Source organism: Glutamicibacter sp. AGC84 (genome assembly GCF_053543575.1).
The window spans coordinates 392,220-447,517 of sequence record NZ_JBLVOC010000015.1 but is presented as its reverse complement, the minus strand read 5'-3'; the positions used below and the strand labels follow the sequence as shown (position 1 = coordinate 447,517).

The 55,298-nt window shown below is 60.9% G+C and carries 56 protein-coding genes (1 of these 56 only partly in view); 18 read left to right on the top strand and 38 right to left on the bottom strand.

Features of this window, described 5'->3' with window-relative positions:
• Window positions 1–1,539 carry the 3' portion of a histidine ammonia-lyase gene (gene hutH / locus ACNPN0_RS10870; RefSeq protein WP_359185525.1) on the top strand. The gene continues 3 nt to the left of window position 1, outside the view, so 1,539 of the gene's 1,542 nt are visible here — the last part of the coding sequence; its start codon lies off the left edge, out of view; the stop codon is at window positions 1,537–1,539.
• A 110-nt stretch (window positions 1,540–1,649) separates the two neighbouring features.
• Window positions 1,650–2,072 (top strand): aspartate 1-decarboxylase, encoded by a 423-nt coding sequence (gene panD / locus ACNPN0_RS10865; RefSeq protein ID WP_332487588.1) that lies wholly within the window; start codon window positions 1,650–1,652, stop codon window positions 2,070–2,072.
• A gap of 7 nt (window positions 2,073–2,079) precedes the next feature.
• On the opposite strand, the gene ACNPN0_RS10860 is transcribed toward panD, so the two are convergent.
• On the bottom strand, window positions 2,080–4,536 hold the full coding sequence (locus tag ACNPN0_RS10860; protein WP_448937713.1) for an ABC transporter: 2,457 nt from the start codon (window positions 4,534–4,536) through the stop codon (window positions 2,080–2,082).
• A gap of 53 nt (window positions 4,537–4,589) precedes the next feature.
• Window positions 4,590–4,955, bottom strand: coding sequence for a hypothetical protein (locus ACNPN0_RS10855; protein ID WP_448937714.1), 366 nt, complete (start codon window positions 4,953–4,955; stop codon window positions 4,590–4,592).
• A gap of 167 nt (window positions 4,956–5,122) precedes the next feature.
• Here ACNPN0_RS10855 and ACNPN0_RS10850 point away from each other — a divergent pair, with 167 nt between their 5' ends.
• The gene (locus ACNPN0_RS10850) at window positions 5,123–5,608 is read left to right on the top strand and encodes a DUF6328 family protein (protein WP_332730752.1); all 486 of its coding nucleotides are present in this window, start codon (window positions 5,123–5,125) and stop codon (window positions 5,606–5,608) included.
• A gap of 12 nt (window positions 5,609–5,620) precedes the next feature.
• Here ACNPN0_RS10850 and ACNPN0_RS10845 read toward each other — a convergent pair whose 3' ends face one another.
• From ACNPN0_RS10845 to ACNPN0_RS10810, 8 genes are all read right to left on the bottom strand, one after another.
• The gene (locus tag ACNPN0_RS10845; protein ID WP_448937715.1) at window positions 5,621–6,421 is read right to left on the bottom strand and encodes an oxygenase MpaB family protein; all 801 of its coding nucleotides are present in this window, start codon (window positions 6,419–6,421) and stop codon (window positions 5,621–5,623) included.
• 63 nt (window positions 6,422–6,484) lie between these two features.
• Window positions 6,485–6,676, bottom strand: coding sequence for a TRADD-N-associated membrane domain-containing protein (locus ACNPN0_RS10840; RefSeq protein WP_448937716.1), 192 nt, complete (start codon window positions 6,674–6,676; stop codon window positions 6,485–6,487).
• 53 nt (window positions 6,677–6,729) lie between these two features.
• Window positions 6,730–7,113, bottom strand: a complete 384-nt coding sequence (rbsD, locus tag ACNPN0_RS10835; RefSeq protein ID WP_365943729.1) for a D-ribose pyranase — start codon at window positions 7,111–7,113, stop codon at window positions 6,730–6,732.
• A gap of 34 nt (window positions 7,114–7,147) precedes the next feature.
• Entirely contained in the window at window positions 7,148–8,071 is a 924-nt protein-coding gene (locus ACNPN0_RS10830) for a ribokinase (protein WP_448937717.1), read from the bottom strand.
• A 74-nt stretch (window positions 8,072–8,145) separates the two neighbouring features.
• Window positions 8,146–9,081, bottom strand: coding sequence for a substrate-binding domain-containing protein (locus ACNPN0_RS10825; protein ID WP_105656332.1), 936 nt, complete (start codon window positions 9,079–9,081; stop codon window positions 8,146–8,148).
• A gap of 49 nt (window positions 9,082–9,130) precedes the next feature.
• Entirely contained in the window at window positions 9,131–10,099 is a 969-nt protein-coding gene (locus ACNPN0_RS10820; RefSeq protein ID WP_105661957.1) for an ABC transporter permease, read from the bottom strand.
• Window positions 10,099–11,613 (bottom strand): sugar ABC transporter ATP-binding protein, encoded by a 1,515-nt coding sequence (locus ACNPN0_RS10815; RefSeq protein ID WP_105661958.1) that lies wholly within the window; start codon window positions 11,611–11,613, stop codon window positions 10,099–10,101. Before ACNPN0_RS10815 ends, ACNPN0_RS10820 begins: the two co-directional genes overlap by 1 nt.
• A gap of 21 nt (window positions 11,614–11,634) precedes the next feature.
• Window positions 11,635–12,669, bottom strand: a complete 1,035-nt coding sequence (locus ACNPN0_RS10810; protein WP_105656329.1) for a LacI family DNA-binding transcriptional regulator — start codon at window positions 12,667–12,669, stop codon at window positions 11,635–11,637.
• A 239-nt stretch (window positions 12,670–12,908) separates the two neighbouring features.
• Here ACNPN0_RS10810 and ACNPN0_RS10805 point away from each other — a divergent pair, with 239 nt between their 5' ends.
• Both ACNPN0_RS10805 and ACNPN0_RS10800 read left to right on the top strand, forming a co-directional pair.
• Complete coding sequence (locus ACNPN0_RS10805) at window positions 12,909–13,586, top strand: metal-dependent transcriptional regulator (RefSeq protein WP_105662148.1); 678 nt, start codon at window positions 12,909–12,911, stop codon at window positions 13,584–13,586.
• Window positions 13,587–13,877: 291 nt separating this feature from the next.
• Window positions 13,878–14,750, top strand: a complete 873-nt coding sequence (locus tag ACNPN0_RS10800; protein WP_400341195.1) for an HNH endonuclease family protein — start codon at window positions 13,878–13,880, stop codon at window positions 14,748–14,750.
• Window positions 14,751–15,039: 289 nt separating this feature from the next.
• Here ACNPN0_RS10800 and ACNPN0_RS10795 read toward each other — a convergent pair whose 3' ends face one another.
• The 6 genes from ACNPN0_RS10795 to ACNPN0_RS10770 all read right to left on the bottom strand — a co-directional run bounded on the left by ACNPN0_RS10795 (window position 15,040) and on the right by ACNPN0_RS10770 (window position 21,538).
• A complete protein-coding gene (locus tag ACNPN0_RS10795; protein WP_105661959.1) occupies window positions 15,040–15,915 on the bottom strand; it encodes a metal ABC transporter permease in 876 nt (291 codons plus the stop codon).
• Window positions 15,912–16,667, bottom strand: a complete 756-nt coding sequence (locus ACNPN0_RS10790) for a metal ABC transporter ATP-binding protein (protein ID WP_105656326.1) — start codon at window positions 16,665–16,667, stop codon at window positions 15,912–15,914. The genes ACNPN0_RS10795 and ACNPN0_RS10790 overlap by 4 nt, the downstream gene beginning before the upstream one ends.
• Window positions 16,664–17,620, bottom strand: coding sequence for a metal ABC transporter solute-binding protein, Zn/Mn family (locus ACNPN0_RS10785; protein WP_434689106.1), 957 nt, complete (start codon window positions 17,618–17,620; stop codon window positions 16,664–16,666). The genes ACNPN0_RS10790 and ACNPN0_RS10785 overlap by 4 nt, the downstream gene beginning before the upstream one ends.
• Before the next feature lie 113 nt (window positions 17,621–17,733).
• On the bottom strand, window positions 17,734–18,699 hold the full coding sequence (gene hutG / locus ACNPN0_RS10780; RefSeq protein WP_434689108.1) for a formimidoylglutamase: 966 nt from the start codon (window positions 18,697–18,699) through the stop codon (window positions 17,734–17,736).
• Window positions 18,700–18,777: 78 nt separating this feature from the next.
• The gene (locus tag ACNPN0_RS10775; RefSeq protein WP_434689110.1) at window positions 18,778–20,739 is read right to left on the bottom strand and encodes an SH3 domain-containing protein; all 1,962 of its coding nucleotides are present in this window, start codon (window positions 20,737–20,739) and stop codon (window positions 18,778–18,780) included.
• Window positions 20,740–20,884: 145 nt separating this feature from the next.
• On the bottom strand, window positions 20,885–21,538 hold the full coding sequence (locus tag ACNPN0_RS10770) for a peptidyl-tRNA hydrolase (RefSeq protein WP_434689112.1): 654 nt from the start codon (window positions 21,536–21,538) through the stop codon (window positions 20,885–20,887).
• Between the two features lie 128 nt (window positions 21,539–21,666).
• On the opposite strand from ACNPN0_RS10770, the gene ACNPN0_RS10765 reads away from it, so the two are divergent.
• A complete protein-coding gene (locus ACNPN0_RS10765; protein ID WP_434689114.1) occupies window positions 21,667–21,915 on the top strand; it encodes a hypothetical protein in 249 nt (82 codons plus the stop codon).
• Window positions 21,916–22,097: 182 nt separating this feature from the next.
• Here the strand turns inward: ACNPN0_RS10765 and ACNPN0_RS10760 are convergent, their stop codons facing one another.
• Window positions 22,098–22,907 carry a hypothetical protein gene (locus ACNPN0_RS10760; protein WP_448938901.1) on the bottom strand — a complete coding sequence of 270 codons (810 nt, stop codon included), beginning with the start codon at window positions 22,905–22,907 and terminating at the stop codon, window positions 22,098–22,100.
• A 503-nt stretch (window positions 22,908–23,410) separates the two neighbouring features.
• Between ACNPN0_RS10760 and ACNPN0_RS10755 the strand changes: the two genes are divergently transcribed.
• Complete coding sequence (locus ACNPN0_RS10755; protein ID WP_434689118.1) at window positions 23,411–24,202, top strand: TipAS antibiotic-recognition domain-containing protein; 792 nt, start codon at window positions 23,411–23,413, stop codon at window positions 24,200–24,202.
• Between the two features lie 47 nt (window positions 24,203–24,249).
• Here ACNPN0_RS10755 and ACNPN0_RS10750 read toward each other — a convergent pair whose 3' ends face one another.
• Window positions 24,250–24,456 carry a helix-turn-helix domain-containing protein gene (locus tag ACNPN0_RS10750; RefSeq protein WP_105656318.1) on the bottom strand — a complete coding sequence of 69 codons (207 nt, stop codon included), beginning with the start codon at window positions 24,454–24,456 and terminating at the stop codon, window positions 24,250–24,252.
• 227 nt (window positions 24,457–24,683) lie between these two features.
• Here ACNPN0_RS10750 and ACNPN0_RS10745 point away from each other — a divergent pair, with 227 nt between their 5' ends.
• Window positions 24,684–25,166: an Lrp/AsnC family transcriptional regulator gene (locus tag ACNPN0_RS10745; RefSeq protein WP_448937718.1), complete on the top strand. Its 483-nt coding sequence runs from the start codon at window positions 24,684–24,686 to the stop codon at window positions 25,164–25,166.
• Window positions 25,167–25,240: 74 nt separating this feature from the next.
• Here ACNPN0_RS10745 and ACNPN0_RS10740 read toward each other — a convergent pair whose 3' ends face one another.
• Together ACNPN0_RS10740 and ACNPN0_RS10735 are read right to left on the bottom strand one after the other, a co-directional pair.
• Entirely contained in the window at window positions 25,241–26,386 is a 1,146-nt protein-coding gene (locus tag ACNPN0_RS10740; RefSeq protein WP_434689121.1) for an MFS transporter, read from the bottom strand.
• 62 nt (window positions 26,387–26,448) lie between these two features.
• Window positions 26,449–26,853 carry an arsenate-mycothiol transferase ArsC gene (locus tag ACNPN0_RS10735; protein ID WP_105656315.1) on the bottom strand — a complete coding sequence of 135 codons (405 nt, stop codon included), beginning with the start codon at window positions 26,851–26,853 and terminating at the stop codon, window positions 26,449–26,451.
• A gap of 167 nt (window positions 26,854–27,020) precedes the next feature.
• Here ACNPN0_RS10735 and ACNPN0_RS10730 point away from each other — a divergent pair, with 167 nt between their 5' ends.
• Window positions 27,021–27,269, top strand: a complete 249-nt coding sequence (locus tag ACNPN0_RS10730; protein WP_434689125.1) for a hypothetical protein — start codon at window positions 27,021–27,023, stop codon at window positions 27,267–27,269.
• A gap of 90 nt (window positions 27,270–27,359) precedes the next feature.
• On the opposite strand, the gene ACNPN0_RS10725 is transcribed toward ACNPN0_RS10730, so the two are convergent.
• The 3 genes from ACNPN0_RS10725 to ACNPN0_RS10715 form a co-directional block, all read right to left on the bottom strand.
• Entirely contained in the window at window positions 27,360–28,883 is a 1,524-nt protein-coding gene (locus ACNPN0_RS10725; protein ID WP_448937719.1) for an APC family permease, read from the bottom strand.
• A gap of 151 nt (window positions 28,884–29,034) precedes the next feature.
• Window positions 29,035–29,907: a universal stress protein gene (locus tag ACNPN0_RS10720; protein ID WP_448937720.1), complete on the bottom strand. Its 873-nt coding sequence runs from the start codon at window positions 29,905–29,907 to the stop codon at window positions 29,035–29,037.
• A 3-nt stretch (window positions 29,908–29,910) separates the two neighbouring features.
• Window positions 29,911–31,338, bottom strand: a complete 1,428-nt coding sequence (locus ACNPN0_RS10715) for a flavin monoamine oxidase family protein (RefSeq protein WP_388023162.1) — start codon at window positions 31,336–31,338, stop codon at window positions 29,911–29,913.
• Between the two features lie 106 nt (window positions 31,339–31,444).
• Between ACNPN0_RS10715 and ACNPN0_RS10710 the strand changes: the two genes are divergently transcribed.
• Together ACNPN0_RS10710 and ACNPN0_RS10705 are read left to right on the top strand one after the other, a co-directional pair.
• Window positions 31,445–32,092 (top strand): TetR/AcrR family transcriptional regulator, encoded by a 648-nt coding sequence (locus ACNPN0_RS10710; protein WP_105656310.1) that lies wholly within the window; start codon window positions 31,445–31,447, stop codon window positions 32,090–32,092.
• 2 nt (window positions 32,093–32,094) lie between these two features.
• Window positions 32,095–32,316: a LapA family protein gene (locus ACNPN0_RS10705; RefSeq protein WP_332487549.1), complete on the top strand. Its 222-nt coding sequence runs from the start codon at window positions 32,095–32,097 to the stop codon at window positions 32,314–32,316.
• On the opposite strand, the gene ACNPN0_RS10700 is transcribed toward ACNPN0_RS10705, so the two are convergent.
• From ACNPN0_RS10700 to ACNPN0_RS10655, 10 genes are all read right to left on the bottom strand, one after another.
• Window positions 32,313–32,501, bottom strand: coding sequence for a hypothetical protein (locus ACNPN0_RS10700; protein WP_332487547.1), 189 nt, complete (start codon window positions 32,499–32,501; stop codon window positions 32,313–32,315). The genes ACNPN0_RS10705 and ACNPN0_RS10700 overlap by 4 nt on opposite strands.
• 163 nt (window positions 32,502–32,664) lie before the next feature.
• Window positions 32,665–33,036, bottom strand: a complete 372-nt coding sequence (locus tag ACNPN0_RS10695; protein ID WP_105656308.1) for a hypothetical protein — start codon at window positions 33,034–33,036, stop codon at window positions 32,665–32,667.
• A gap of 359 nt (window positions 33,037–33,395) precedes the next feature.
• Window positions 33,396–33,641 carry a hypothetical protein gene (locus ACNPN0_RS10690; RefSeq protein WP_105656307.1) on the bottom strand — a complete coding sequence of 82 codons (246 nt, stop codon included), beginning with the start codon at window positions 33,639–33,641 and terminating at the stop codon, window positions 33,396–33,398.
• Between the two features lie 200 nt (window positions 33,642–33,841).
• Entirely contained in the window at window positions 33,842–34,330 is a 489-nt protein-coding gene (locus ACNPN0_RS10685) for an Lrp/AsnC family transcriptional regulator (protein WP_105661972.1), read from the bottom strand.
• A gap of 152 nt (window positions 34,331–34,482) precedes the next feature.
• The gene (locus ACNPN0_RS10680; RefSeq protein WP_332487544.1) at window positions 34,483–35,739 is read right to left on the bottom strand and encodes an MFS transporter; all 1,257 of its coding nucleotides are present in this window, start codon (window positions 35,737–35,739) and stop codon (window positions 34,483–34,485) included.
• A 7-nt stretch (window positions 35,740–35,746) separates the two neighbouring features.
• The gene (locus ACNPN0_RS10675) at window positions 35,747–36,880 is read right to left on the bottom strand and encodes an NAD(P)/FAD-dependent oxidoreductase (RefSeq protein ID WP_400341216.1); all 1,134 of its coding nucleotides are present in this window, start codon (window positions 36,878–36,880) and stop codon (window positions 35,747–35,749) included.
• Window positions 36,881–37,198 (bottom strand): bifunctional 3-phenylpropionate/cinnamic acid dioxygenase ferredoxin subunit, encoded by a 318-nt coding sequence (locus ACNPN0_RS10670; protein WP_105656303.1) that lies wholly within the window; start codon window positions 37,196–37,198, stop codon window positions 36,881–36,883. It lies immediately after the preceding gene.
• Window positions 37,199–37,294: 96 nt separating this feature from the next.
• A complete protein-coding gene (locus ACNPN0_RS10665; RefSeq protein ID WP_388023173.1) occupies window positions 37,295–38,224 on the bottom strand; it encodes an N-acetylglucosamine kinase in 930 nt (309 codons plus the stop codon).
• Window positions 38,225–38,796: 572 nt separating this feature from the next.
• Window positions 38,797–40,113 carry an ABC transporter substrate-binding protein gene (locus ACNPN0_RS10660; protein ID WP_400341218.1) on the bottom strand — a complete coding sequence of 439 codons (1,317 nt, stop codon included), beginning with the start codon at window positions 40,111–40,113 and terminating at the stop codon, window positions 38,797–38,799.
• 173 nt (window positions 40,114–40,286) lie between these two features.
• A complete protein-coding gene (locus ACNPN0_RS10655; protein WP_400341219.1) occupies window positions 40,287–41,306 on the bottom strand; it encodes a LacI family DNA-binding transcriptional regulator in 1,020 nt (339 codons plus the stop codon).
• A 174-nt stretch (window positions 41,307–41,480) separates the two neighbouring features.
• Between ACNPN0_RS10655 and ACNPN0_RS10650 the strand changes: the two genes are divergently transcribed.
• The 4 genes from ACNPN0_RS10650 to ACNPN0_RS10635 are packed head-to-tail and all read left to right on the top strand — an operon-like array spanning window position 41,481 to window position 46,932.
• Window positions 41,481–42,617 (top strand): Gfo/Idh/MocA family protein, encoded by a 1,137-nt coding sequence (locus ACNPN0_RS10650; RefSeq protein WP_448937902.1) that lies wholly within the window; start codon window positions 41,481–41,483, stop codon window positions 42,615–42,617.
• An 11-nt stretch (window positions 42,618–42,628) separates the two neighbouring features.
• Window positions 42,629–43,867, top strand: coding sequence for a dihydrodipicolinate synthase family protein (locus tag ACNPN0_RS10645; protein ID WP_448937903.1), 1,239 nt, complete (start codon window positions 42,629–42,631; stop codon window positions 43,865–43,867).
• On the top strand, window positions 43,864–44,772 hold the full coding sequence (locus ACNPN0_RS10640) for a sugar phosphate isomerase/epimerase family protein (RefSeq protein ID WP_105661980.1): 909 nt from the start codon (window positions 43,864–43,866) through the stop codon (window positions 44,770–44,772). Before ACNPN0_RS10645 ends, ACNPN0_RS10640 begins: the two co-directional genes overlap by 4 nt.
• Window positions 44,773–44,802: 30 nt before the next feature.
• On the top strand, window positions 44,803–46,932 hold the full coding sequence (locus tag ACNPN0_RS10635) for a DUF6807 family protein (RefSeq protein WP_448937721.1): 2,130 nt from the start codon (window positions 44,803–44,805) through the stop codon (window positions 46,930–46,932).
• A 92-nt stretch (window positions 46,933–47,024) separates the two neighbouring features.
• On the opposite strand, the gene ACNPN0_RS10630 is transcribed toward ACNPN0_RS10635, so the two are convergent.
• Window positions 47,025–47,204, bottom strand: a complete 180-nt coding sequence (locus ACNPN0_RS10630) for a hypothetical protein (protein ID WP_332730684.1) — start codon at window positions 47,202–47,204, stop codon at window positions 47,025–47,027.
• Between ACNPN0_RS10630 and ACNPN0_RS10625 the strand changes: the two genes are divergently transcribed.
• On the top strand, window positions 47,142–48,029 hold the full coding sequence (locus ACNPN0_RS10625) for a M24 family metallopeptidase (RefSeq protein ID WP_448938907.1): 888 nt from the start codon (window positions 47,142–47,144) through the stop codon (window positions 48,027–48,029). The two genes, ACNPN0_RS10630 and ACNPN0_RS10625, sit on opposite strands and share 63 nt — an antisense overlap.
• A gap of 75 nt (window positions 48,030–48,104) precedes the next feature.
• Here the strand turns inward: ACNPN0_RS10625 and ACNPN0_RS10620 are convergent, their stop codons facing one another.
• The 4 genes from ACNPN0_RS10620 to ACNPN0_RS10605 form a co-directional block, all read right to left on the bottom strand.
• Window positions 48,105–49,013 (bottom strand): NAD-dependent epimerase/dehydratase family protein, encoded by a 909-nt coding sequence (locus tag ACNPN0_RS10620; RefSeq protein WP_400341231.1) that lies wholly within the window; start codon window positions 49,011–49,013, stop codon window positions 48,105–48,107.
• Window positions 49,014–49,021: 8 nt separating this feature from the next.
• Window positions 49,022–50,377: a Gfo/Idh/MocA family protein gene (locus ACNPN0_RS10615; protein ID WP_105656292.1), complete on the bottom strand. Its 1,356-nt coding sequence runs from the start codon at window positions 50,375–50,377 to the stop codon at window positions 49,022–49,024.
• 96 nt (window positions 50,378–50,473) lie between these two features.
• Window positions 50,474–51,454, bottom strand: a complete 981-nt coding sequence (locus tag ACNPN0_RS10610) for a carbohydrate ABC transporter permease (RefSeq protein WP_286134060.1) — start codon at window positions 51,452–51,454, stop codon at window positions 50,474–50,476.
• Window positions 51,447–52,373 carry a carbohydrate ABC transporter permease gene (locus tag ACNPN0_RS10605; protein ID WP_105656291.1) on the bottom strand — a complete coding sequence of 309 codons (927 nt, stop codon included), beginning with the start codon at window positions 52,371–52,373 and terminating at the stop codon, window positions 51,447–51,449. The genes ACNPN0_RS10610 and ACNPN0_RS10605 overlap by 8 nt, the downstream gene beginning before the upstream one ends.
• 278 nt (window positions 52,374–52,651) lie before the next feature.
• Here ACNPN0_RS10605 and ACNPN0_RS10600 point away from each other — a divergent pair, with 278 nt between their 5' ends.
• A complete protein-coding gene (locus ACNPN0_RS10600) occupies window positions 52,652–53,875 on the top strand; it encodes a mandelate racemase/muconate lactonizing enzyme family protein (RefSeq protein ID WP_400341235.1) in 1,224 nt (407 codons plus the stop codon).
• Window positions 53,876–54,135: 260 nt separating this feature from the next.
• Window positions 54,136–55,269: an L-talarate/galactarate dehydratase gene (locus tag ACNPN0_RS10595; RefSeq protein WP_105656289.1), complete on the top strand. Its 1,134-nt coding sequence runs from the start codon at window positions 54,136–54,138 to the stop codon at window positions 55,267–55,269.
• The last annotated feature ends 29 nt before the right edge of the window (window positions 55,270–55,298 follow it).

Here is a 55,298-nt window from a genome sequence, read left to right as displayed (position 1 = left end):
GCTACTTCCCCGCACGTAACCCTGGACCTAGCTGGCGCCACCGCCGATGACGTGATTGCGGTAGCCCGGCACAACGCGCAAATCAGCATCGCGTCTCAGGTTCTTGAAGAACTGGCAGCAGTCCGCGCCCACATCGATGCCCTCGCTTCAGCCGACACCCCGGTCTATGGCATTTCCACCGGGTTCGGCGCCCTGGCAACGCGCCACATCGCTCCCGAGGACCGCGCTAAGCTGCAGCGTTCGCTGATCCGCTCGCATGCAGCCGGCATGGGCGACCCAGTTGAGCGCGAAGTGGTGCGCGCGCTGATGTTCCTGCGCGCCAAGACCCTGGCCTCGGGCCGCACCGGCGTGCGACCGGTAGTGCTGGAAACCATGGTTGGACTGCTCAATGCCGGCATCACCCCGGTAGTGCGTGAGTACGGTTCGCTGGGTTGCTCAGGAGACCTTGCTCCGCTCTCCCACTGCGCACTGGTCCTGATGGGCGAAGGCGAAGCCACTGACCGCGAAGGCGTGAAGCGCCCAGTGCCGGAGCTCTTTGCTGAAGCAGGACTGGAACCTGTCGAACTGGCGGAGAAGGAAGGCCTGGCGCTGGTCAACGGCACCGACGGCATGCTCGGCCAGCTGCTGATGGCACTGGCAGACCTGGAAGAGCTCGCAGACATTGCCGATGCCACCGCGGCCATGAGCGTCGAAGCCCAGCTGGGCACCGACCAGGTCTTCCGTGCTGAACTGCACGAACCGCTGCGCCCGCATCCGGGCCAGGGCCGCAGTGCTGCGAACATGTTCAGTTTCCTTTCGGGCTCCCCCATTGTCGCTTCGCACCGCGAAGGCGACGGCCGGGTGCAGGATGCCTACTCGCTGCGCTGCTCCCCGCAGGTTACCGGCGCAGTGCGCGACACCATCGCCCATGCCCGCCTGGTCGCCACCCGCGAATTGGCGGCAGCCATCGATAACCCTGTCGTGCTGCCATCGGGTGAAGTCACTTCCAACGGCAACTTTCACGGTGCTCCCGTGGCCTACGTCTTGGACTTCTTGGCCATTGCCGTAGCTGACCTGGGATCCATTGCAGAGCGCCGGACCGATCGCATGCTCGACCCGGCTCGTTCCCGCGATCTGCCAGCGTTCCTTGCCGATGACCCGGGCGTGGATTCGGGCATGATGATCGCCCAGTACACGCAGGCCGGACTGGTCGCGGAGAACAAGCGTTTGGCCGTACCGGCCAGCGTGGATTCCATCCCGTCATCAGCGATGCAGGAAGACCACGTTTCCCTGGGTTGGCACGCGGCGCGCAAATTGCGCACCTCGGTCGCCAACCTGCGCCGCATCCTGGCAATTGAAATGCTGATTGCCGGCCGAGCCCTGGATCTGCGCCAGCCATTGCAGCCTGGCCCGGCTACCGGCGCCGTATTGGAGCTGCTGCGCACCAAGGTCGCAGGTCCGGGCGAGGACCGTTTCCTCTCTGCGGAGCTGGAAGCTGCTTGCCAGTTGCTGGCCTCCGGGGAAGTGCACCGCGTGCTGGAAACCCATCTGCCAAAGTAGCCGTTCGCGGCCAACTGTGTGGGGCGCCGGACAATGCCCGGGCATCTGCGCGCAAGAGGCGTAAGCTTGGATACCGGGAAACCACTTACCTCGCGTGAAAGAATCGTCTAATGCAACGCACCATGTTCAAGTCCAAGATCCACCGGGCAACTGTCACCCAGGCAGACCTGCACTACGTTGGCTCGGTCACCGTTGACTCCGAGCTGCTCGAAGCCTCGGATATCCTGCCCGGCGAACTGGTCAGCATCGTAGACATCACCAACGGCGCCCGCCTGGAAACCTACACCATCGCCGGCGAGCCGGGCAGCGGGGTCATCGGCATCAATGGTGCGGCAGCGCATCTGGTGCACCCCGGCGACTTGGTCATCCTGATCAGCTATGCGCAGATGGAAGACGCCGAGGCTCGTGGCTATGTGCCGAGCGTGGTGCATGTGGATGCCGATAACAAGATCATCCACCTCGGCGATGATCCTGCCGAAGCGGTGGCCGACGGGGTGCAGACCCCGCCGCACGCACTGCTGAACAGCAACTAGTCCAGCTTCACAAGGCCAGCCGGCGCGCAAGGTATTGCGCGGTTCTGCTGGCCTTGACTTGCGCCACCGCCGTTGGGGTCCCCTCGGCAACGATGCGCCCGCCGCCATCCCCGCCGGCCGGCCCCAAATCGATCACCCAGTCGCTTGCGGCAACCACATCCATCTGGTGTTCCACCACGATGACGGTGTTGTCCTGGTCGACCAGCTGCTGCAGCTGCGATACCAGCAGCTGCACGTCGGCAGGGTGCAGTCCGGTGGTGGGCTCATCGAGAAGATAGAGCGTGTGCCCGCGGCGCTGGCGCTGGAGTTCGGTGGCCAGCTTGATGCGCTGGGCTTCGCCGCCGGACATTTCGGTAGCTGGCTGTCCCAGCTGCAGATACCCCAGTCCGACTTCGCGCAGGGTCGCCAGGGCCCGTGCCGCGGAAGGGATCCCGGAGAGGAATTCTTCGGCTTGGGTGACGTCCAGTTCCAGGATCTGGGCAATGTTCTTGCCCTGGTATTCGACGTCCAGGGTCTGCTGGTTGTACCGGGTTCCGCGGCATTCGGGACATGGCCCGTAGGTCCCTGGCAAGAAGAGCAGCTCGATTTCCAGGTAGCCTTCGCCCTGGCAGTTCTCGCACCGCCCGCCGGCAACGTTGAAGGAGAAGCGTCCGGCACTGTAGCCGCGTTGCCTGGACAGCGGCAGCTCGGAAAAAGCCTTGCGGACCGCATCGAACAAGCCCGTGTAGGTAGCGACATTGGATCTGGGCGTGCGCCCGATGGGCTTCTGGTCCATCAGCACTACGCGGCTTAGCTGGTCTGCGCCGGTGACCTCGGCGATCACCGCGCGATCCGCCGCCGCCTCCGGATCCTCCGGCCCGGCAAGCACCGGGCCGCCCGCAGCCTGGGCCAGGGCACCGCAGACCAGGCTGGACTTGCCCGATCCCGACACGCCGGTGACCGAACAGAAGACCCCCAGCGGGAACGCGGCATCCACGTCGTCCAGGTTGTGCAGGTTCACCCCGCGCAGCTGCACCCATCCTTGGGCTTCGCGCGGCTCGCGGCGCGGCGCAGGCCCGGGATCGAGGAAGCGCCGGGTCACGGATTCCTGAATTCCGGACAGGCCGGAAACTTCTCCGCTGTAGAGCACCTGCCCGCCGTTGCTGCCCGCGCCCGGGCCGACATCGACAATCCATTGCGCACGGCTGACCACATCCATGTTGTGCTCCACCACGACCACCGAATTGCCTTCGGCCTTGAGTGCATCGAGCACCTCGATCAGCGGCTGCACATCGGCCGGGTGCAGCCCGGCAGATGGCTCATCGAGCACGTAGATGACGCCGAACAGTCCCGCGCGCAGCTGGGTGGCGATGCGCAGGCGCTGCATTTCCCCCGGCGACAGCGTCGGGGTGGCGCGCTCCAGGCTCAGGTATCCCAGCCCGAGCTCGACCAGCACCTGGATTCTGCCCAGCAGGTCGGCGCTGATGATGCTCGCGACTTCGGCCTGCGCCTCTGCCTGGGCATCAGCCGCGAAGGGGCGCAAGAGCTCGGCCAGGGAGCTGAGCGGCTTGCCGTTGAATTCCGCGATATCCAGGCCGTCGAAGGTGACCTGGAGCGCATCGGGGCGCAATCCCGTCCCCGAGCACGCCGGGCAATCCTGCGAATGCATGAAAGCCAGCGCCTTGGACCGCAGGTTCTCGCTCTTCGAGGTCGCAACCGTGTGCCGTACGTAGCGTTCGGCACTCCAGAACCGGCCCTTGTACGGTTTGGCCACGCGATCCCGTTCCGGGGTGACTTCCACGACTGGCTGGTCTTCGGTGAACAGCAGCCACTTCCGTGTTTCCGCGGGCAGCTGCTGGAACGGAACGTCGATGTCGTAGCCCAGGTGCGCGGTGATGTCCCGCAGGTTCTTGCCCTGCCAGGCGCCGGGCCAAGCCGCAATCGCGCCATCCCTGATGCTCAGGGAGGAATCCGGGACCAGCGATTCCTCGCTGACCGAATGCACCGTTCCCGCACCGTGGCATTGCGCGCAGGCGCCGGCCGCGGTGTTGGTGGAAAAGGCATCCGAATCCAGCCTCGCCGCACCCTGGGGGTAGGTTCCTGCGCGGGAGAACAGCATGCGCACGGAGTTGGACAGCGTAGTCAGGGTCCCGACGGTGGAACGGGAACTGGCAGCACCACGCCGTTGCTGCAGGGCCACGGCCGGTGGCAGCCCGGAGATGAATTCCACCTTGGGAGTGTGCCCTTGGGCGATCAGCCGCCGCGCGTAGGGAGCCACCGATTCCAGGAATCGGCGCTGGGATTCAGCGAAGATGGTTCCGAAGGCCAGGGAAGATTTCCCGGAACCGGAGACCCCGGTGAAGGCGACAATGGAATCGCGCGGAATGCGCACTTCGACATTGTCCAGGTTGTTCTCGTTGGCACCCCGCACATGGATGAATCCGTCATGGTCGGCAGGTGCCCGGAAGGATGCAAAGCTCTTCATCTTTCCCACACTATGCGCCTGCACGGGGCGAACTCAATTCGCACCTCGCGCGCTCACCCTTCGGATTGGCAGGCCGCGTCGGGGCATCCTTGCCAGGTCTTCGAGAAGTATCCGACGATATCGGTACTGTGATCCCACGGGTAGATTTCATCGACCTTCCCGTGGATACGCATCGCCGCCTGCTCCACAGCCAGGTGGAAGAACCGGCAGACCTGTGAGTAGTGCCAGAGATCCGCAATCAGCTCGGCCAGCTGTCCATGGGCCAGCGGCCGGCCGGGTCCAAATCCTGCTGCCCCCATAGCCTGGAGCACGATATCCTCCGTGAGTTCATGGCCTTTGCCGCAATCGCACCAGGCCAGGCCCTGGCTGGGCATCGACCACACATCAATGCTGCTCCCGGCGGCGCCATCGGGTTCCATCTGCTCCTCCATCATCGAATTCGGCTTGGCTCCCGAATGTACCGGCCGCGACCTACAGTTTGGCCCGGCGGGCGGGCAAGCTCTTGCCTGCACCGGCATTGCTTGGCATAGTCGTTTGAGCCGGCGGGGTTCAACCAGCTGGCGGATTGAGGCCGAGGAGAACAGTGATGATCAAGCGTTCCCACCCCGATACCAGCGATGGCGCACCGCACCGGCAGTGGAACGAGCTGCTGCAGGAAATGCGGGTGATGCAAACTGGTGTGCAGATCCTGGCTGCTTTCCTGGTGGTTTTGCCCTTCCAGGCGAGGTTCGAGATGCTCAGCCGAACCGACGAGGTGGTCTACATCATCTTGCTGGTGGCGGCCACTGTGCTGATTCTGCTGCTGATCACCCCCGTGGCCGTGCACCGGTATCTCTTCGGGCAGCGGCTCAAGGAGCAGACGGTCAGCTTGGGGCACGCCATCGTGAAGATCGTGGGCATCGGCGTGGGCCTGCTGGTCTCGGGATGCGTCTGGTTTGTGCTGCAGGTGCTCTTCGGCTGGCAAATCGGGGCCTGGATCGGAGGGCCGCTGATCCTGGTGGCCTTGTTCCTGCTGGTGGCGCTGCCGCGGATCCTGATCCGGGTTGGACCAGAGAACGGCTCGGGGCGCTAGGCTTCGGGCCGGCTAGGCCATCTTGTCGACGCGGCGCAATATCAGCCGCATTGGCGCATGCCTGATGGCTCGCGGCAGCAGCCGCGTGGCGGCCCTGGCGACGGCGATGACGCGGGCGTTGCGCTGCGCTGCTTTCCCGGTGAGGCGATAGCCGAAGCCTTCGCGCACCGGGGCCGGCAGCTGGGCGATGGTCACGTCGCGCATCAGCGGCATGCCGATCCGGACCCACCGTGGGGCATTGCGTGCTTCGAAAAGTTCGCGGGCCAGCGCCCTGGTCTGGTCGGTGACTTCCAGCTCCGCTTGATTCTGCGCAAAGTACTGTTCGAAGCCGCCGAGGTCCTGCGGCCAGTAGTCGACCGGCATCTGCAAGGCCTCACCGAGCCGTGCGTACTGCAGGTAGAGCTCTTCCTGGTCGGCCTTGATTTCATCCAGGATCTGGCCGGCAATTACGCGGGCCGAATCATAGAGCGTGGCCGCCACCCACAACTGCAGCCTGGGATCCAGCGCAGAATACGCGGGCCTGTCCTCGTCACGCGTTGCGCGAATGGGCCGGTGCGCCGCGTCCACATGGGCGATGATCTTGCGCTGCTGTTCTGCTGTGCCATTGCTCAATGCATAGATATAGCCGAGGGTATGAATCAGCCGGCTGAGCGGGTTGGCGGCGAAATCAGAGTGCTCGGCAATAGCCCGGCCAATCTGCGGGTGGGCCAGCTGAAGCAAGATGGCTCGGCCCGCTCCGAGCAGCAGCCCGGCTTCCGGCGCGATGCTCGAGAAGGGCTCGCCGTTCTCTGCGGCCAGGTTCCTTTGCTTCATGACCCCCATTCTAGGCAGTCGGCTTGCCCAAGGTCATTGGCGCCGATGGCTGCAGGAAGTCGCTCAGGATTCTTGCGTCGCAGCCTTCTTCAGCAGGACAACGACGGAAGCTGCGGCCATGAACACGGTTCCCGCGGTCACCGCAATGCTCTGGGGCGTCTGGCCCGGGTCGCTGGACAACGCCGGCACGGTGAGAATCAGGACGGCGGCCCCCAGCACCATGAGGGCAAAAGCTGCATAGAACATCTTCTTCATTGCGTCTCTCTTCGGGTAGCGCGCTGCCGCGAAACAGCTGCGGCATCCGGTGCCTAGAATGCTACCCCGCAGTGCAGGATCGCGTTGGCGTAGGGGGTAGCTTCCCCCGTGCGCACGATGACCTTGGCCTGGGGCAGTTGGGCTTTCAGCTCTTCGTGGGAGATGAAGTCCGGGTCCAGGCCCCTGGCCAGGCACAGTTCCTGGACCGGGCCGTTCTCGGCTTCGGCCGCCAGGGTGCTGTTCTCGATCACCATGTTCCGGGCCAGGACCTCGAGCACCTGATCGAAGCTGGGCAGACCCTGCACCAAGGCCAGATCGATGACCAGTGGGCCTTCGGGCAGCGGCAGGCCGCAGTCCGCTATCACCACGGTGTCGGTATGCCCGCACTTGGCCAGGGCGGCCAGCAGCGGGGCGTTGAGAATTTCGGATTTCAACACAGCGGCTTCCTTAGGTCTTGCTCGAAAAGGGGTCTCAGAGGTTCTGCAGGGAACGCGGGTAGGAAGCCTGGGCTCCGTGCGCCTGCACCGTCAGGGCCGCGAACTTGCCGGCGAATTCTGCGGCTTGCGCCAGGTCATCGCCCTTGGCCAGGCGGGCAGCCACCGCACCGGTGAATGCGTCGCCGGCACCGGTGGTGTCCACGGCCTTGACCTTCACGGCGGGCAGCGCGCGAACCTGGACCCCGCCGTTCTCCCCTGGGAAACGGTCGGCAACCAGGCAGCCATTGGCGCCGAGGGTGATGACCACGCTGGCGATGCCCTCGTCGACCAGCATCGCGGCCAGGCGCTCGTACTTGCCGTCGAACTGGCGAGCCGGGTGCGGGTTCAGCTGCTGGAGCACGGCTTCGGCCTCATGCTCGTTGACCACCAGCGGGTTGGCCTTGAGCAGGTACTCGCGGTCCAGTTCGATCACCGGCGCCAGGTTGAGCACGATGCGCTGTGTGGCGGCATCCATGGCGGCCTTGATGCCCGAGGCAGGAATCTCGCCCTGCAGCACCAGGATGCCCTCGATGCCCCCGGCGCCCTGCACAGCCTCGCCGGAGACGGTCGAGTTGGCCCCGGAGACCACGGCAATGGAGTTCTCCGCGCCACGGTCCACCTGGATGATGGCTACGCCGGTCGGCTCGCTGGCGCGGGCCACGCGATCGAGTTTCACGCCGGCTTCCTCGAGCTGGCCCAGCGCGATTTCGGCGTGCGAGTCGTTGCCGACGGCGCCGATGAATTCCGTGGCGGCACCGGCCAGCGCGGCGGCCAGCGCCTGGTTGGCGCCCTTGCCGCCGGGCGAGAGCTGGTAGGAATCTGCCAGCACGGTTTCGCCCGGGCCGGGAAGGCGGGCCATCAGCGCGGTGATGTCCACGTTGCTAGAGCCCACAATGGTGACCTGGATGTCCTGCTGCATGCTATTTCCTCTGGTTCTCTCCACCCGGCGGCCGATGGGCGCCGGTGCACTGCTTGATTGCCGCTAAGGGCAGATTACTCGCCTGCGTAGTCGGCGACGTTCTTCTCGTCCACCGTGTCAACGGCGACCTGCACGTTGGCTTCGACTTCTTCGCCCTTGATGGCCTTGGCCAGGATCTGCACCGACTGCTTGCCCAGCTCGGCCGGGTTCTGGGCGATGGTGGCAACCAGGGTGCCATCCTGGACTGCCTTGAAGCCGTCGTCGGTGCCGTCGAAGCCGACTACCAACACGTCCTTGCCGGCCTTGTCGCCCAGCGCCTGGATGGCGCCCAGGGCCATTTCGTCGTTCATCGCCAGCACGCCAGCGGCATCCGGGTTGGCCTGCATCAGGTTGGTGACCACGTCCAGTGCTTCGGCTCGGTCGAAGTTGGCGGTCTGCGAGGAGACGACCTCGATGTCCTTGAACTCGGCCAGGCCCTTGTCGAAGCCTTCGCCGCGCTCGTTGGTTGCCGAGGCGCCTGGAACACCTTCCAGCACGATGATCTTGCCCTTGCCGCCCAGCGCCTCGCCCAGCGCCTTGGCAGCCTGCTCGCCGCCGGCAACGTTATCCGAAGCCACGAAGGAAGCGATCTTGGTCTCGCCCACCGCGCGGTCAACCGCAACGATCGGCAGGCCGGCCTCGGCCACCGGGTTCAGGCCGGCTTCAGCGGTTTCGGTATCCACGGCGTTGATGATCAGGCCGGCCGAGCCGTTGGTTGCCGCGGTTGCCAGCTGGTTGGCCTGGGTTGCGGAGTCGTTCTGCGCGTCGACGACGGACAGGTCGATGCCCTGCGCTTCGGCCTCGGCCTGGGCGCCGTCACGCAGGTCGACGAAGAACGGGTTGTTCAGGGTGGACACTGCCAAGGTGGCCGAGCCGGCCTCTGCTTCGGTGCCGCGGTTGCAGGCGGCCAGGCCGGCCACCAGGGCCAGTCCGACGCTGACAGCTGCGGTCTTGCGGATGATGTTCTTCATGGGGTTCTCCTTTGAACTTTTCTTGAATTGCTGGGTACGGAGGGAAAATCTAGTGCTTGACGTTCTTGCGGCGCAGCACGTCGAAGCCCACGGCGATCGCAATCACGGCGCCGATGACTACCTGCTGCCAGAAGGCGGAAACCGAAAGCAGGTTCAGCCCGTTGCGGATCACGGCCAGCACCAGGGCGCCGATCAGGGTGCCGGAGATGCGTCCCACGCCGCCGGAGAGCGATGCGCCGCCGATGACCACGGCCGCGATGGCATCCAGCTCGTAGCCCGAAGCCAGGGTCGGCTGGGCAGAATCCAGGCGCCCGGCCAGGATCATGCCGGACAGGGCCGCGAAGACGCCGGAGATGACGAAGACGGTGACCAGCACGCGCTTGACCGGGATGCCCGACAGGCGCGCGGCTTCGGTGTTGCCGCCCACGGCGAAGGCGTTCTTGCCGATGACGGTGCGGTTGAGCACGAAGGCGGCAAGCAGGCCGGAGACGACCAGGATCAGAATCGGCACCGGGATCGGGCCCAGGTCATCGCCCAGCCAGGACACCGAGGAGCTGGTGGAGATCGGCCGGCCATCGGAGATCACCAGGGTCAGCCCGCGCACCACGGTGAGCATCGCCAGCGAGGCGATGAAGGTGGGCAGCTTGCCGTAGGCGCTCATCGCACCAGTCACCCAGCCGCACAGTGCACCGACGGCCAGGCCGATCGGGATGGACAGGCCATCGGGCAGGCCGGCGGTGGTGATGGCATAGGAGGAGCCCATGGCCGAGAGCGCCGCGACCGAGCCGACCGAGAGGTCGATGCCGGCGGCGACGATCACGAAGGTCATGCCGAAGGCCATCACCGCGATGGTGGAGACCTGGATGCCGATGTTCATCAGGTTCGGTCCGGTCAGGAAGCGCGGGGTGGCGATGAACAGGGCCAGGCAAAGAATGACCAGGCCAACCAGGGCTCCGTTGTTGGCAAGGAATGCCTTGAAATCAAAGCCCTTCTTCGGGGCAGTAGCTACGCTGCTCATTACTTGGTTCCCATTTCTTCTTCGCGGTGCACATTGCTGACGGCCAGGGACATGATGGCGTCCTGGGTGGCTTCTTCGGTGGCCAGTTCCCCGGCGATGCGTCCCTGGCTCATGACCAGGACGCGGTCGGACATGCCCAGCACTTCGGGCAGTTCGCTGGAGGCCATCAACACGCAGCCTCCGGAGGCGGTGATCTCATTGATCAGTTCGTAGATTTCGACCTTCGCTCCCACGTCCACGCCGCGGGTCGGCTCGTCGAGCAGCAGCACCTTGGCCCCGGCGGTGAACCAGCGGCCGAACACGGCCTTCTGCTGGTTTCCGCCCGAGAGCGAGCGGATGGGCGCATCGATGCTGCCCATGCGGATGCGCAGGCGTTCGGCGACCTGCTGCGCGCGGGCCTTCTGGCCCTTGCGGTCCACCAGTCCGTTCTTGGCGGTGGCGGCCATGGTGGCGTAGCCGATGTTCTCGGCCACCGAGGCATCCAGCACCAGGCCCTGGGTCTTGCGGTCCTCGGGAACGTGCCCGATCCCAGCGCGGGTGGCTGCCGCGACGTCGAAGCTGGCCAGCTTCTTGCCGTTGACCGCCACGACGCCGCTGGCGTACTTGTCGGCTCCGGCGATGGCGCGGATCAGCTCGGTGCGCCCGGCACCCATCAGGCCGGCCAGGGCAACCACTTCGCCGGGGCGGACTTCCAGCGAGATGTCCTTGAGCATGCCCTCGCACAGGTTCTGCACGCTCAGCAGCGGCTTCTGGCCTGGCTCGGTGGCTACGCGCGGGAACTGGGCGTCGATGTCGCGGCCGACCATGAGCCGGACCAGCTCGTTCTCCTCGGTGTCCGCCGGCACGGTGGCAATGAATTTGCCATCGCGCAGCACGTTCACGAAGTCGCCGATTTCGGCAATCTCATCGAGGTGGTGGCTGATGAACACCATGCCCACCCCTTGTTGCTTCAAGGTGGCGACCACCGAGAACAGGTGCGCGATTTCGGCCTTGGTCAATGCCGCGGTGGGCTCATCGAGGATCAGCACGCGGGCGTCCAGGCTCAGCGCCTTGGCGATCTCCACGAGTTGCTGCTGGGCCAGGCCCAGCTGGCCCACCGGCGTATCGACATCCAGCGCCAGTCCGAGCTTGTCCATCGCTTCGCGGGCGATCTGGCGCATGGCGCGGCGGTTGATGATGCCGAATTTGCGCGGCACGCGGCCCAGGGTGATGTTCTCGGCGATGGTCATCGACGGGACCAGGTTCAGTTCCTGGTGGATAGTGGCGATGCCCAATGCCTCGGAGGCCTTGGTGTTGGGAATCTTCACGGCCTTGCCGTCCACCAGGATCCGGCCGGCGTCCGGCTCGTGCACGCCGGCGATCATCTTGATCAGCGTCGACTTGCCTGCGCCGTTCTCGCCGAGCAGCACCGAGACCTTGCCGGCATGCACCTCGACGGTGACCTCGTCGATCACCTGTACCGGGCCGAAGGACTTGCAGACCTTGTCCAGGACCAGCAGAGCGTCATTACTCATTTTCGTTCCTTCCATCCTCGCCTATGCGCCGGTGGCGGGTTGCGTTGGGGCCAGCGACTCACGCGCGGTGAATCGGCTGATGAATTCTTGGGGCTCGGGGCTCTTGCCCGCCATGACGTCCTGGAGCGCGGTGACCGCGGCGCGGCCCATGCTGGTCAGGTCGTGGCTGATCGTGGCGATCGGCGGATCGTGCATGAGCATTGCATCCACCTCGTCGAAGGTGATCACCGAGAGCTGCTTCCCGATCCGGATGCCGGCTTCGCGCCACACGGTCAGTGCGCCGATGGCCATCGGCGCATCGGCGATGACCACCGCGGTCGGCTGCAGTTCATGGCCCAGCAGCCAGCGGGCGCCTTCGGCACCCGAGGCGGCGCGGAAGTCGCCGGCAAAGTGCAGGGCAGGATCGGTATCCAGGCCGTTGGCGGCCATCGCCGAGTCGAAGGCGCTGTGGCGTTCGCGGGCGGTGGATGCGTGGTCCGGGCCGCCCAAGAAAGCGATTTTGGCGTGGCCCAGGGCCTTCAGCCGCGCGATGGCTTCTTCCAGGGCGCCGGTGCTGGAGGCGGTGATGGATGGGATGCGAAGCTCGGGCAGGGTGCGGTCGACGAAAACCAGCGGAGTGCCCGAGGCAATGATGCGCTGCATCATCTGGCTTGGCCGGTCGGCGTCTTCATCAAGGCCCTGGGGAACGAGAATCAATCCGTCAACGCGACGCGAAAGCATCGCGGCGAGGAACTGGTCCTGCTGTTCGGTGTCCTCGTTGGCATTGCCGATGAAGGTCATCATTCCCGCGGCGTGGGCCTGCTGCTCGACGGCATGCGCGAGATCGGAGAAGTAGGGGTTGCGCACATCGGATATCAGCAGCGCGATGGTGTCGGTTTTGGTGGAGCGCAGGGAGCGGGCCTGGGCATTGGGCACGAAACCCAAATCCTTGGCGACAGCTTCCACTTTTTCGCGGGAAGCGGCCGAAGTGGCGGGGTGGCCGGATAGAACGCGCGAGGCAGTCGCGGAAGATACTCCGGCTGCAAGTGCCACATCCTTGATGGTGACAGCGTTCATGTCGATAAGCCCCTTTGCTTACGTGTAATCGATTCCATGGAATCGATTACACAGTTTTCCGCACAAAGAAATTTAAGTCAATACGCTGCCCCTGGGCCTCGGATAATCCTTATCCATGGAGCAGAATTTTTAGGCTCGTGACTAGCCGCTTTCAGTTGTCAGCGGTCTCCAGCCCGAATTGCCCAATAATCAAAGTCACCTCGCGACCAGCTGGCCCGATGGTCGCTAAGATGGTGCTTGTGTCGGTCAACCAGCTTTCAGATAGCGCCCAGAACTATCTCAAGATCATCTTCGGTCTCAACGAGTGGTCGAGCGATCCGGTAACCGCCAGCATCATCGCCAGCAAATCAGGCATGAAGCTCTCCACGGTTTCCGGCGCCCTGGGCAAATTGCGCCAGCAGGGCCTGCTCGACCATGCGCCCTATGGCGCCGTAACGCTGACCGAACTGGGACGCGAGTATGCGGTGACCATGGTGCGCCGCCATCGCCTGATCGAAACTTTCCTGGTGCAGATGCTGGGCTACCGCTGGGACCAAGTGCATGACGAGGCCGAGAGCCTGGAGCATGCGGTATCCGATTTCATGATCGAGCGCATCGACAGCTTGCTGGAGCACCCCACCCGCGACCCGCATGGCGACCCCATCCCGACGGCCGAAGGCCGCATTTCCATCCCGCAGGCGTTCAACCTGAGCGAAGCCAGCGATGACGCCCAGGTGGTTGTCGAACGCATCGCCGATGACGATTCGCAGCTGCTGCAGTATTTCTCCGATCATCGGATCGTTGTCGGCGCGCAACTGCGCATTACCGCTGGCGAGCAATTCTCCGAGACAGTGAATGTCCAGGTCTGCTCAACTGGCGAAACCCTGCGCTTGGGTTCGCGTGCAGCCGCGGCCGCATGGGTCTCCCTTCTCCCCTGAATAGCCTTTCCAGGTCCTGGTCAACGGCAAGCGGAAGGCCCGTGGCATCGACGCGTCCCTGCACCCAGGGTGCTGATTGTCCGGCCAATAGTCTAAAGTGATGATCAACCAGGGATACTGCAATGTACAAGTTTTACATGGGGGTACATTGCAGCATTCTTGGCGAACTCCTGCGCTCACACTCTCTTGAAAGACATCACCTTGCCAAGAAAACTCATTGCTGCGCTCTGCGCTGCAGTTTTGGTGCTCGCTGGATGCAGCGCACCGGCAGAACCTTCGGCACTTACCGGGATGGATCCCGCACCGGTTGAAGACCTGCTGGCAACAGATCGGCCATTGCTGGTTGAACGGGCTGCCACCAGCAGCAAGAAGGTCCTTCCCGGGGCGAAGCTCAAGGGCCCCAAGGCCACCGCAATGCTCAAGACCCTGCCGGTAAAGGGCAAGGCGGCCGCCACTGGGTACAACCGGAACAAGAAGTTCGGCAATGGGTGGAAGGACTTCGACAAGGACAAATGCGATGAACGCCAAGACACCTTGTCCCGGGACATGTCCAAGGTGAAGTTCAAGGACCGCAAGAAGTGCACCCTAGCTTCGGGCACGTTGCATGACAGCTACACCGGCAAGAGGATCAACTGGAAGGTCAAGTCAGGCAGCGTCGACATTGACCACGTGGTTTCCCTGAAGAACGCGTGGATCTCCGGCGGCCAGAAGCTTTCCCAGGCCCAGCGCCAGGCTCTGGCTAACGACCCGCTGAATTTGATGGCCGCTGATGCCTCTGCCAATCGCCAAAAGGGCGATAAGAACACAGCTGAATGGCTCCCCAAGAACAAGTCCTTCCGATGCCAGTACGTAGCCACCCAGATCAGCGTCAAGAAGAAGTACGCGCTGTCGGTCACCAAAGCCGAAAAGCAGGCCATGGCCAAAGTGCTCAAGAGCTGCCGCAACCAGAAGACCGCGAAAGTCACCACGATCAAGCCTGCCGGTTCCAAGCCCAAGGCATCACCGAAGAAGGACGTGCACAAGGCTCCTTCCGTGGTCAAGGGCACCGTGCATCCGGGCGCTTACTGCAAGCAGGCAGACAAGGGAAAGCGCGGCAAGTCCAAGGCCGGCAAGCTCTACACCTGCAAGACCGACGCCAAGGGCAAACTGCGCTGGCGCGCCTAATGCCGCTTGCAGGTCCCGATCGAGCCAACTGATTCAGCTGCCCATCCGGGCGCAGCGCAGGGCAGCGCCCTTCCAGTTAGCAGGGTGGTCGGGTGGAGGTTCAAGCCATGCGCCGGATCGCCCGGATCCGGATCCAGCCATGAATCGAGAGGACCTGCCGCAGCGTTGCCGGCCATGGGAAGTACGCTGATTCGCTGATGCGTGCATCCATTGCCCATCAGCTGTCGCCGGCGAGCGCACGTCTCACACGCCATTTTCCTTTCAGCTGCGGGAAACTTGCCACCGCCTTCTACGTGTTCGCCGCAAGCGCCTTGCGCCGCCCCTTGCTGGCCAGCCGGGTGGCAATGAGTCCTTGCTTCGGACTGAACAGATAGGCAATTCCAAAAATCGCCGCCTGGGCCAGAACCACCATTCCGCCGGTTGATGCATCGAGGTAATAGCTCATGTAGACACCCAGGATTCCTGCACAGGCTGCGAGGATCGGTGCGATCAGGAGCATCTTCCCGAATCGATCGGTCAACAGGTAGGCCGTGGCGCCGGGGATGATCAGCATGGCAACTACCAGGATGACGCCCACCGCCTGCAAAGCCACAACAGAGGTCATGGCCAATAGCCCCAGGAGCACCGCGCCGATGATCCGCGGGCTCATCCCCAAGGCATGTGCGTGCGTTTGGTCAAAGGCATAGAGGGTGAAGTCCTTGCGCTTGAGAATCAGGATGGCGAAGGTGATCGCGCCAAGCACCAGGACCTGCCACAGGTCATTGGCCGAGACGCCCAGCAAATTGCCGAAGATGATGTGGTTTAGATCCACATGGCTCGGCGTGACCGAGACCAGCACCAGCCCGATGGAGAAGAGCGTGGTGAAGACGATGCCAATGGCAGCATCTTCCTTGAGCTTGGTGGTGTCGCGGACTCCCCCGATCAGGGCCACCGCGAGGAATCCGAAGACCAGGGCACCCAGGGCAAAGGGAGCACCCACGATGTAGGCCAGCACGACTCCGGGCAAGACCGCATGCGAGACTGCATCGCCCATCAGCGACCAGCCAATGAGGACCAGCCAGCAGGACAGGACCGCGCACAGTACGGCGGCGATGATCGTAACCAGCAGGGCGCGCACCATGAAGGTGTAGCCCAGCGGCTCAGCTAGCAATTCAATGAGGTTCATTCCCCGCCTCGCTTCATGGGATCCAGCCCGAAGGCCAGGGCCAGGTTTTCTGCCTGCAGCACGAGATCCGGATGGCCATGCATCAGCACCTTGCGCATCAGGAGCACCGCTTCATCGGCAAGTTCCGGAAGCGCGTGCAGGTCGTGGGTGGAAATCAGCACGCTGCCGCCTTCATCAGCAACTTCGCGCAACAGCTTGGTGATCGTTGCTTCGCTGCGTTTATCCACGCCTGCGAAAGGCTCATCGAGCAGCATGATATTGGCGCCCTGGGCAATGCATCGGGCGACGAAGGCACGCTTTTTCTGGCCTCCGGAGAGCTGGCCGATTTGCCGGTTGGCAAAACTGGCCAGCTCCACCCGTTCGAGGGCTTCATCCACGGCGGCGTGGTCCCTCTTCCTGGCTCTCCTGGTCCATCCCATTTGCCCGTAGCGCCCGGTCATCACCACTTCACGCACCGAGATCGGGAAGTTCCAATCCACGGCTTCGCTTTGCGGCACGTAGGCAAGCTGCCCGCTTTTCCGAGCTTGCAGCGGGTCGGTGCCGTTGATGCGCACGCTGCCGGTGTCGGGCTTGATCTGCCCCATGATGGTTTTGAACAGCGTGGATTTGCCCGAGCCGTTCATCCCGACCAGGCCGCAGACCCGACCGCGGCCCAACTGCAAGGAGGCATGGTCCAGGGCCAGCACGGGGCCGTAGTGGACGGTCGCGGCCGAGACATCAATTGCGAGGGCATCGCTGGGCTTCGCGTTCATGGTGTTCCGCCTTTCAAGGCACGGGCGATGGTTCTGGTGTCATGCGAGATCAGGTCCAGGTAGCTGGGTACCGGACCGCCAGGCTCGGAGAGCGAGTCCACATAGAGCGTTCCGCCATAGGAGGCATCGGTGGATTCGACGACTCGTTGCATGGCCGCATCGGAGACCGTGGATTCGCAGAAGACCGCAGGAACATCGTTTTCCCTGACATAGTCAATCGCCGCGGCGACCTTGCGCGGCGTAGCCTGTGATTCCGCGTTGACGGCCCAGAGATACTTTTCGGCCATTGCGGTATCCCGGGCCAGATAGCTGAAGGCCCCTTCGCAGGTCACCAGTACCCGCTGGCGTTCGGGGATCTCTGCCAGTGCCGCTTCGAGCTCGTCGTGGACCTTTTGCAGTTCGGCTTGGTAGGCCTTGGCGTTGTCCCGGTAGTCGCGCGCATTGGCCGGATCCAGCTCGGTAAATGCATCTGCCATGCGGTCCACGTAGATTTTCACGTTCAATGGGCTCATCCACGCATGCGGATTGGGCTTTCCCGCACCTTCTTCCTGGGCGATATCGATGGCCTCGATCCCCTGGCTGACGGTGGCATGCGGAGCGTCATTGCCTTCGACGAATTGCTGGAACCAGGCTTCGAGGTTCAGCCCGTTATCGAGAATCAGGTCCGCATGCGATGCCCGGCGCAGATCATCAGGGGTAGGTTCGTAGCCGTGGATCTCCGCACCCAGACGGGTAATGGATTCAACGCGCAGGTGATCGCCTGCGACATTCTGGGCGATGTCCTGCAGGACCGTGAAGGTTGTCAGCACCACCGGCCGGTGGTCTTGGCTCTCGGCGGGCACGGCACTTTGGCTACCGCCGCATCCAGCGAGCGCGATCAGGCATGCCAGGCCAGCGGCCAGCCAGCCTGCGCGTTGCCCCGCGCGTGATCGGGGCTTGAGGGTTCGCACCATTGCACACCATTCCAAATCTCGCCATGACGATTAGTTCGTCCCCCTCAATCATAATGTTTGAGGGGTCGAACATTGCAAACTCGCGTCGGCAGATTTCGGTGCGCCCTACTGCATCAGACCCGCAGCAGGGTATTGACCAGCCTGGCTGCGGTGCGGGCCGTTCTTCCGTCAATATCCAATGATGGATTCAATTCGACAACATCGACCAGCGCCAGCTTGTCACTGCGCGCCAGCATCGCGCAGACCCCGTGAATTACTTCCAGCGGCACCCCGAATCCGGCAGGGGCGCTGACCCCGGGGGCCACCGAGGCAGGAAGCACATCCAAGTCAATGGTCAGGTACAGCTTGTCTATGCTCTCCATGAAGTCGGCAACGAACGCCAGGACGGAAGGCAGCTGCCCGGCAGTGCACTGCTCGTCAAGCAGGTAGCGCACTTCCAGGGCGCGGGCCTGTTCGAAGAGGACCCGGGTATTGTTCGGTTTGCTGATTCCCACCACGGCATAGTTGAAATCTTGTCCCGCCGCCTGCAGGTCCTTGGCAATATCCAGGAAAGGGGTGCCGCTGCTCCGCCGCGGAGCACTGCGCAGATCGAAATGCGCATCCAGGTTCAAAATGCCCAGCCGGGTTCCAGGCTCTTGGCTGCAATGCCGGAAAAGGCCGTTGAACGAACCGTAAGCCGTTTCGTGGCCGCCGCCGAGCACTATTGGAAGCATCCCTTCTCCGAGCAAAGCGCTCACCGACTGCGCCAGCCGTTCCTGCCCTGATTCAAGCTCATCGCCAGATACTGCGACATCACCAGCATCAATCAGGTGCCGTGGCTCGTGGATAGCCAGGGAACCCAAGGCGGCACGCAGTGCCTGCGGTCCTTGCGCTGCCCCGGCCCGGCCCTCGTTGCGCAGCACGCCGGCATCCGAAGCGAAACCGAGCAGCGCTGCCGGTCCCCGCCCGCTGGACTGGTCGGCAGCCTTGCGGTTGATTTGCTGATGCCATCTCAGGTGCTGCTCGCCGGCACCGTCATTGCGCCCGCTCCACGTAGCCGCTGCCCGGTCAACAGCCAATTCCGGCTTAAAATTCTCCATGGTTCCAGCTGACCAGAGACACCGCGAGTACGCCATGCCCCCTGCGCATCTTCGTCTGAAACACCAGACAGCAGCAGATTAGCGGGTTCGCAGCGCACCGTAGTCCAGCGGACCTCCCGTGGCCGAATTGCCGTAGACCTCCACATGGATGTGATCCATATGCATCGTGGTGTCATTCCAATTGCCGGTGAACTGGTTTCCGTACTTTCCTGATCCGGAATACGGCGTCCAGCCTGTCGTTGGAAGCCAAATTCGGTCTTGCCAGATCAGGTAATAGATACCCAGCTGGCTGCGGTTATCCAGCAGGAACTGGGCCAGCTTCTGGCCCTGGGCAACCCGCTGCCTGTTCTTGTAGTCGCGAATCATCAGGTCCACGGCCTTCCCGGAGCTGTGCCCGGCAGAGCCGCTTCGAACGGTATGAATGGCGCTGATGGTATCGCCGGTCTTCCCCTGCAACGCAGCGATGACGCGCTGCGCATCGGGTTGCAACGTTCCCGGCTCATTTTTGGAAAGGTAGTTTTCCTTGACCCAGCCGGTGGCCTGGGGAGCGGCGACTTGCGCCCATCCTGAATCGCTGCGCAGGTAGGTGACTTTCTGCCCCGCTGGCAGCACGGCTTTGCTCTGGTGGCTGATTCCCGCGCCGGCGCGGAGGTTCACGTTGGTTGTGGTCCAGCGGTATTCGGCTTTCGGGGCCGGAGCCGGTCGCGGTGCCTGCGGTTTGCTAGTAGCAAGATAGCCATTGCTGATCCATCCGGTGCCCTGCGTTGAGGCAACTCGCGTCCAGCCATTGGCTGTTCCCAGGACGCTGACCTGTTGGCCCTTGGAGATGACCGCCAGTGATTTGTGGCCGGTGGAGTACCCGGAGCGCAGGTGCACATTAGCCGTCGTCCAGCGCTTGGCCTGCTTCAGCGGCGTGTAGGCCTTGGCCACCAGTACGCTTGATGGAACCCATCCCATCGTCTTGGAGGTCTTCACTCGCGCCCAGCCAGTCGACGTGCCGTGCAGGGTGAGCTTGGACCCCGCTGGCACAGTCCCCAGGGACTTGGCAGAGCCCGAAGCGCCGACGCGCAGGGCGGTATTAGCCAGGATCCAGCGAGCCGATGGGTTGGCGGGCTTGTAGGCGGTGCTGGACAGGCTAGCGCTAGGCACCCAGCCGGTGCCGCGCTGGGACTTGATCTGGGACCAGGAACCTCGGGTTGCGTACAAGCCGACTTTTTCACCCGGCGCAAGGCTTCCAAGAGATGGAGATGAGCTGCGATTGGACTGGCGCAGGACGCTGCTGCTGATCAGCCAACGGTTCCCGATCGTTTTCCGGGTTGCTGCCGGTTGCGACGACAACTGCTTGGCCGGCAGCCAGCCGCGTTTTCCGGCAGAAATGGCATAGGTCCACGAGCCTGACGTGCGCAGCCACTCGACTTTGGCTCCTGCTGGAACACCCGCGACGCGTGCCGCTTTGGCAGAGGCGGACTTGCGCAGCACTTGCGCGGTTTTCGCATACCGGTACACCGGCGCCGGCATTGCGGTAGACAGCTGGCTGGTGGGCACGAAACCGGTGATCTTGCCAATCCTGATCCGGCTCCAGGAACCGGTTGCGCCCAGGTGCCGGACTTCGGTTTTGCGCATGGCCCCGGTCAAGGCCGCGGATGCCGCCGATGCCTTCTTGCGCACCGGCTGGAAGGACATCAGATAGCGCACGGCTGAGGTCTTGGGCTTTGCCGGCGCCGGCGCTTTTGGCGTTGCCAGGTACTTGGCCGAGACCCAGCCGGTCTTCTTCATGTAAGTCGCTTGCACCCAGCCCGATGAACCCTTGGACGCGAGGAGTTTGGCACCTTTGGGAATGACTAGCAGCGACGCGGATCGGGCCGATGGCGACTTGCGCAAGTTCAGGTTGGTGGTGGTCTGCTTGGCAATTGCCGGAGGAGCGGCAACGAGATGCGCAAGGCCGGCTGGAGCCTGCGTCGAGGCGCTGGCACCAGATGCGGTCCCGAAGGACAGCATCAGGACCAGCAGCAGGCCCAGTACACGTTTAGAGAATTTCAATGTCAGTGCTTTCGAGCAAGGGCATATTGCCGTTTCCTGCGGCCCACGGAAGTGCACAGCGATCCGCTGTGGTGACAATTGCTGTTACCGCCAAGGAAATCATGACACACGCATGGCGGTTTCACCGCGCTTGGATTCTAAGGTTCTAGCGTGCCTCGGAAATGACGAAAGCGGTGACAGATCCGGGTTCGATTTCAGTTCGCCCGGCATCCTGGATGACAGGTCCAGCGGCCTGCCGCGACAAGCGGTCGAACTCCCTGCGCGGCAGGTGCCTGATGCCCACCGGAGCATGGGCGTGGAGCCACGCTTCGACCTCTTCCGCTGGGGATTCTGTCAGCCAGGCGAACAGCGCGTGCGCTGCCTGCGCCGCGGCCTTGCCTGTGGACATGTCCAAGGATTTGTTCAGCACGATGCTGATCTGCGCATCCAGGACTTCCTCCGCTTTTGGAAGCTGCGTGCCGGAGACCTGCAACTTGGCAATCAGCTTCGGCAAGTCCGTGGCCGGCAATGGAGGCAAGCCAACGGCTCGGGCCTTGCCCACTTCACTGACCATTTGCTCAGGGAACATCTCCAGCACCTTGGCGAACATCTTGGGATTAGCCCGGCGTACCGATTTGGCGTAGGCCTGTGAAGCCCACTGCTGCCAATCCGGGTTCTGCGGATCTTGCAGATAGGCAATCACGGCTGCTCGTGCCACCGCTGACAGTCCCTCGTCCTCGCTCGACGGATCCTCCTTGTCGATTCGCAGGATGATGGGCTGGACCAGTTCTCCGGGGTCGCGATCGCGCAGTTCAGTCATGGTCTTATTCTATGGCGAGTGGTGGCCCTGAAATACTCGGAGCGGACTAGCAGTGACCCTATTTGCGAAGCCGATTGCTCCCCGCCTGCAGCTGTGCTTCCTCGGCAGGCACAGCGCGGCATTGCGCCATGTCCCAATGCTTGGCTTACGTTGGCCGGTGGGCCCCGAGCACTGGTGCTTCGGGGAACGGCAACGGCAAGCTGACCAGCAAGCTGATTCCAATCGCCTCCGCGAACACCACCGTTTTGCCAGTGGGCCTGCAGTTCATCGAGCCCACGGTACGTACCGGAGGGCTGGGCACCGTGCTGCTCGATGAGGCTGTCAGCAAATCGTGGTGGACCCTGCTGTTCCGGGCAATGATCCAGCGGAGATCCTGACGGCGCACACTCTTGCCAACCACGAGGAGCTGGGCGCGCCTGGTCGCCGTTGTTCTAAAAATCCATTACGGATGGCCCGCAAGCCTTTGATGCTGTCTTGGCATCAATGAACTTCCAGGGTGCAGTTCGCGTCGTTGCTGATATTTGGCCAGCACCGGCTAACTAGCGGCTTGGACTCTTGCCTAGCGCCGCCGCACCTTGCGAACAATCAGCAAGATGACACTGGTAAGCATGGCCGTCGCCAAGCTGACCAGCAGCGGAGTCTGCCACGGAATTTCCAGGACACTTGCGGTGAATTGTTCCCAGAAGGAGCCGACGGTCTTCCAGCCAGTGGTCTTCGATCCAATAACCCTGGCCGTGCTTTCCACGACTGCCGGCATCATCCATTGGATAGCCAATGCGAAAACCCACATCAGCAGGTTCATGATCCTCGAGAACCCGACGAATCCCAAGATGAGGCCGAGGATCAGCGGCCCGGAATACCAAAGGTAAACGTAGTACGACTGGGCGCCCGCAACGAGCGATGCGATGATCTGCAGCCAATAGCTCACGCCCACAGTGAGCGTTGCATAGAAGAGCACCGCTATGGGCAGCCGCAATTTAGTGGCCAGGAAATACCAGGCTTGGCTGACCAGCAGCAGGCCACCAAAAACCCAGAGATGGCGAATCGAAGCTGCGGAGAGTTCCCCCTTCAAAAGCCCCGGTTCGAATGCGTGGAGTCCTTGGAACCCCAGGCCCAAGAGTCCCAGGACCATGCCCACGGCAGTCACGATGGCAAAGCCGGTGCGGCTATATCCAACGCGTCGGGCAAACCAACTGCCCCAGAGGGTGATCACGGAGAAAACCACCAGTAGCCCTTGGGCGTCGTCGCTGGCATGCGGGAGAATTGAGCGGTCTTCCTGACCGATCCATAACCACGGCAACACCACGATCGCAGTGATCAGCAATCCGGCGACCAATTGCATCCACCAGTTTTGCCAGACGCGCCTCATTGAACCCACTCTTACTCCTCGGTGTCCCTACGCGCTCATTGTTCCAGAGCCAGAGCGAAGCATCGCGAATGCCGGCAGGCGTTTCCCCCAACTCGCTCGGAGCTTATGATCCGAACGTCAGTGATTTTGGCAGAAATGCCAGATGGCCCGTGGGCATTCCACCCAACTGGAATGCCCGCGAGCCATCTGGACTATGTCTTCTACCTTGCCTCGGCGTGGGTGGCCAGGGCTCCTTGATCCCGTAAATGCAGATGGTTTACGTCATCAGGCGGTCCTCGTTGATTTCGGCGGTAGCCTGTTCAACTTCATCTACCAACAGTGAACTACACATAGATCACACTGTGCAACAGGCATGCTAACAAGTAGTCAATATGATCAATCAGGCAAGGAATACCTCGTTATTATTCGCCATTTTGCCGTGAGATCTGAATCACAAATTTTGATCAGGGAATGCGGCTGGGACTATTGACCTTGACGTTGCGTCAACCATTAGCGTGGTAGCCATGAAGGATTCAACTAGCCACGAGCCGGCAGTTCACCACTCGATTGCGCACGTCTCAAAATCCGCTGGCATCAGCAGCCGTACCTTGCGGCACTACGACCAGATCGGCTTGCTGAAACCTGACTACGTGTCCGCCAACGGATACCGGTTCTACACCGACGGGCAGCTGGTCCGGCTCCAGCAGGTTCTCCTGCTCAAGCAGCTGGGCATCAAGCTGGAGACCATCGCTGAAATCCTGGACGAGCAACGAGATGAACTGGCCGCGCTGAGCACACATAAGGAACAGCTCCATAGGCAGCGTGCGGCGCTGGACCGGCAGATCGCTGCCTTGGAACACAGCATTTCAACACTAACGACGGGAGGAAACATGGAACCGGAAAAGAGCTTTGACGGCTTCAACGAGCAGTACAAGCAAGAGGTTGCCGAACGCTGGGGCGCCGACGCGTATGAAACATCGAATCGCTGGTGGCGTTCCAAAACCAGGGACCAGCAAAACGCATTCATGGAAGAGGTGAAGATGCTCAATCAGGATTGGATCATGGCGGGCAAGAATTCCGTCCCAGCAGACAGCTTCGAGGCCCAGGAATTAGCGGCTCGACATGTGCGCTGGCTCCAGAGCGCCAAGGGCACCCCGCTGGATTCCGGCGATCCGGCACAGCACAAGGCATATATCTGCAATCTCGGCGAGATGTATGTCGCTGATCCGCGGTTTGCAAAGAACTACGGCGGATACGCGGAGCTGGTTCGCGACGCATTGCGGATCTTTGCAGAACGAGCTATCGAGCTGGACTAGGCTGTGGCTGTTCCCGATGGGCTCGGGAACAGCCAAGGTCAGCGCATTCAGCTCTGGGATTCGTTCGCGATATCGTCGCGGGCCTGCGCATAGCGTTCTTGGATATAGTTCTCCAGTGCAACGCGTTCCACGCGCCACATGCCCCGCCCGCCAATTTGGATGGCCGGCAGCTCGCCGCTTTTCACCAAAGCGCGGACCTGGGGCAGCTTCACATTCAGTTCCTCTGCCACGTCTTCCAACCGCAAAAACCTCATATCAACAGGTTACTGTGATTAGCGCCCATTTGATCTCAGCCTGGTTATTTTGTGGATAAAAGATGGCTTTTCGCCCGAGCATTCGCCCTGTTGACCCCAGTAGCCGACTTGCACGCAATAATATCGGCCAATCCGCGCAACACATTTGGGATTCACTGGTCATATTGACTAAAATCTAGGTTGGTACTTATGCACGCGCAACACAACCTGTCTCAGGAGACCACCACATGAATTCGGATACGTATCAGCTCGATGAAACCGACCGGCGTATCCTTCTGGCACTCGATGCGGATCCGCGTGTGCCGATCATGATGCTGGCGCAGCAGCTGGGCCTGGCCCGCGGCACCGTGCAGACCCGTTTGGAACGTTTGGCCCATTCAGGTGCGCTGCGCCCGAACACCGCGCGAATCCTTCCTGCGTCCATGGGCCGTGGCGTCAGCGCGTTCGTTAGCGCTGAATTGAACCAGGCCAGCTTGAATGACGCCATCGCCGCACTGCGCCAGATTCCCGAGGTTCTGGAATGCGTCGCGCCGGCGGGAGACACGGACTTGTTGATTCGCGTGGCCGCAACTGAACCGGATGACCTGTACCGGGTCAGTGAAGAGATCCGCCTCTGCCCGGGCATAACCCGCACTTCCACCTCGATGATCCTGCGCGATGTCATCCCATTCCGCACCACCGAGCTGCTCAAGAAGCTGAGCCAGGACTAGCTCCAAGCACGTTGGAGTCCAATGCGTAAACGCCGTTGCCGGCACCGCAAGGTGGCCGACAACGGCGTTTGGCATTATGGCCTGTTTGGAACTTCTTCGAGAATGGCAGCGGGCAGATACTTGGTCGAGCGGTACACCTGCATCATGGACAGCAGGCAGAGCACGGCAAGCAGGCCAATGAATAGAGCAGGATGAGCGACCGTGCGCCACAGTGCAAAGAATGTCGGGAAACTGAAACCGATGAAACAGCACATGTAGAACCGGCCGGTCAATTTGCCGACATCGGCGCCGCCGGCAAGATCCAGTACCTGGCTTAGCCCGGCAACCAGCAAAATGCCATTGGCCGAACCGGCTATGGCGAATGCGATAATTCCCAAGAATTCTGAACCGCTCAGCGACACTGCGATCATCATGAGCAGTGCAGCCAGCGAGGTAGCCAGTCCGGCCATGAGCAGCCTGATCTTGCCCAAGTCATTGAATCTCTTGACGAACGGCTGGATCAATGTGCCCATGCCCATGGTGACCGCCACTGCCAAGGTGGTGTAGAACAGGCTGGATTCACCGGCTCCGTTGCTCAGCGCCGGAACCACGGCAAACCCTGTTGCCGCCATGCCAAAGACCCATGGGGCTGCGGGCAAGACGATGCGATAGAACCGCTGGAGGTTTGCCGGAGTCGTCACGTCGGCCTCCAGGTGATGCCCTGCCCGATCAGTGACTCGGTCTTCTCGGGCGAAGAACATCAGCAGCAACCAGGAAAGCGCCGCGGCGGCATGGACGATGTATGCCAGTTCCGGGCTGCCGCTGGTCCCGACAATTGCCCCTGAAATGACCGGTCCCAGCGCGAAGCCCAAGGACGTGCACAGCGCGGCACGAGTCGCGCCGGCAGCTCCCGGGCTAAGCAGCTTCACCCAGCTGGTGATGGCAACCATGGCCAGGCCCATGCCCAAGCCGGTCAGGATGCGTCCCGCATAGAGACCGGACTCGTGAACCGATCCGAAGATGAGCCCGAGAGATCCCAGAATGGAGCAGGCCAGGGCAAGCAGCGAAAATGGCTTGCGCCCGAACTTGTCCGCCAGCGGTCCGCCGAAAGCCAACGCCGGGATCATGCCCGCCAGGTAGCTGCCCATGACCAGCATGGCCTCGAACTCACTGAGCTCGCGGAATTGCTGGTACCAATTGATCAGCGATACGTATTGGTTGGCACACCAACCAGTGAGCACAAGGCATACGCCCGGAAGCCACCACGGAGTTGCCTTTCGTGTGGTGATGCGAACAGTAATTTCTACCGCTCCAGCTCGTGGAACAGTTCACGGACGCGATCAGCAATTTCATCGCGGATCATGTTCATTCGTTCGGCACCGGTGATGCCGTCTTCACTGGGTTCGTAGGTGACCCAGCGTTCGGTCTTGATGGACGGATCGAATTGCGGATTCGCATCGGAGCCAAGGATTACCACGCGGTCAACTTGCTCGACGACGCGAGGGTCGATGGCCTTGGGCGTGCCCTGCGACATGTCCGCGCCGGCCTGCGAGAGCGATTCAACCGCTTCGTGGTTGATGCCTGAACCTGGGTTGGTTCCAGCCGAGTAGCTGGTAACTTTCCCTTCAGAAATGTAGTCCATCAATGCGGCCGCCATTTGCGATTTGCCTGCATTGCGGGAGCAGATGAAAAGTACCGAGTTAGCCATGAACCTATTGAACCATTTGCGCGCCGGTTAGGGGCCTTTGGACGAGAAGGTTGCGAAGCAGGCAAAGACCTGCCTTTGGCGAAAGCAAACAGCACTCCCGCTATAGCTAAAAGTGGCGGATTTGGCTACGGTTGGAAATACTCAGCCCAAGGCAATAGGAGAAAACGATGCTTGCTCTACATAAGAAGATGATTGTATCCGGCGTCGTCATCGTATTGGCAGGCGTTCTCATCAGCAGCATCTTGCCAGTCCTGGCGATGTGGAGCTTCGAATCCGGTTTTGGAAGCAGCCCTTTGGGCAGCGCGCCGCTGGCTTTCCTTAATTCATTGATCCAAAGCGCGCTCATCCCCTTCGGCGCCGTGCTGGCCGCCATCGGCGTGGCCAAGCACATGACCCGGACCGAGGCCGCCGACTAGCGGCAAGATAGCTCCTGCGGCGCTGCACCGAACCCGAAGGACCACCCGCGATGCGTTCGCGAGTGGTCCTTCTGGTTCATTGCCCCGGTTCTACTTCAGCAGCTTGTAAGTCTTGATGGTTTCTCCCTTGAAGAACGCCGGGCGGCGTACCCGCATCCACAGCATGATGCCAACGCCTAGCAGCAGCACGCCGACCCCGAGGATGAACACCATGCCCACTCCCCCGATATTGGAGCCCGAACCGTAGTCCGGATTCATGGATTCGATGGCGGTGGCAAAGAACATCACCAGCAAGACGACGCCACCTGCCAATGGCGCCAAGAACTTGCAGAAGAAGTTCCTGGCATTGGAGAACAGTTCCCCGCGGAAGTACCAGACGCAGGCCAAGGCCGTCAGCCCGTAGTAGAAGCAGATCATCAGGCCCAGCGCCGTGATCGTGTCCCACAATGCGTTCTCCGAGAGCAGCCTGGTGACCACGTAGAACACGGCAGCGGCAGCAGCGGAGGCGAAAGTCGCCACCGACGGGGACATGAAGCGCGCGGAGATCTTCGCGAAGCTGGAGGGCAGCGCCTTGTAGTAGCCCATGGCCAGCAAGGTGCGTGCCGGCGAAACCATGGTGGATTGCAGCGAGGCCGCGGAGGAGGACAAGATGGCCAAGGACATCAGCATCGCCAGCGGGCCCATGACCGGACCGGAAAGCACCGCGAAAATTGATTCCTGGTTCTCCGGGTTGCCTGCGCCCAGGCCCGTGGTGCCCACCCCGGCCCAGTAGATCACCCCGAGGGATACGGCCAGGTACAACGCGATGATCACCAGCACCGTCCAGGTGGCGCCGCGTCCGGGGACCTTCTTCGGATCGGTGGTTTCCTCGTTCATGGTCAGGGTGACATCCCAGCCCCAGAAAACGAAGATGGACAGCGAGATGCCCGCGGCGAAGGCCGAGAAGGTATCGATGCCGGCCGGATTGAACATCTGCCAGGTGATGGGTGTCGGATCATTGGGCTGGCTGGAGGTCAGGGCCATGACCGCGAAGAGCAGCAGCACCGCCACCTGGAACCCGACCAGCACGTACTGGAAGACCTTCGTGGCGTTCATGCCCCGGTAGGAGATCCAGGCGGCCACCGCAATGAACACCAGCGTGGTGGGGATGTTGACCCACAGGTTGCCGGTCAGCTCCGCAATCCACGGCTGGCCGGTGAGCTGGGCAATCAGGATATAGAAGAAGTCCACGGCCACTGCCGCCAGGTTGGAGAGCACAATCACCGTCGCGGCGATCAGGCCCCAGCCTCCCATCCAGCCGATCATCGGGCCGAAGGCACGCGTCGCCCAGGTGAAGGAGGTGCCCGAATCGGGCATGGCGCTGTTCAGCTCGCGGTAGCCCAAGGCCACCAGCAGCATCGGCAGGAATCCGGCCAGCAGGATCGCAGGCAGGCTGGTGCCGACTTCGGCCACCGTGGCGCCGAGGCCTGCGGTGAGGGTGTAGGCCGGGGCGATGCAGGAGATGCCGATAACGACAAGCCCCAGAACGCCAACGGTGCCCTTGGACAGTCCTTTTTCGTGCAGTCCGCTCTCGGAGCGTGCAGGCGGCGATGCCTGCCTCAGGTCGTGCGACATGGTGGTTACCTTAAACAATTAGCGAGGTGTGAGTGCGTCGGCCAGAAGTACCGAGCCACCTTCCGTCAGGGGTCAGATGGGCACCGTCCGCGTGCTTCGCGACGGCAAGTGCCCGGGGAACAAGGATCGTGCAGGAATGATGCGCTGCCTTCTAGCTGGCAGCCTCGGGGGTCGGGACGACGCCCATCGGGACGTTGAGCTGGCCCAGGATCCGCTGGGCCTTGGGGCCGATGAACAATCGGCGCGGGGCGGCCAGCCGGGCCGATCCCAGCAGTGCCAGGTCCCCGTCCTGCCAGGACAGCTGGGCGGCCGCTTCGTCCAGGCCGCGCCCGGAGACCACCTCGACTACCGCCTCCAGGCCCAGGGAACCGGTCAGTTCCTGCAGGTAGCTGCGGGTTTGGGCCAGATGGTCATCCAGCTCCAGCCGGGGGTCGGCCAGATCCATATGGGAGACCAGCGTGGCCACGCGCAGCGGCAGTCCGCAGGCGGCGGCGATCCGCGCCGAGAGGCCGATGACTTCCCGTGCCCCCGGGCGGTCCCCCACGAATGCGGTCAGCCTGGTGATCTTCCCGCCGGCTGCGCGCAACGTGGCCAGGGAGGCCGGCGAGGACATGAACACGGCCATCGGCGAGGAATGCAGCAGCGCATTGGCGATCGCCCCGGGGCTGAAGAATCCGGCTCGGTGGCGCTTGCGGCCGCCCAGCACGATCCCGTGGGCCCCGAATTCCTCGCCCAGGGCGATGAGCCCCTCGGCCACCGAGGGCACGGAACGGGCTACCACCGAGGTGGCGATTCCTTCCGGCACCAGGGCCAGGGCCTGCGCCGCCCAGCGGTCCACCTGGTCGGAAAGGATGGAGGAGAACCCATGGTCCCCGCCGGGGTAGACCGCGTTGAACGGGGTGGCGGCAGGCAGCACGATGGCGATCCGCAAGGACGCGTCGCGGGTACCGGCCACCAGGGCGCTGGCCAGTTCGATGGCTTCGGCACCGCGCTGGTCCGCGGTGTAACCTACGAGCAATTTCATGGTCTAGGCACTGGCCTTTTCCTTGGACGGGGTCAGCGTGGCAACGCCATCGTAGCTCTGGTCGTAGGCGGTGCCATCCAGTGCGGCGATGATGCGCGCGGCCGAGCGGCGGCCCATGCGCACCGCGCCGTCCACGTGCTGGAATCCTTCGCCGGCCAGATCCGAGGAGGAGAAGTAGATCGGTCCGACATTCTCGTTCTGCGACGGGCCGAAGCGGTGCAGCCCGCCCAGGTCGTAGCTGGTGGCGTAGGCGCCGCGGGTCCATTCCTCGGCGGCGAAGTCCGAGAGGTAGAAGACCTTGGGATCCAGTGCCTTCTCGCCCAGGTAGCCGGCCATGGCCTTGAGGATCACCGCGCGGCGCTGTTCCTCGTCCAGTTCCCACATGGCGTCGGCCTTCAGATCCGAGATGAAGCCGACCAGTGTGCCGGTTTCCTCCCCGGCATAGGTGTTGTCGTAGAGCTCCTGGACCAGGCTGCTCGGGCCGAAGCAGGTGCCCGACAGGCCCTCTTCGCGCCAGAACGGGGTGTCGTAGACGGCGTGGACCTTGATGACCAGGCCCATGGACTGGTGCTGGTGGGTGATCTGCTGCTTGCGCGGCAGCGCCGGGACGTAGGAAATGCGCGAGTACAGGTTCGGCGGTACCGCCAGCACGGCCTTCTTCGCCGAGACGGTCACGGTGCTCCCGTGGGCCACCACCCCGCCATCGAACCATTCGAGCTTGAGCACGGGGTTGTCCAGGAAGACGGTCTGCTGGCCCAGCTTCTCGGCCAGCGTCTTGGATACGCCCTGCATGGTGCCCACGATGCGCCGGTCCAGGATGAAGTCCTCGTCCACCAGGTTGTCGAAGGAGCCGGCCGAGGACGCCATGAGCACCGCCTGCAGCGCGGAGAAGGTGTGCGCCGGCTTGGTCAGCATGCCCCCGGCAATGAACAGGCCCACGTTGTTGCAGGCCAGCTCGTCGGCACAGTGCTGGCGCAGGAAGTGGTGGAAGGAGATCTGGTCCAGCTCCTGGGCCTGAGGGTGCTCCCACGGCTTGTCCGGGTCCATTTCGGCGGCCAGCTGGTTCATGAGTTCTACCAGCTTGTCCATTTCGGCCACGGTGCTGGCGGCCACCGGGAAGTCCTCGCCCTCATAGGCGATCCGCTCGCCTTCCCCGGTGAGGTAGACGCTCTTGCCCGCCTTGTAGCGTTCGAAGGTCTCGATGCCAAGTTCATTGATCAGCGAGTAGAGGCCGGTCTGGTCGGGGCTGATCCACTGGCCGCCGATCTCGATGGTCGCGCCGTCCATGACGTCGGTCCAGGTGCGCCCGCCGACGCGGTCGCGGGCTTCGAGCACCGCGACGGACTTGCCGGCCTTGCTCAGCTCATAGGCTGCTGTCAGTCCCGATGGCCCTGCACCGATGACGACGACGTCGCGTTCCAGATGTTGCATGATCGACTCCCTTGCACATTTAAATGAATAAGGTTCATTTACCTGTCATATAGCATAGGGTACGAAGATCCAGTTGTGAAGCACCCCACGTCAGGAAGAGGTCCGCATGAGTGAAACGGAAGCCAGGCGAGCCGGGCGCCCGCGCAAGGCGGTGCTGAATCGGGAGCGCATTACCGAGCACGCGCTGGAACTTGTTTCCGGGGACGGCTACGAGTCCCTGACCATGCAGCGGCTGGCAAAATCCCTGGGCGTCTCTCCATCGGCCCTCTACAACCACGTCGATTCCAAGCACGACCTCCTGCAGTGGATCCAGGAACTGGTCATGGCCGATATAGACACCTCGGTATTCGACCAAGCCGATACCAAGCAGGCTTTGCTTCAATGGGCTACGAGCTACCGGAACGTCTTCGCGCGGCACATTCCCCTGATTCCGGTCATCGCGGTACTGCCCGTCTCCGATTCGCCGCGCACCTTGGGAATGTACGAGCGCGTTGCCGAAGCGCTGGCAGACTTCGGCATGGCAGAGAACGAGATTGTTCCGACGATTGTCGCACTGGAATCATTCATCTTCGGCTCGGCCATGGATACGGCCGCTCCGCATGACATTTTCGACACCAGCAATCACCAGGATCTCACTCCGCATTTCACCCAGGCTGTGGCCGCGCAACGCCGATCAGAGCTTGATACCAGCGACGATTCGTTCCAGCGCGGGTTGTCGGCTCTCGTTGCCGGCTTGCTGGCGAACGGAAGCTGAGCATGGGCTATCCGGAGCAGCGGCCGCCGAAGAAGGGGCTTAGCGCCAAGCAATGGGCAGCTATTGCTCTGGTGATCCTCGCGGTGGTCTTCATGCTGCAGAACCTGGCCTTCGTCCGCGTTGAATTCTTCTTGATCCATTCCACGGCTCCGCTGTGGCTTGTCCTGCTCGTTACCCTGGCCGCGGGGTATGCCATCGGGTGGTTCTCCAGACGGCGAGGCTAGTCGTCGAGGATTGCCCACTCCCCTACCTGCTCGTTATCCGAGTCGTAGACATCTTCCTGGGCGCCGGCAACGATCGGATACATCGTGATGCTCGTCGACCAGTCGCGCAGAATCTTCTGCAGCTCCTCCAATGGCTTGAGCTGCATGTTCTCGGTATCGAAGTTAACTTCCAAAACAAAACGCATGGCCTGCTCCCGTCCTTCCCGTTGCCGCCATCCTATGCCCGCCGGGCAAGAAATACGAGACTTGCCGCAAGCCCGGCCTCGGAGTAAGCATCTGGTCCGGAAACAGGAAAACGGGATCCCGAGTTGCCTCGGAATCCCGTTTTCCTGGAAATGCTTGCGAGAGCTACTGGCTTGCGCCCATGTAGCTCAGCGACTGGAGAGCTTCATTGCCGCCGACCTTGTACAAAGCCAAGACCAGGCCGCCGAAGACGATGCCCATGATGGCAGAAAAGCCGAGCGAGATCTTGACCAGCGAACGAACTTCGCCGCGGCTGACCTCGGCTTCATCGTTGAGGTAGCGAGCCGCGCCCTGGGTGAAGCTGGCTGCCGGGGTCAATGCGGGAACCGGTGCCGTGAGCAGGTTCGAGGCCGTATCGGTGGCTCCACCGCGCAGATGGGCAACAGTGGTGCGGTTCTTCCGATCCTGGCGGAGCTTGACGATGTTGGCGCCGTGGCGTGCCAAGAGGATGTCTTCACCGAGTGGGATCGAGGCCATTGTTGTTGCTCCTAAAGAATTAACGCTGCTGCATTTCCAGTCATATCCATCATTTCCGACCATTTATCTATTGAGAAGTGGTTTGTTCAGAACCCCACATGCCCCTGTGATGCAATCCGCATGATTCAGGGGTTAAATCGGCTTTTCTGGTGACCGGGGACATAGTTTCCCGGAATTGCGCGAGGTTAATTACCTGCCTGCATTCCGCTGGCACTTGCCGTTTATTCCCGACGCCATTTCCCGGTTCATCAGCTTTGGATAAAGACGGGGCCAGCGGCCGCCCAAGGGCCCTTGACGCGGCTGAGCCCCAGTCCGGAAATGGACTGGGGCTCAGCATCGTCAGCGCATGGGTGCAAACCCTATGCGGTCTTCAGGTCCTGCCCATCCTGCTTGCGCTGGCGCTTTGCCGCGCGGATCTGCAGTACCAGATCGTGGTTCGACAGGTCTTCCGGCGAGGCAACGCCGCGCTTCCGGGCCTTGGCAACCAGGGCCTGGCGGATTTCTGCCTGGTGGGTGCGCTTGTACCGGATCACCAGCACAACGGTTGCGATGGCCAGAACAATCAAGGTCACCAGTGCGGTGACAACAGTTGCGTCAAAATGCATTATCTTCTCGACCTCCCCATTCTTTCAGTCGCAGCTGCGGTGGGGTCCGTTGCTTGTCTGGAGAACCGATCCCCAGCTGCCAACGGGCCGCAGCCATGCCAAGAGAAGAACATCAAGTTTAGCATGTTTCTTCGACCAACGCAGGGCTGCGGGTTGTTCCTGCGAACATGGGCGAGATGGAAATCGGTCAAGAATGGGGCCTAGTACTCTCCGCTGCCGTGGCCGTGTTCGAATACCAGGGAGGTTTGGGTGGTGGCCACGGCCGGATTGGCCGAGAGGTTATCGAGCACGAACTGGCGCACATCCGAAGAATTGCGCACCGCTACGTGCAGGACGAAGTCGTCAGCGCCGCCCAGGAAGAACAGCTGTCGCACCCCCGGTTTGCTGCGCATGTCAGTAGCGAAGTTCGACATCAGGTGACGGGCTCCGGGACGGATTTTCACGAAGATCAGCGCTTCGAGCTCCCGGCCCAGAACCTGCGGATCCACTTCGATGGTGAAGCGCGAAATCACTCCCGAATCGCGCAAGGCATTCAACCGCGCCAGGCAGGTGGACGGTGCTATGCCCAGCTCCTCTGCCAGGGAGTTGTTGGTCCGCCGGGAGTTCTTCGTCAGCAACGCCAGCAGTTTGCGGTCTATGCCATCAAGCTGCGTTGCACGGCTCTCCCGCCCGGATTCGTTCATCGACATTCAGCCGCACCTGCTCCTCATTATCGCGGTTCGCTGGATTCATCATACGGCCCGGTTGGCGTCCCCTTGGCGTTTTTCCGCCACCAGTTCCCGGTGCCGCACCGTTTCCGTTCCGCTCGGTGCGCGACGCTGGGGAATGCTTCGTCCAGGACCTACGGAACGCTCTTGATCTGGCGTACCAGCACGGCGCCGAGGAGGCTGATCACCACAGAGCACAGGAACAGGGTCGGGTAGCCGCCGAACCAGCTCACCGCCAGCCAGGCGATCAGCGGGGCGACCACCTGCGGCAGCGAGTTGGCAATGTTGATCATGCCCAGGTCCTTGCCGCGCGAATCGGCGTTCGGCAATACCTGGGTCAGCAGCGCAAAGTCCACCGCCAGGTAGGCGCCGAAGCCAATGCCCAGGAGCACTGCGGCGACAATGGCGGTGGCGAAGGACGTTGCCGTCGCCAGCACGCCGGCCGCGGCGGCAACGATGACCGAAGAGATGATGACGTACTTCTTGCGCTTGCCGTCCTTGTCCGAGAGCTTGCCGGAGATCACCGAAGAGAAGATCACGCAGAAGGCGTAGATCGCGGTCAGCACCAGCACTCCCTGGGCCGGTTCTGGATGCTTGATGGCATCTTGCAGGAAGAACAGCAGGTAGACCAGGCACAGCTGGCAACCGAGATACAGCAAGAAGCGGGTCAGCCAGGCCCATCCGAAGTCGGCATGCTTGACCGGGTTGATCCAGAAGCTGCGCACGAATTCCAGCGGCTTGACAGGCTCCAGTGCTCCCTTGGGCAGCGGAACATCCTGGCGCATCAGCACGAACGGAATGGAGCAAATGGCCACGGCGGTAGCGACGATGGCGTAGCCGAAGACCAGATTGCTCGCAGCGACCATGCCGATCACGGCACCGATCAGCGAACCGCAGGTTTGGCCCAAGGCCACCAGCCCGCCAACCATGCCGCGCTGCTCTACCGGCACCTTGTCCGGGATGGCCGCGAAGATCGCAGCCAGCGCGGCGTTGCCGGCAGCTTGCATCAGCGCCCAGCCGATGACCAGCGTGCTCACGGTTTGCGAGGTCGACATCAGCAGCAGGGCCAGCGCAGCGCAGATAGTTCCAAAGAACACCCACGGGATGCGGCGCCCGAATTTCGATGTGCTGCGGTCGCTGAGCGCGCCGAACAGCGGGTTGGCTACCAGCGAGACGGCCGCGCCGACGCCGGTGACCAGCGAGAGAATCGCGTTCTTCTGGCTGGCATCCAGTTGTTCGGCGTGCAATCCGAGCAGCACCTGGATCGGTGCGAAGAAGCCGACATTGATACCGATATGGACAATGACAACCGCAGCGATCCAGCCAGGGCCAACCCGTTTGGTGGGCGTCTGCAGGGCCGCGGGAACCTTCAGTGGTTCGGCTGCATTCATAAGTTTCTTACCGGCCTAACTCGCGCGGACCCGTCAGGGGGTCCTTCAATTGTTCAATGCTTGGGGTGGCTGATTTCGCAATGAGCCGTCTCACGGCCTTGGCCATCAGGCCGCCATCGATCATCGAGGCGGACACCAATGAGCCCTTGGCGTCGAGCCCGAAGACCGTCTGGATCTTGCCTCGCCGGTTCAGGCGCGTCACGGTGCTGGCGGCCTGGCTGAAGTCGCCCACGGTTTCCACGTGCATTTCGTGGCGGTCGCTCCAGAACCATGGCACCGAACGCTTCGGTGCGGCTGTGCCCATGATGGTTGCCGCCGCTTGGGCGGCATCTTCCATGGCAGCTTCCCAGTGCACCGCACGGGGCTGGTTTTCCTCCCGGGCGACGTCGCCGATAGCCAGCACCTGGGGGCAGCTGGCAGAACGCTGCTGCGCGTCGACCACGATCCCGTCGTCGACTTCCAGGCCCAGCTGCTCGGCGAGCGCAGTTTCGGGTTCGACGCCGATGGCTGCCACGATCAGCTCCGCATCATGGCGCTGGCCATTGGCCATTGCATAGTTGGGGCCGAGCTCGGTCACCGCACCGGTCAAGGTGGCAATGCCGTGGTTGGCATGATCCGCGTGCAGCTGTTCGGCAAGTTCTTGGCCCAGCACGTGGGCCAGAGGTGCGTCGGAGCTGGAAATCAAGGTGACTTGCGCCCCGGACATCCTGGCGGTGGACGCGAACTCGGCCCCTACCAGCCCCGCTCCGATGACAAGCACCCGCTGGCCGAACATCCCCGATTCCAGGACGTCGGATATGCGGGCGGCGTCAGCTGCGCTGTGCAGGCTGAGCGCATGGTGCCCACCGGGAACATCCAATGCCTTGGGCGTGGTGCCGGTAGCCAGCACAACCCAGTCGTCAGCGGATTGCGGCAGTTGCAGGCTTTGGACATCTTCCTGGATCAGGCCGACGCCATGGTGCTGGTACCAGGACACCGGTGCGAACGGTTCAACCTGCAGGGACTTGCTCAGCGGCGGACGATCATAGGGCAGGCCCTGGGCATCGCTGATCTTGATGGATCCGGCGTACTGCTGCTGCACCAGGTGCCGGGCCAGTGCATACCCCGCGACCCCGCCTCCGATGATGTGCACGGAAGGCATTTAGATTTCAAGCTCCAAGAAGCCGTCCACGACGTCCACCTTGTAGGTCCGGGCGTCCACGGTGGCTGGCATGCATTGCACCTTGCCGGTTTTCAGGTCGAAGGTCGAGGAGTGGATGGGGCATTCGATGCTGCAGTCTTCGAGCCAGCCGTCGGAAAGCGAAGCGACCTCGTGGGTGCATTCATCCTGCAGCGCGTAGAAGTTGCCGTCTTCGGCGTGGAAGATCGCGATGTCTTCGCTTGCGCCGCTGTCTTTGGCTTCAACCAGCAGCGATTCGCCTTCGGGGACAAGATCTACGGGACCGACTCGGAAACTCACGATGACTCCTTAATAATCACGACGTTCTCCACTAATCTTGTCACCTATTGATTGCCTGCGCCTATTTGATGGCCAGTTATCACCGCTGCCCACGTCTTATGGCTGGGCGCGAAAGCGCGATACGAGGCCTTGCAAGGCGTGGTCCGCTGGCAGGAGGGCCAATGCACGGGCTCCGTCCAGCCCATTTCCCGGCGAATCCTGGACTTGCGCGGCAGGGACCAGCAGGTGCAGCTCCCGCACGAAGCTGCTTCTGGCGAATTCGCCGGCGAGCACTCCCCCGATGGCTGCGACCGGAATCGCTCCGGCCTGTTGTTCCAGCCTCGCGCGGCGCAATGCCGTTGCTGCGGAGCTGGCCAGTTCTGCACCGGCGAGCGCGCAGATCCGCGCCGCCATTTCATCGGTCGCGGCCAACTGGGCAACCCTCTGCGCAAAGGAGGCGACGATGGCCACCCTGTCCGGCATCGCTTGCAAGTCAATATACGCTTCGGAGAGATCGGGCCAGCGCTTCGCGAGTTCCCCGGTCAGCGCGGTAGCTGGCCCGCGGCCGTCAAAGCCGCGCATGGCCGCGTTCATTGCCTTCTGGCCAATCCAATAGCCGCTGCCGGCATCACCCATGATGTGGCCCCATCCATCAACTCGGGCCACCGAGCAGGGGCCTACCGCCAAGGTGACGACACCGGTACCGGCTGCAACGACAGCGCCGTGGCGTTCTCCCAGCGCTCCGAGATAGCTGGTCACCGAATCGTGGGCCAGCGCAATATGGGAAATAGCGCTGGATCCGATGAGGTCGTAGAGCTGCCGTGCATCATGTTCGGCTTTCACCAGGCCTGTGGTGCCTACGCTCACGGTGCTGCACTCCCATCCGGCGGCAGCGGCAGCTTGGTTAATGGCGCGTGCCAGTTGGGGCAGGACGGGTTCATGGGTTTGCACACCGGGAAGCGCTAATTCTGCAGTTTCGCCATCCTGCTCGAATCTCAGCTTGATTCCGGTCTGCCCGCCGTCTACTGCCAAAAGTCCAGATGCCATTTTTCCATTCCTCTTGCACTTAGTTTTCAGGATACTTTGTGCTCCCCGCATTGGCCGCAGAGCTGGCGGGGTTCGACCTGCAATCCGCAGGTGCCGCAAACCGATCACCGGCAAGGTCGAGCCAGCAGCTTTGCGGCCCAGAACTGCGGGCACCGCGGTGTGGTTGCCTCTGGCAATGGATGGAAGAAAGCAGGAACCCAATGGCAATTCACCTCTCGGGGGATTCCAGCTGATTGGCAGCACCCTTCCGATAGGCCATGCTCTGGAAAGTTCAACGGCCGCTGGCGACTCGCATCCCGGTTACTGGTGCACTCGCGACTCGTCGCACGCAAATGGCTGGAGAGGCTTGCTTGGGCGCAGATCACGACCGAACAAGGTTATGAGGCATCTGGAAGCCCTGGTTCAAACCGCAGCCCTGTACGGCACGCGCCGTGGCGAATTCAAGGATTGCACCGCGCAGAGAGTTGAAGGAGGAGCAGAATGAACTTTCCCTCGAACGCGCAAAGGCCGTTGCAATCCCCGGGATCCAGGGATTGCAACGACCGCAAGAACGATGGTTGATTCTCGTTCAGCTATTGGGCTACCGCAGTTTCGATTTCCTTGAAGGCATTCTGCGCCGCGTCGCTTACGCTCTGGCGCTCGAAGAACACTTCCATTTCATAACGGTAGAGGACATCCTGAACCGCACTGAACCCCATTGGCGGGATTGGTTCCGTGCTCTGAAGTTCGGGTTTCAAGCTCGTCACGAATTCTGCAGAAGAAGCTTCGATTGAATCCAATTTTGAGACGACTTGTTCCCGCACTTCGGTGTTCGAAGGTAACCCGCGGTCCATCTGGTTCAGCGCGCCAGCTTCTTGCGAATTCACCATGAAGTCAACAAATCTCTTGACCTCTTCCGGGTGTTCGGTGCGAGCATACCCCGACATCATCATTGACGACTTGTGCCAAAGACCATTGTCCTCAGCCTTGCCGGTGTGGCTTGGCAGTCGCAGCGGAACCAAGTCCGAACCAACCGCTGTGGAAAGGCCTCCCAACTGGTTGCTCCACCACATGCCGAAGGCTGCCACTCCCGTGCCTGTCATAGAACGGTCTGGACCTGCATTCTGGTTTTCCGCCAGGACCGAGGCCTTTGGATAAGAACCGTTATCCATCAAGTCCTTGTGGTGCTGGAAGTACTTGGCCAGATCGTCAGGCGAGAATCCGAGTGATCCATCCGAGCTCGTCAGATTCTTCTTGTCTTGACGCAACCAGGTCTGCAACCCGGCCGGTTCGTTCGGGGCTTCGGCTCCATATTTGCCGTCGAGCTTCTGGCTCACCGTCTCGGTGATCGTCCGGTAGTCATCCCACGTCCAGGTCTTGTCATCTGGAACTTCCAGGCCAGCTTCGGCTAAGACTTGTGGATTGGCGGTCAATGTGAAGGAATTGATTCCGGTGGTAATGCCGACAAGGCCGGCATCGGTTGTACCGTTTTGAACGGCAACGTCTTCGAACTTGGAAACATCTACGCCTTCGAGGTCCAGCAATGCGCCGCGGTCCGCGTATTCGCGAAGGTACTTGTCGTCCATCTGGATAATGTCCGGAGCATCGTTGGAGGCAACCTGTGTTGCGAGCTTGTCCCAGTAGCCGCTCCAGTCGGAGTACTCGCCTTGGACATCGATGTCCGGGTTGGCCGCTTCGAAAGCCTCAATAATTTCATTGGTTGCCTGGGCCCGCGAATCCGAGCCCCACCATGAGAAACGAAGCTGGATCTTCCCGTCCTCACCGTCGGCAGCGCTGCTACCGCCACAGCCAGTGAGGGCCAGAGCGGCTACCGCCACAACTGCAACTGATTTGCTTAGCCGCAGACCGAATTTCCGTCCAGTTTTTCTCGTGCATACCTGCTGAGTCATGAAAATCTTCCTTGGGTGGGGTGGTGATGCGAGGCCATCCTGCAAGCAACACCTGGTTTTTCATTGTGGAAAGCGCTTGCCAAACAATCTAGGTGTGATTGCGGTCACTGGTCAAGGGGTTTCGGGAATCAAGTCAGTTAGTTTTCGCATGGCACGATTCCCAATGAACATCACTACTGGCCGTCAGCCAGCTGCGTGGACTCGCGCAGGACCGGCACACCGGAAACCACAATCTTCCGCAGTTCGCCGTGGTTCAGCGCCATCTCACCAGCCCATTTTCCGATTTCTTCCAGAGGAAGTCGAGCAGTGCTGACCGTGGGCGTAATGTCGATAAGGGTCGGGATGTCATCGAATCCCACCACAGCGATATCTTCGGGAATACGCAAGCGGTTTTCGCGAATCGCCCGAATGGCACCCAGGGCCATGACATCCGAAACGCAGAATACGCACACCCGATGGACACCGCCTGCCGACTTCTGCTGCTTGAGGTAGTCGCTCATTGCAACATAGGCCCCCTCGCGCGAGAAGGGACCGCTGATAACTTCCTCTGCATCCAGGCCACTGCGCTTCAGCTTCTCCAGGAACCCGTTGGAACGGTCCCTCGATGTCAGCAGATTCGCTTCCCCTGCCAATACGACAAACCTGCGGTGGCCGGCACTGATCAGCTCGGCCGCCAGATGCTCGGCAGTTACTTCGTTGTCGATTTGTATGCCACCCATATCGGTCATAGGCTGGCCGATAATCATGACCTGGCCACCGTTTTCCTGATAATTCTCGATCAGTTTCAGCAACTGCCCATTCTCGCCCAAACTGCGCGATCCCGACAGGATGATAGCGTCCGTCCGTTGCGACATGAATGCCTGAACGGCTTCGATTTCCCGCTCGGGATCGTACTCCGTGCTGGCCAAAAGCAGCTGGACACCGCTATCACCAAGAGAGCGCTGCACTCCCCGGGCGATGGTAGAGAAGTAGGGGTCGGCTATGTCCCTGACCACCAAGCCGATCAGCTTCGTGGTGGATCTGGCAAGCGCTTGCGCTTGGGCATTGGGGAAGTAACCGAGCTTTTCAGCCGCAGCACGCACTTTATCCGAGATTTCCACAGCCGGCTTGCGTGCTGACCCATTGAGCACTCGCGAAGCGGTCGCCAGGGAAACCCCGGCTTCATTAGCCACATCAGTTAGTCGAACAGCCATCTGAAATCCTTATCATTCTCTGCAACCTGGCACAAGCTTATCTTTCGCGAACGTGATGGTTGACACTCCAATTACACCTCACTATCGTGGAAAGCGCATTCCCATTCTATTCCCTTACGCATTCCCCGTTTCGAGGAGACCCCAGTGACAGAAACAAAAGTTCTACGCATCGCCATGAACGGCATCACCGGCCGCATGGGATACCGCCAGCACTTGCTGCGTTCAATCCTTCCTATCCGAGACCAGGGAGGAATCACTCTCGGGGACGGTTCGAAGCTGACCGTTGAACCGATCCTCGTTGGACGTAACGAAGCGAAGCTGCGCGAACTTGCGCAGAAGCACCAGGTTGAGCACTACAGCACCGATCTTGACTCCCTGATTGATGACCCGAGTGTCGACATCATTTTCGACGCGTCCATGACTTCCTTGCGTTACGAAACGCTGTCGAAAGCCATCGGGGCAGGCAAGCATATCTTCACCGAGAAACCGACCGCTGAAACCCTCGAAGAGGCCGTTGATCTCGCCCGCCAGGCACAGGCCAAGGGAATTACCGCCGGCGTCGTGCACGACAAGCTCTACTTGCCCGGCCTGGTGAAGTTACGCCGCTTGGTCGACGAAGGCTTCTTCGGACGCATTCTCTCAATGCGCGGCGAGTTCGGCTACTGGGTATTCGAGGGAGACATCCAGGAAGCGCAGCGGCCTTCCTGGAACTACCGTCTTGCGGATGGCGGATCGATGACCACCGACATGTACTGCCACTGGAACTACGTCCTTGAAGGAATCATCGGCAAGGTCAAGTCGGTCACCTCGACCACGGCAACCCACATCCCTACCCGCTGGGACGAACGAGGCGAAGCCTACGAAGCCACCGCAGATGATGCGGCCTACGGCATCTTCGAACTCGAAACTCCTTCCGGCGATGCAGTAATTGCGCAGATCAACTCCTCGTGGGCAGTGCGCGTCTACCGCGATGAACTGGTGGAATTCCAGATCGACGGCACCCACGGTTCCGCCGTCGCGGGATTGAACAAGTGCGTTGCCCAGCAACGCGCCCACACTCCGAAGCCTGTTTGGAACCCCGATTTGCCAGTCACTGAGTCGTTCCGCGACCAGTGGATGGAAGTTCCCGCCAATGCCGACCTGGATAACGGCTTCAAGCTGCAGTGGGAAGATTTCTTGGCCGACGTCGTAGCGGGACGCGAACACCAGTATGGCTTGCTTTCGGCAGCTCGCGGTGTCCAGCTGGCGGCTTTGGGATTGCAGTCAGCCGCCGAACGACGCACCCTCGATATCCCGGAGATCACGCTATGAGCTACGCATCCTTGCCCGAATTGACACTCATTGACGAAAACGGGCAGAACTTTTCCTATCGGTTGAAAGGCCCCGGAGAATTCCAGCGGCCGTCTGCCCCGCTTTCCTCGCGCAAGTCCTATGCTGCAGCCCATGTCATCCCCCTCATGGGAGCAGACAATACGCCTGGCGCACCGGCAAGCATCGATTGGGATGCGACGCTGGCCTACCGGCACGAGCTATGGTCCTACGGGCTGGGTGTCGCCGATGCGATGGATACGGCGCAGCGAGGCATGGGGCTGGACTACGCGGCTACCTGCGAGTTGATCAGGCGATCGGCGATCGAAGCGGCCGGGGTTCTCCAGAAGAACAGCTACCCGGCCTTGGCTGGGCTCACCGTCAGGGATATTCTCGCCTGCGGTGTCGGCACGGACCAGCTGTCGGCAGACACTGTCCAGCCGGGCCAGCTGGCTGAAGTCACCAACGCTTATTTGGAGATGCTGCGCCTTGTTGAAGGTTCAGGTTCGAAGGCGATCTTGATGTGCTCCCGGGCCCTGGTCAAGGCTGCGCGCACCTCGCAGGATTATCTGGACGTGTATGCGACTTTGCTCGATGCTGCCAAGCAGCCAGTGATCCTGCATTGGCTTGGCGACATGTTCGATCCACAGTTGAGCGGCTACTGGGGAACACAGGATTTGGCAGAAGCCACCGGGGTTTTCCAGTCCATTCTGGAGCAGCACGCGTCGAAAATCGACGGCGTCAAAGTCTCTTTGCTCAATGCCGAGCATGAGAAGCAGCTTCGTGCCGCATTGCCAGCTGGAGTGCGCCTCTACACTGGCGACGATTTCAACTATCCCGAGCTGATTCACGGTGACGGGCAACTGCATTCCGATGCGTTGCTGGGAATTTTCGCCGCCATCTATCCCGCTGCGTCAACGGCCTTGCAGGCTTTCGATGCAGGCGACGCAGAACGCGGCCGGAAGATCCTGGACTCCACCAGAGAGCTGGGATTGCATATTTTCAGCGCCCCAACGTTCTACTACAAGACCGGGATTGCCTTCCTTTCGTGGCTCAATGGGCACCAAAGCGGTTTCCAGATGATCGGCGGGCTGCACGCCGGACGTTCCCTGCCGCATTTGGTGCGCACATTCGTTCTCGCTGATGGCGCTGGCCTGTTGCAAAACCCGGATCTGGCTGCTGAGCGAATGGAACAGCTCCTGGCAATTTCTGGAATCAAAACTACAACTTCGTCCCTGACAGGTGTGTCATGACATTCGAACTATCGCTTAATACCGGCACTACCCCGAATCTCAGCCTCCACGAAGCCGCCGAAGCTGCAGCGCAGGCGGGCCTGAGCCATATTGGTCCGTGGCGGCATTTGCTTGCCGAGGCCGGTGGCGCTGGGCCAGCAGCCCAGATCATCGCTGGGGCAGGGCTCAAAGCCAGCACCTTGTGCCGTGGCGGCTTTCTCACTGCACCTTCGGCCGAAGCCCAAGCTGCCGCGCTGGCATCGAACCGGCAGGCCATCGAGGAAGCTGCCGTCATCGGCGCCAATGAATTGATCATGGTCGTGGGCGGCTTGCCGTCGGCCGCGCATATTCTGGGCGGCACCGGGGATCCAGCAGACAAGAACATTGTCGCGGCTCGCGATCGCGTCGCGCGCGGCTTGGAAGAGCTGGTTCCCATCGCCCTGGAACACGGCGTTCGGCTGGTGCTAGAACCGTTGCATCCAATGTATGCCGCCGACCGAGCGGTGCTTTCCACACTCGGACAGGCCCTGGACTTGGCCAGTCCTTATCCAACCAAGGCCGTAGGCGTTGTTGTTGACACCTTCCATGTGTTCTGGGATCCGCAATTGCAGCAGCAGATCCAGCGGGCAGGCCTTGAGCATCGCCTGGCCAGCTACCAGATCTGTGATTTCAATCTGCCGATTGCCAGCAATGCACTGCAATCCAGAGGCATGATGGGCGACGGCCATATCGATTTCTCGGCGATTTCCCGATGGGTGTCACAGGCCGGATACCGAGGTCCAGTTGAAGTCGAGATCTTCAATGACGAGATCAACCAGCAGGATTCCGCGCTGACCTTGGCAACCATGTCCCAGCGCTACGAAACTCTCGTACTGCCCCACCTTGAGCAAGCTGCGGGCGTTCAGCCGGCCAGCGCATTAAACTGATCTGAATTCGAATATCTCTGAAGGAACACGATGAATCAGCAAGCCACCGCAGCGGGATCTGGAACGACTAGTGCCCTGGCAGCGCCAACTGCTCCTGCGGTGGTGCTGATTGGTCTGAACGGATTCGGACGCCAGCATCTGGCAAATATCCATCGACTCGCAGCCGAGGAGAAAATCACGTTCCTTGCCGGCATCGATCCGGTCGATCCCGGGAAAGAGATTCGCGGCAAGGACACGCACGTGTTCGCCGACTTTGATGCTTTCCTCAGCTCCGGATTAACCCCGGACATCATCATTATTTCAACGCCGATCAGTACGCATGCCGACCTGGCGATGAGGGCCTTGCGTACGGGTGCAGATCTCTACCTCGAAAAACCGCCGACAGCGACCCTGGATCAGTATTCACGCCTGCTGCAAGCCGCGGCCGATGCTGGCGCCCACGTGCAGGTAGGGTTCCAGGCCCTTGGCTCGACAGCCTTGAAAACCATAGATGGGTTCTTCGCCGATAACGCAAAGAACTCTCCCATCGGGGCCCTTCGTGCGGTGGGTGCCAGTGGAAATTGGATCCGCACCACGGGCTACTATGAACGTTCGCCTTGGGCAGGACATCGGAAACTCGACGGCGTCGAGATTGCCGACGGTGTAGTGACCAATCCCCTGGCCCACGCGGTCGCCAGCGCCTTGCACATCGCCGGAGCGCGCAAAGCCCAGGATGTCGCCCATCTGGCCACCGAGCTGTATCACGCCCACAGCATCGAAGCAGACGATACCTCCGTGGTGCGCGTGCAAACGAGCACCGGAATCCCCGTCATTGCCGCGCTGACCGTTTGCGCCAGTGAACAGCAGGATCCATGGATCACCATCTATGGCACCGAAGGCACCGCAACCTTGTACTACACCCGTGATGAGCTGCTGGTTCGACCCAACCCGGACTTGGGGCTTCCAGAATCTTCTGAAGTTTTCGGACGAGTCAACCTTCTCGAGAACCTCGTCGAGGTGCGCAACGGCAGCGAAACCGAACTCTTGAGCTCTTTGGCGTCGGCCGGTGCTTTCATGCGCGTCCTCGAGCAGATACGGACCTCGGATACTCCAACTCAGATCGCGGAAGAGCAGGTTATCCCTGCAGGGGATGGAGCAGATTTCCACCCAGTGATACCGAACATCGAACGATTCATCGACCGGGCGGTGGCGGCGCAGTCCAGTTTCTCTTCGCTCGGAGCGCCTTGGGCCTTGCCAGCGAAAACCAGTGGCTCGTTGTCGCTGATCCATCCCGCAACGGGGAAGCAGCGCACCCTTGCGGAGTTGCGGACGGGAGAAGATATTTCCCGCACCAATTCACCGCGTCCTTTCTTGGATAACCTGAAGACTTTCAACGGAGTTGTGGTCAGTGAGCAGCAACCGCTTGACCACACCTGGCATCTAGGTGTCGGGGTTGCATTGCAAGATGTGAACGGGACCAATTTCTGGGGTGGGCGCACCTACACCCGCGACGCCTCACGCTACATATGGCGTGCGGACCATGGACATATCCGTACAGCGTCCAATGCGTTCGCCCGCAATGGCAGCGCTTTGGATTCGCAGCTTGAATGGGTCAGCCACGAACAGGAAATCCTGCTCGATGAGCACCGTTCAATTGAGCTCAATGCATTTGAGGACCACGAAAGCGCCATCACTGGCTGGAGCCTGGATTTCAGTTTCAGGCTCTCGGCGCGCGAACGCCAAGTGTCGCTTGGCTCTCCGGGTACCAACGGCCGTCACAACGGCGGCTACGGAGGTTTCTTCTGGCGTCTGCCGCCAATCGCTGATCCACAGATTTTTACCCCATCGGCTACCGGGGAATCGCAAGTCCACGGTGTGCACAGTCCATGGCTCGCCTTCAGTGCCACGTTCTCTTCGGACTCGGTGGGTTTGGCTGATCTTGCTGAAGGCCACGGGGATGCCACCATCATTTTCTGCAGTGAGCATGATGACCCATGGTTTGTTCGCAGTTCTGGATATCCGGGTGTCGGCAGTTCGCTGGCCTGGTCTACACCGGTTGTGCTGGACCCTCAGGAAGCGATAACCCGCCAAGTTCGAGTACTCGTGGTTGATGGGAGGGTCCCGGTGCAGACCGTGGCCCTGCTAGCCCGAAAATACGGTTCAGGTTCCAAGGAAGGCTGATTGTGCCCACCACCGCCACTCATGAATACGCAAAGAAGCATGCCCAACTGGTCGAGCTCATCAGAAGCCGCGATGGGCAGTATCTGCTTCTCTCAACCCCCGCTTCGCTTGCCTGGCTCTTGGGCGGTGCCCGCACGCACGTATCTCTTGCGGCACCACCCATTGCCAGGGTTCTGGTTCATGCCCAGGGGTGCGAGCTTGCCACGTCCGTGAGCGAAGCTGCACGGATCCAGCGAGAAGAGCTCGGCAACGTGGAACAAGTTTCGGTGCATGTCACCGCCTGGTACCAGGATCTCGACAATGTCCGAGAATGGTTTCCAGCGGCGAGCGGACAAAAGATCCTCAGCGAGCGGGAAATCGAGTCCGATTTGCGAGCTCTTCGCTCAGCACTCAATGAAACTGAGATTAATAGGTATCGCGCTCTTTGCCGCGACACGGCTGCGCTCATGACCCAAGTGCTGTCGGCCGCCCGTAGCGATGATTCCGAGTTCGACGTGGCAGCCAAGCTGACAGCTGGAGCCGTCGTCCAAGGAGGCGAAGTGCTCGTTGCCTTGGTCAGCGGCGATTCACGTGCCGCAGCCCGGCACCCCCTGCCCACCGCGGCCCCGCTCGGAGGCAAAGCCATGGCAGTGCTGTGCGTAAGACGTCATGGGCTCATTGCCAACATCACCAGGTGGGTGCGATTCGGTGCGCCGACGCCTCAGGAACTCTCTGGAGAAGACGACATCCTGGCTGTCGAGGCAGATATCCTTGCGGCAATTCGCCCTGGCGGCGTTCTCGGTGAATTATTGCCCGTCATCCAGGAATCCTACCCGGAGCATGGTTTCGATGCCGGGGAATGGTCGTTGCATCATCAAGGCGGCATTGCCGGCTACAACGGACGAGATCCCCGGCTCACCCCAGGAGCAACTGATCTCTTCCAGTTGAACCAGGCTTTTGCGTTCAATCCCAGTGCAGCACGCGATGGTCTGGCGTTCAAAGTTGAGGACACCATGCTGCTGACCGAGTCCGGGGATTTTGAGGTTCTCACCTTCGATCCGCTCTGGCCCTCAAACCTGGTTAACGGTTTGCCACGGCCAGCAGTACTTCAACGCTAAGCGCACCCTAAACAATTATTGGCTGGGAAATCCTTTTGAGGTTTCCCAGCCAATAATTTTATGTACCGATGCCTTTTATACGGTGGCCTTCAATTCCGAGCGCCAGCTGCGTTTCGGTTCCCAGCCAAGGACATCTCGCGCTTTCTGGATACTGAAGGCAGGGCTATCCGTGGTGAGTCCCGCTGCGACGTCCTCGAGCTCCGGATAAATCTCTGGGATCAGCTCTGCGAGCGGACGCGTTGCCATGGCATCCTTTGCACCAACGAAGAACACCGAGCCATTCTCTACGCGGTCAAACCGTTCAAGCAGTACCAGCAGGAAATCTGCCACGTCCCGCGCATCAACGTAATTGAATAGCGCAGGCGCTGACAAGCGAGGATCTTGTAGGCGCTCAGCAACAGTGTGTCCCTGCTGCGTTGGAGCGCCGGCCCACTCTTCCTCTGCGATCACATAGCAGGGCCTGAAGGAAGCGAACTTCACCGAACTTGCCGGTCCCATTTTCGCTGCGAACATGGCGGCAATCTGCTCGGCTACGAATTTGGAAAGCCCATAAGCATGCCATGGCTTGGGAACTTCGTTTTCATCAAGAGGCAGCTTCTCCGGCACCCATCCGCCCGGAGAACCATAGCCCATTATTGATGGGCTGGAGGCCAGCACGACCCTGGTAGCACCGGCCTCCACTGCCGCCGAGGTGACGTTATGGGCAATGGTCGCGTTCGTGTGCAGAAGCACCTCTTCCGGGGCCATGAAAGGAACAGCCATTGCCGCGAGGGACACCACCGCTTGCGGAGCAAGCTGCTCGAATAGCGCATGCGTAGCCTTCGCATCTATCAGATCGATGCAGTGATACTCCACGCCATCGAGAGGTTCTTCCGGAATCTGCCTGTCAAGAGAGATCACTTCATGCCCTGCGTGAGAAAACCCCGCGAGCACGGCACGGCCTAAACGCCCTGCTCCCCCGGTGATGACGACTTTTTCACCCATGGCTCCGTTTACACCTTGACCTTCGGTTGAAACGAAATGTCCACGCCCAGGCCAGCACTCCCGACGTCCACGAGCTGCCTGGTTTCCAGCGATTGATTTCCGCAAATCCCGACAGCAATGGCGCGCACACCGTCGATGAATCCGGCTTGCCGCGCATATCCATCCTCGTTGGCTCCGCGGAAGAGCTCTTCGAGCAGGAGCTTGTCGCCGCCACCATGCGATCCATTCGAGTTTTCGATCTGAATCTCCACTGCTTCTTCCCAATGCCGCTGCAAAAGCAATCTCTCGCCTTTCGACCTGGCATTGCCGCTCTGGCCATCATTGCTATATGAAGGATCCACCGGATGCCCGCCGGCCGCGGGCAGTACTGCTGCCCGTTCGACAACGTCCAGTTCCAGGCGTCCTTCCGTCCCGTTCACCGCAACCCGGTATCCTTCCCATGGGCTGTGCGCGTTCAGGGAATATGAAAGCACCGGTCCGTTTTGATACTCAGCAGTCAGGCTCAAATTGTCTTCGATGGTGATCTCGCCATTGAAGACTCCCTGGTCTCGGCGGTACCCATCAAAGTGTTCGTTCTCTAGATAGAGCTTTTCCAACCGCTCATCGCTGCGAAGATCCAAATCAAACGGATCCTTATCGCTTAGCCCGTGGGTACCGCGTTCGTTGGCTTGGCGGCCCCTGAACTCTGCGTTGTCGGGCCCGTAGAACTTCAGCCCTCCTGTTGCAAAGACCTTCTGCGGTGAATCGTCGAGCCACCAATTGACCAGATCGAAATGATGGCTGGACTTATGGATTAGCAAGCCGCCAGAGTTTTCCTTGAGTCGATGCCATCGGCGAAAGTAGTCTGCTCCGTGAACGGTATCCAGCATCCAGTTGAAGTCCACGGATGTGACTTGGCCGATTTTCCCATCGTCGATGGCCTTCTTCAGGGCTGTATTCCGAGGAGAATAACGGTAGTTAAACGTGACCACGATTTCATGGCCGCTTTCTTCCACCGCCCGAGCTATACGAGCGGTGCTCGGCGCATCAATTGTTAGTGGTTTCTCAACTATCACATCGGCGCCGGCATACAGAGCGGTGCAGATCAGCTCAGCATGCGTGTAGTCCGGGCTCGTGATGATTACCCGGTCAATGTGGCGTTCTCGAATGACTTTGGCCAAGTCTTGCGGGTCAAAGGACCCAACCTTCTCGCCGAAGGTCTGTTCAACTACGTCTTGGTAGTACTCGATTCGCCCCTGGTTGGTATCTGCCAATGCGACAAGTTCAGCGACGTCGCTATGTTCACCGAAGATAGCAGTCAGGTACATTTCGCATCGGTTCCCTGTGCCGATCAGTACGTAGCTGGTGCGTGATGAGCTTCCCATGCGGTTTCTCCTACGATAAGTTTCTGGCGCTTGTGTCTGGTATCGGTCGAGGCCACTGGCCTAGCGCTGTTGTCCTAGGCCAGTGGCATATTCCTGCTATTTGATACCAGTAGTTGCGATGCCCTTGACCAGGTATTTCTGCCCGAAGAGGAAGGCAAGGAATACAGGGACCAACGTGACGATCGACATTGCGAACAGTGCGCCCCAGTTGGATTCTCCGGTGGAGTCTATGAATGCGTTGAGCGCAACTTGCACGGTGTAATTACTCGGGTTGGTGAGGTAGATCAGTGAGGTAAAGAAGTCGCTCCAGGTCCAGATGAACGTGAAGATTGCCGTAGTTGCCAAGGCTGGAACCATAAGCGGCAGGATGATCTGCAGGAAGATCCGTGGATGGCCGGCGCCATCGATTCGGGCTGCTTCATCCATATCCTTAGGGATTCCTCGGATGAATTGGATCATCAGGAAGATGAAGAACCCGTCCGTGGCAAGCAGTTTCGGAACGATGATTGGCCAGAAGGTATTGACCCAGCCGATCTGAGAAAACATGATGTACTGCGGAACGATAATCACGTGGATCGGCAGCATGATGGTCATCAGCATCAGCGCGAACATAATCTTCTTGAACTTGAAGTCAAGCCTGGCAAATGCGTATGCCGCCATGGAGCAGGACACCAAGTTGCCAAGGATGCATCCCAAAACCAAAATCGCAGAGTTCATCAAGTACTTGCTGAAAGGTTCAGACAGCGCGTTCCAACCGCTGGGGTAGTTATTCCAGTCCACCTGGGAAATAACCAAACCGGCCTCGCGGAAGATCAGGTCGTTCGGGCGGAAGGAGCTAGCTACCATCCACAGCAATGGATAGATCATGACTCCGGCACCCAGGATCAGCAGCGCATGCTTTAGCAATGAGCGCATTGAAACCTTGAACTTCGGGCTCTTACCCTTTACGGTCTTGCCTCGTTCATCAGTACCGCCAACCGGCGGCTTTTTTCCGAGAAGTTCTTCCTCATCAAGCACGAGTTCTTGCGGTGACCCACCGCGTACTTGCGAATCTGGAAGTGAAGTTTGATTAGTCATCGTAAAACACCCAATACTTAGAAACGAAGAAGTTCACAGCGGTAAATGCACCAACTATGAGCACCAGGAGCCATGCCATGGCTGAGGCATAACCCATATCGAACTGTTTGAATCCTTGCTGGTACAGGTAGAGCGTGAAGAACATGGTGGAATCGGCAGGACCGCCCGATCCATTGGACACGATGAAAGCTTGAGTGAAGTTCTGGAAGGCCCCAATGATCTGCAGGACCAGGTTGAAGAAAATAATGGGGCTAATCATCGGCAACGTGATACTCAGGAACTGCCGCCATTTGCTCGCCCCATCAATGGAGGCTGCTTCGTAATACATCATGGGAACTTGACGCAGACCCGCAAGGAAGATCACCATCGGTGAGCCGAAGGTCCACACGTTGAGCAAGATCAGGCTTCCAAGTGACGTGTTTGGATCGGAGATCCATCCAATGCCTTGGATACCGACCAATTCCAAGAGCTGATTCACCAGGCCGGTGGTACCGAAAATCTGCTTCCACAGCACTGCGATTGCAACTGAGGAACCCAGCATGGAAGGCAGGTAGAAAATTGAGCGGTAAAAAGAGAGCCCGCGCATTCCCCGGTCAAGCAAGATTGCTACGGCGAGGGCCACTGCCAGCTGCAACGGAACACCGATCAAAACGTAGGTGAACGTGACCCGCAATGAATTATGCAGCCGCTGGTCGTCGAGCATCCGTTCAATGTTCTCAAACCCTGAAAAGGACGGAGCCTGCAAAAGGTTGTAGTCCGTAAACGCAAGATACAGCGACATGGCCATGGGCCCCAGGGTGATAAGGAATAACCCGATCGTCCACGGAATGAGGAAGATATGCGCTGCCTTGTTGTCCTTGGGAGGGACTTTGCGGCCATTGTTCTTGCTGAGGTTCTGCAGTTCGGCAATGGCGCTCATTGACCACTACCTCCTTTCGACGAAACGCGAAGGCAGCCCTTACGAATCGGGACCGACATGAGTGACTCCTTGCTAGAAGCGCTTGGTGAAGATGATTCGAAATCGACTTCAGGAATGCGCTTTCCAATCTCTATTCCTCAACGCTAAGCTAAACACCAACGTGAGGTCAACCACACTGGCGAGATCGGTTTGAGGAATCGCCTCGGAGCCACCGCTGGACGCCATCACACGGTGCGAACAGTCGCTGGATGCGTCCATATGAATAGGAGATCAGTAAAATGTCGCAGGCCAAAGACGGTTTAAGTGACACTATCGTGTCAATAGAGCTCTATTGGATATCACTGCCTTTTGATGCCGCGCGGCGAAGCCAGGAAGATTCCAATGCGGAATCAATCGATGCTTTCAATGCATCATCACGCACGTTGACCCAGATGGAATCATTAATGGTGAAGGTGCACACCGCGGATGGGTTCACCGGCTGGGGCGAAGCCTTCGGCCACAAATCCAATCCCGCGACATGGGCTGCCCTTGAACAGATCGTGGCCCCCTTTTTCTTGGGGCGTTCATCGGCCCTCGACGGGAGCATTGCCTCGGCCGAATATGCATTCCACGCCTTCGGACGCACCGGCCCCATTCACTTTGCACTATCCGCAGTGGACATCGCTCTTTGGGATATAGCGGCACGTCGCGCAGGACAGACGCTGCGGGAATTCATCAATATCGATTCCCGCCATGAAATCAATGCCTATGCGTCTTTGGTCCACTATGCCGAGGATCCGCAGGAGGTTGCTTTTCATCTTTCCAGGGCTTTGGAACACGGATTCAAGGCGTTCAAAATCCATGAGTCCTCGATTCCAGCCATCAAGGCCGCACGGCAGGCCGTGGGCTCCCACCCGCTGATGGTCGATGTCAATTGCAAGTGGCATCATCCAGCCGAAGCAGGGTCGTCGATTGCTGCCATGGCGGACCTGGAGCTGCTGTGGATCGAAGAACCGATCTTCCCGCCAGATGATTCGCAATCACTAGCCGCCCTCAATGCTCGTTTCGGCAACGTCTCCGGTGGAGAAAACCATTCAGGGGTCCAGGGGCTGACCTCGGATATGGAACTCGGCGCCCTGCAGTTTGCCCAGCCGAGCGTCGGAAAGATTGGCGGACTCAGCGCCATGCTCAAAATTCGCGAGGCGGGTCAACGGCTTAATGTCCATGTGGTGCCGCACTGCTTCTACTACGGTCCGGCCCTCCTGGCCACCGCGCAGCTGATCGCCGCAGACCAAGAAGTCCAGCTTGCCAACGGGTCGCTCCGTCCGGAATTGGAAATCCCCTTCCTCGGTTGGGAAACCCAGCTCCACCCTTGGCATGCGCCGCATCAGGGGAAACTCACCAACGAGGGTACGATCCGCCTGCCAACGGAAGCCGGGCTCGGTTTCACTCCGGATCCAGTCGTTCTTGAAAACCATGCCCTCAAGCATCTGGTCTTGACCACTGCGCCTTGCGAAGGATAAATGATCCGGCAAGGCAATAGCCGCTTCAGGCATTGCGGACAGCCCGCGATTGCCTGGAGCCCCGCCGTCCAGACGGGAACCTTCCGCGGCTCCAAGCATCCGAGCGGCAGCTCCGGGCGCATTCGACCACAGAGAAGAAAGGGGCAGCAGGCCACCGAAGAAAACACTCGAAAAATCACTTGTGTAATAAGTTTCTTACTTATAGGATAAGTAATTAAATGAGCTTACCCCCACAGTGATCCCAACAGGAGATTCCCGCCATGACCTATACCCCCGACGCCATCCGCCACGTCAAGCTTTCAACGGCCCGGTTGCCGCTGGCCACACCGATCTCCGATGCGAAAGTTTTCACCGGTCGCCAGAAGCCAATGACCGAGGTGGTCTTCCTCTTCGCGGAGATCACCACGGAACAGGGCCATGAGGGTTTCGGGTTCTCCTACTCCAAGCGGGCTGGCGGTCCTGCACAGTACGCCCATGCCAAGGAAGTCGCACAAGCGATGATTGGCGAAGATCCAAGTGACATCGCCAAGTTGTACACCAAGCTCCTCTGGGCCGGCGCTTCGGTGGGCCGCTCTGGTGTGGCGACCCAGGCGTTGGCCGCACTTGATATCGCGCTCTACGACATGAAAGCCAAGCGCGCGGGGCTTCCGCTAGCCAAGTTCCTCGGCTCCCACCGCGATTCGGTGCGCACCTACAATACTTCCGGCGGCTTCTTGAACGCCAGCATCGAGGAGGTCAAGGATCGGGCTACCCAGTCCATCGAGGAAGGGATCGGCGGCATCAAGATCAAGGTCGGCCTGCCGGACAGCGCCGAAGACCTGCGCCGCGTTGCCGCAGTGCGCGAGCATATTGGCCCGGATTTCCCGCTCATGGTCGACGCCAACCAGCAATGGGACCGCGCTACCGCATTGCGCATGGGGCGCAGGCTCGAGGAGTTCAACCTCGTCTGGATCGAAGAACCGCTGGATGCCTACGATGCTGAAGGCCATGCGGCCCTGACCGCTGCCCTGGATACGCCAATAGCCACAGGAGAGATGCTTGCTTCGGTATCCGAGCACGAACGCTTGATTGCCGCACGCGCCTGCGACATCATCCAGCCTGACGCTCCCCGGGTTGGTGGCATCACCCAGTTCCAGAGACTGGCAACTTTCGCTGACCAGGCTGGGCTGGATCTGGCACCGCACTTCGCAATGGAAATCCACTTGCATCTGGCAGCAGCGTACCCGCGCGAGCCTTGGGTGGAGCACTTCGACTGGCTCGACCCGCTGTTCAATGAGCACTTGGAAACCAAGGACGGCCGGATGATCGTTCCGAACAGGCCAGGGCTCGGCTTCACCCTGAGCGACCAGGCCCGCGCGTGGACCACCGAAACCGCGCAATTCGGCACCGCCTGAGTCCCCATGACTGGACCTTCGCGGGGGGG

What these genes read in the sequence shown, in the direction of transcription:
- panD (WP_332487588.1), top strand. Translation starts at nt 1,650, where the DNA reads ATGCAACGCACCATGTTCAAGTCCAAGATCCACCGGGCAACTGTCACC.
- ACNPN0_RS10860 (WP_448937713.1), bottom strand. Translation starts at nt 4,536, where the DNA reads ATGAAGAGCTTTGCATCCTTCCGGGCACCTGCCGACCATGACGGATTC.
- ACNPN0_RS10855 (WP_448937714.1), bottom strand. Translation starts at nt 4,955, where the DNA reads ATGGAACCCGATGGCGCCGCCGGGAGCAGCATTGATGTGTGGTCGATG.
- ACNPN0_RS10850 (WP_332730752.1), top strand. Translation starts at nt 5,123, where the DNA reads ATGATCAAGCGTTCCCACCCCGATACCAGCGATGGCGCACCGCACCGG.
- ACNPN0_RS10845 (WP_448937715.1), bottom strand. Translation starts at nt 6,421, where the DNA reads ATGAAGCAAAGGAACCTGGCCGCAGAGAACGGCGAGCCCTTCTCGAGC.
- ACNPN0_RS10840 (WP_448937716.1), bottom strand. Translation starts at nt 6,676, where the DNA reads ATGAAGAAGATGTTCTATGCAGCTTTTGCCCTCATGGTGCTGGGGGCC.
- ACNPN0_RS10830 (WP_448937717.1), bottom strand. Translation starts at nt 8,071, where the DNA reads ATGCAGCAGGACATCCAGGTCACCATTGTGGGCTCTAGCAACGTGGAC.
- ACNPN0_RS10825 (WP_105656332.1), bottom strand. Translation starts at nt 9,081, where the DNA reads ATGAAGAACATCATCCGCAAGACCGCAGCTGTCAGCGTCGGACTGGCC.
- ACNPN0_RS10820 (WP_105661957.1), bottom strand. Translation starts at nt 10,099, where the DNA reads ATGAGCAGCGTAGCTACTGCCCCGAAGAAGGGCTTTGATTTCAAGGCA.
- ACNPN0_RS10815 (WP_105661958.1), bottom strand. Translation starts at nt 11,613, where the DNA reads ATGAGTAATGACGCTCTGCTGGTCCTGGACAAGGTCTGCAAGTCCTTC.
- ACNPN0_RS10810 (WP_105656329.1), bottom strand. Translation starts at nt 12,669, where the DNA reads ATGAACGCTGTCACCATCAAGGATGTGGCACTTGCAGCCGGAGTATCT.
- ACNPN0_RS10800 (WP_400341195.1), top strand. Translation starts at nt 13,878, where the DNA reads ATGGATCCCGCACCGGTTGAAGACCTGCTGGCAACAGATCGGCCATTG.
- ACNPN0_RS10795 (WP_105661959.1), bottom strand. Translation starts at nt 15,915, where the DNA reads ATGAACCTCATTGAATTGCTAGCTGAGCCGCTGGGCTACACCTTCATG.
- ACNPN0_RS10790 (WP_105656326.1), bottom strand. Translation starts at nt 16,667, where the DNA reads ATGAACGCGAAGCCCAGCGATGCCCTCGCAATTGATGTCTCGGCCGCG.
- ACNPN0_RS10785 (WP_434689106.1), bottom strand. Translation starts at nt 17,620, where the DNA reads ATGGTGCGAACCCTCAAGCCCCGATCACGCGCGGGGCAACGCGCAGGC.
- hutG (WP_434689108.1), bottom strand. Translation starts at nt 18,699, where the DNA reads ATGGAGAATTTTAAGCCGGAATTGGCTGTTGACCGGGCAGCGGCTACG.
- ACNPN0_RS10770 (WP_434689112.1), bottom strand. Translation starts at nt 21,538, where the DNA reads ATGACTGAACTGCGCGATCGCGACCCCGGAGAACTGGTCCAGCCCATC.
- ACNPN0_RS10765 (WP_434689114.1), top strand. Translation starts at nt 21,667, where the DNA reads ATGTCCCAATGCTTGGCTTACGTTGGCCGGTGGGCCCCGAGCACTGGT.
- ACNPN0_RS10760 (WP_448938901.1), bottom strand. Translation starts at nt 22,907, where the DNA reads ATGAGGCGCGTCTGGCAAAACTGGTGGATGCAATTGGTCGCCGGATTG.
- ACNPN0_RS10755 (WP_434689118.1), top strand. Translation starts at nt 23,411, where the DNA reads ATGAAGGATTCAACTAGCCACGAGCCGGCAGTTCACCACTCGATTGCG.
- ACNPN0_RS10750 (WP_105656318.1), bottom strand. Translation starts at nt 24,456, where the DNA reads ATGAGGTTTTTGCGGTTGGAAGACGTGGCAGAGGAACTGAATGTGAAG.
- ACNPN0_RS10745 (WP_448937718.1), top strand. Translation starts at nt 24,684, where the DNA reads ATGAATTCGGATACGTATCAGCTCGATGAAACCGACCGGCGTATCCTT.
- ACNPN0_RS10735 (WP_105656315.1), bottom strand. Translation starts at nt 26,853, where the DNA reads ATGGCTAACTCGGTACTTTTCATCTGCTCCCGCAATGCAGGCAAATCG.
- ACNPN0_RS10730 (WP_434689125.1), top strand. Translation starts at nt 27,021, where the DNA reads ATGCTTGCTCTACATAAGAAGATGATTGTATCCGGCGTCGTCATCGTA.
- ACNPN0_RS10725 (WP_448937719.1), bottom strand. Translation starts at nt 28,883, where the DNA reads ATGTCGCACGACCTGAGGCAGGCATCGCCGCCTGCACGCTCCGAGAGC.
- ACNPN0_RS10720 (WP_448937720.1), bottom strand. Translation starts at nt 29,907, where the DNA reads ATGAAATTGCTCGTAGGTTACACCGCGGACCAGCGCGGTGCCGAAGCC.
- ACNPN0_RS10715 (WP_388023162.1), bottom strand. Translation starts at nt 31,338, where the DNA reads ATGCAACATCTGGAACGCGACGTCGTCGTCATCGGTGCAGGGCCATCG.
- ACNPN0_RS10710 (WP_105656310.1), top strand. Translation starts at nt 31,445, where the DNA reads ATGAGTGAAACGGAAGCCAGGCGAGCCGGGCGCCCGCGCAAGGCGGTG.
- ACNPN0_RS10705 (WP_332487549.1), top strand. Translation starts at nt 32,095, where the DNA reads ATGGGCTATCCGGAGCAGCGGCCGCCGAAGAAGGGGCTTAGCGCCAAG.
- ACNPN0_RS10700 (WP_332487547.1), bottom strand. Translation starts at nt 32,501, where the DNA reads ATGCGTTTTGTTTTGGAAGTTAACTTCGATACCGAGAACATGCAGCTC.
- ACNPN0_RS10695 (WP_105656308.1), bottom strand. Translation starts at nt 33,036, where the DNA reads ATGGCCTCGATCCCACTCGGTGAAGACATCCTCTTGGCACGCCACGGC.
- ACNPN0_RS10690 (WP_105656307.1), bottom strand. Translation starts at nt 33,641, where the DNA reads ATGCATTTTGACGCAACTGTTGTCACCGCACTGGTGACCTTGATTGTT.
- ACNPN0_RS10685 (WP_105661972.1), bottom strand. Translation starts at nt 34,330, where the DNA reads ATGTCGATGAACGAATCCGGGCGGGAGAGCCGTGCAACGCAGCTTGAT.
- ACNPN0_RS10680 (WP_332487544.1), bottom strand. Translation starts at nt 35,739, where the DNA reads ATGAATGCAGCCGAACCACTGAAGGTTCCCGCGGCCCTGCAGACGCCC.
- ACNPN0_RS10675 (WP_400341216.1), bottom strand. Translation starts at nt 36,880, where the DNA reads ATGCCTTCCGTGCACATCATCGGAGGCGGGGTCGCGGGGTATGCACTG.
- ACNPN0_RS10665 (WP_388023173.1), bottom strand. Translation starts at nt 38,224, where the DNA reads ATGGCATCTGGACTTTTGGCAGTAGACGGCGGGCAGACCGGAATCAAG.
- ACNPN0_RS10660 (WP_400341218.1), bottom strand. Translation starts at nt 40,113, where the DNA reads ATGACTCAGCAGGTATGCACGAGAAAAACTGGACGGAAATTCGGTCTG.
- ACNPN0_RS10655 (WP_400341219.1), bottom strand. Translation starts at nt 41,306, where the DNA reads ATGGCTGTTCGACTAACTGATGTGGCTAATGAAGCCGGGGTTTCCCTG.
- ACNPN0_RS10650 (WP_448937902.1), top strand. Translation starts at nt 41,481, where the DNA reads ATGAACGGCATCACCGGCCGCATGGGATACCGCCAGCACTTGCTGCGT.
- ACNPN0_RS10640 (WP_105661980.1), top strand. Translation starts at nt 43,864, where the DNA reads ATGACATTCGAACTATCGCTTAATACCGGCACTACCCCGAATCTCAGC.
- ACNPN0_RS10635 (WP_448937721.1), top strand. Translation starts at nt 44,803, where the DNA reads ATGAATCAGCAAGCCACCGCAGCGGGATCTGGAACGACTAGTGCCCTG.
- ACNPN0_RS10630 (WP_332730684.1), bottom strand. Translation starts at nt 47,204, where the DNA reads ATGCACCGAAACTTGTTCCACGTTGCCGAGCTCTTCTCGCTGGATCCG.
- ACNPN0_RS10620 (WP_400341231.1), bottom strand. Translation starts at nt 49,013, where the DNA reads ATGGGTGAAAAAGTCGTCATCACCGGGGGAGCAGGGCGTTTAGGCCGT.
- ACNPN0_RS10615 (WP_105656292.1), bottom strand. Translation starts at nt 50,377, where the DNA reads ATGGGAAGCTCATCACGCACCAGCTACGTACTGATCGGCACAGGGAAC.
- ACNPN0_RS10610 (WP_286134060.1), bottom strand. Translation starts at nt 51,454, where the DNA reads ATGACTAATCAAACTTCACTTCCAGATTCGCAAGTACGCGGTGGGTCA.
- ACNPN0_RS10605 (WP_105656291.1), bottom strand. Translation starts at nt 52,373, where the DNA reads ATGAGCGCCATTGCCGAACTGCAGAACCTCAGCAAGAACAATGGCCGC.
- ACNPN0_RS10600 (WP_400341235.1), top strand. Translation starts at nt 52,652, where the DNA reads ATGTCGCAGGCCAAAGACGGTTTAAGTGACACTATCGTGTCAATAGAG.
- ACNPN0_RS10595 (WP_105656289.1), top strand. Translation starts at nt 54,136, where the DNA reads ATGACCTATACCCCCGACGCCATCCGCCACGTCAAGCTTTCAACGGCC.